Genomic DNA, 54,897 nt, shown 5'->3' on the forward strand with positions numbered 1-54,897 from the left:
CAGGGTCTGGGAAAACGTCGTTGCTCATGATCCTTGCCGGGCTCGAGCGAGCCACCAGTGGGGATGTGCACGTTGCAGGCCGCGATTTCAATGCCCTCGACGAGGATCAGATGGCACTCGCGCGCGGCGAGGACATCGGCATCGTATTTCAATCATTCCATCTTATCCCGACCATGACGGCGCTCGAGAACGTAGCGCTTCCGCTGGAGTTCGCGGGCGCTGGTGACGCGCGGGAGCGCGCGCGAACCCTGCTGTCCGATGTCAGCCTCGCCCCACGCCTCGACCATTTTCCCGCGCAGCTTTCAGGCGGCGAGCAGCAGCGCGTGGCGCTCGCGCGCGCGCTTGCACCACAGCCGAAGCTGCTCTTGGCGGATGAACCCACCGGCAATCTCGATGGCAGGACCGGGCGTCAGGTCGTTGACCTTCTCTTCGGCATGAAGCGCAAGAGTGGCGCGACACTGGTTCTCGTCACACACGACGAACGGCTCGCCAGGGAGTGCGAGCGCACGATCCGCATGGCGGATGGACAAATCGTGGCGGATGAACAGGCTGTGGTGGCCGCATGACCGCAACGGATCTGGCAACAACTGCGCCCGTCGCGCGGACAGGTCTGCGCTTGCCGCGACTCTTCGGCATTGCCTTGCGCGAGTTGCGCGCGGGCCTCAATGGCTTCTACATCTTCATGGCCTGCGTCGCGCTCGGCGTGGCTGTGATTGCAACCGTGAGTACGCTCTCCGATGCGCTGCGCGCAGGATTCGAGCGCCAGGGCGAGATGATCCTCGGCGGCGACGTGACGTTCTCTCGTATGCACGCGCGCGCGACGGATGCCGAACGGAACTGGTTTCAAGCGCGCGGGCGCGTTAGCGAAACGGCCACGATGCGCACCATGGCGCGGACGCTCGATGGCAACGAGCAGGCGCTCATCGAGATCAAGGGCGTTGACGCCGCCTATCCGCTCGCCGGAACCGTGGACGTCGAGGGGATGCCGTTCGCGGACGCCATGACGTCCGATGGGGGTGTCGTCGTCACACCTGTTCTCTTGAATCAGCTTGGCGTGAAGGTCGGCGATAAGATTCGCATCGGCGACGCTGAAGCCACCATCCGCGCGACGTTGATCAACGAACCCGATGCCGTCGCCGACCGGCTGACCTATGGACCGCGCGTATTTGCCTCTCTGGCCACGCTCGACAAGACTGGTTTGGTGCAGCCTGGCACGCTTATTCGCTGGCGCTACGCGCTGAAGCTTCCTCCGGAAGTAGGCGCCGGGCGCGACGACCTGGCTGCCTTTCGCACTACGGCGAAATCGCAGCTCGAGACGTCGGGCTTCATCATTGCCGATCGCCGTGACCCGTCTCCCCAGGTTACGCGCACGCTTGACCGGCTCCGCCAATTCCTGACGTTTCTGGGACTAGCTGCCTTGCTCGTCGGCGGCGTCGGCATCGCCAGCGCAGTCGCGACGTTCATCGATCGCCGCCGCAACGTTATCGCCACGATGAAAACGGTGGGCGCGACCAGCCGAACGGTTCTGCTCATCTTTCTGATACAAGTGTTGGCCATTTCGCTGATCGGCGTCGTCGTCGGTTTGGCGATCGGCCTGTCGGCGCCACGCTTCTTGATTGCGTTCTACGGGGATGCGCTGCCTATCAAGGCGGAACTCGCCTATTCGCTCGGCAGTATCGTGACCAGCGCGACCTACGGCCTGCTTGTCGCGCTTCTCTTTACGTTGTGGCCCTTGGGTCGCGCAGAGCTCATCAAGCCGAGCGTTCTCTTCCGTGATGAGATCGCACCGGAACGCGTCTGGCCGCGCCGTGGAATTATTGCGCTCACCGCGGTGATTGCCGCGGCGCTCCTCGGGTTCGTGCTGATGATGGCTGAGTCCATGCGCATCGCGCTCTATTTCTGCGGCGCGCTCATTCTCGTGTTCCTGGTTTTCACGGCACTCGGGTCTGTCGTCACGTGGGGCGCGCGTCGCATCGCGCGGCCCAAGTGGCCGGAATTGGCGCTCGCCATCGGCAATATTGGAGCGCCCGGTGGTCTCACACGCTCCGTTGTTGTCTCGCTCGGTGCGGGCCTGTCCTTGCTCGTGGCCGTGGCGCTCGCGGATGCGTCGCTCGTGCAAGAGCTGACCGGCCGCCTCCCGCAGAAAGCACCGAGCTATTTCTTGCTCGATGTGCCGAAGAACGAGGCCGACGATCTCGCCAAGATCGTGGAGCGCGAAGCGCCAGGCACGCACCTCGTCAACGCGCCGATGCTGCGCGGCCGGCTGGTCGAGCTGAAGGGCCGAAAGGCCGAAGAATTCAAGCCGCCCCCCGAAGCGCAATGGGTGCTGAATGGCGATCGAGGGCTCACCTATTCCGACACGCTCCCCGAAGGCTCGACCCTCGTCGAGGGCGACTGGTGGCCGGCGGACTATTCCGGCGAGCCCCTCGTATCCTTCGAACGCGACCTTGCGCACCACCTTGGCCTCAAGATCGGAGACCAGGTCACAGTCAATGTGCTGGGCCGCAATCTCACGGCCCGCATCGCCAATCTGCGGGAGGTGAAATGGGAAAGCCTGACCCTCAACTTCGTCCTCGTCTTTTCATCCAATGCGTTGAAGAGTGCCCCGCATAAGCTGCTGGCGACGGTCAGCCTGCCCGAAGGCACCTCGCTCGACACGGAGGCCCGGATCGGTCGCGCGGTCGGCAAGGCGTTTCCATCCGTCACGGTCATCCGCGTGAAGGATGCGCTCAACGCCGCGACCGAGATTCTGACGAAGGTCATGGTGGCCGTGCGCGTTGCGGGCGCCGTGACACTGATTGCCGGTGCGCTTGTTCTTGCCGGGGCCCTCGCCACGGCTCAGCGCCGCCGCATTCTCGAAGCCGTCGTCCTGAAGGTGCTCGGAGCGACGCGACGCAGGATTCTGATGACGCACTTCATCGAGTACACGCTGCTTGCCACCGTGGCCGCACTATTCGCTGCGGTGCTCGGCGCCCTCGCCGCCTGGGTCGGTGTCACGGAGGTGATGAAGATCCCCTTCACCTTCAGCGTCGAAGCGGTCTTGCGTGCGCTCGCCCTCGCGATCGGCCTCGTCCTTCTGTTCGGTTCCTTAGGGACGTGGGCAGCGCTGCGCGCCAAGCCGGCGGCTACCCTCAGATCTGAATAGGAAATTTGGCTTCGCTAATCTTAGCCATACGTAAATATACATCAGTATTGAGGTACGTTTTACCAGAGCGGCGAGATTAACATTCTGGCCGAATTGGCTTATATATGGAATTACGTGCCCGGCATGCAGGAACCCGTCCTTGAAAGGAGGGTGTCCTGACCCAATATGCCTGGGGCAAATTCAGTTTGCGCTAGAAGTCTTTAAGGGGACTCACACACGATGGCACAGTTTGACAGCAGATACACGCAATCGACGACCGTCGGCCGCGCCGACGTCGACGAAGGTCTGCGCGCATACATGCTGGGCGTCTATAATTACATGGCGGCTGGCGTCGCGCTGACCGGCATCGTCGCCTATCTCGTTTTCTCGATGGCCGTCACCAACGACGCTGCCTCCGCCGCCGCAACGCTACCCAACGGCAAGATGCTGACGTCCTTCGGCGTCGCGATCTTCACCAGCCCGCTGAAGTGGGTCCTGTTCTTCGCGCCGCTCGCCTTTGTCTTCTTCTTCGCTTTCAAGGCGAACAGCATGAGCGTTGGCGCTGCCCAGACCTCGTTCTGGATCTACGCCGCTCTTGTCGGTGCGTCTTTGTCGTCGATCCTGCTGGTCTTCACCAGCACGTCGATCGCCAACGTCTTCTTCATCTCGGCGGCAACGTTCGCGAGCCTCTCGATCTGGGGCTACACCACGAAGCGTGACATCTCCGGTTGGGGCTCGTTCCTCTTTATGGGCTTGATCGGCGTCATCATCGCCAGCCTCGTGAACCTCTTCACGCAGTCGAGCGCGATGAGCTTCGCGATCTCTGTGATCGGCGTGCTCGTGTTCGCGGGCTTCACGGCCTACGACACGCAGCGCATCAAGGACACCTACTTCGAGGTCGCCGGCAACGCCGAAGCGGCTGCCAAGGCTTCGATCTTCGGCGCCCTGTCGCTGTACCAGGACTTCGTTGGCCTCTTCGTCAACCTGCTCCAGCTTATGGGTAGCCGCGAGTAGGGCAGAAACACCGACGTGACCTAAACGTGCGAAGGGCCCCGCTGCAAGGCGGGGCCCTTTCGATTTGTTGGCGACGCGTCTTCAACTTCAATGGCCGAACTTCACGCTCTCGCAGGCAAGCAGCACGCGCGCCAGCTCGTGCCCGCGCTTTAAGATTGCTCCGCTCCTGAGCACAACACTGTAGGCGCCCTGGCGACGTGCAAGCCGCGGGCACTTCTCGACGCGGAACAGTGGGTACTCGGACGCCCGCTGGAAGATCGCGAACACGGCCTTGTCGCGTCCCATCTCCAGCGCGTAGTCGCGCCATTCGCCCGCTGCCACCTTGCGGGCGTACACGGCAAGAATGGCATCCAGCTCGGCGCGATTGAACGCGACGACCGGAGCGATGCGAGCAGAATTGGAATTGAGGTGTGTGGATGTGCGTGAATGAGAGCCGGCCTCACGCGGGCGGAAACGTATCGGATCGGATTCGCTCAAAGCGCGCCTCCCTTCAGCCGTGGAAGCATGATCGCGCTGGTTCGTCGGATTTTCAAGCCGTTCCGCGTCGAGATTTCACACCACTGCCACAAAGCGTCCTTTGGCAAGCCCCATTGATGGGTAGGATCATGTTCAGCGTCTGGCCCGGTCCATCCCCCGCTTCGGATTAATGCCCCAAGCCCCCATCCGCAGCGAATCTCCCTGGACCGGGCCATTTCCTTTTCCCACACGACGCGATCCCAGCACCCCCAGAAATTCCTTCGTGCCGCCGGATTGGCGACGCCATGCGGCCCCGCGTCCGCCCAGAATCGCGTCCAGACTCTGTCGCGTTGACCACCTGCGCGGCTGTCGTGGCTGATCGGACCTCCCGAGCCCCCAGTCTGATTGGGTCTCGGCAGCCGGGTGGGCAACGCCTCTAAACTGCTCTCTCGTCTCGGCAAAGGGCTGGCGCCAAGTCGGCCCTTTGTTTTTGTCCGCACAATCCGCTATCGATTCGCCCTCCAAAGTTTCGAGAGAGGACCGGATATGGCGACGAAGGCACGCAAAACCAAAAGCGAAGCCGCAAAACGCCCGCAAAATCCCCTGCTCGCCCCGTGGCGCACTCCCTTCAAGGCGCCGCCTTTCAAGGCGATTGAGCCGAAGCGTTTCAAGCCTGCGTTCGATCTCGCGCTGAAGACTCACAAGCAGGAAATCGCCGAAATCGCCGGCAAGGAGCAGAGGCCGACGTTTGCCAATACGATCGTTGCGCTCGAGAAAAGCGGCGTACTGTTGAGCAAAGTGGCGGATGTCTTCTTCAATCTCGCGAGCGCCGACACCAACGATGCGCTGCAGGCCATTGAACGCGATATCTCTCCCCGCCTCGCGCAGCATCAAAGCGCAATCCTGCTCAACCGGCGCCTGTTCCTGCGCATCGCCGACCTCCACGAGCGGCGCGATGAGCTCGGTCTCGACGCCGAGTCGGTCCGTCTTCTCGAGCGGACCTACAAAGGGTTCGTGCGCGCCGGCGCCAAGCTCGATGCCAAGTCGCGCAAGCGCGTTTCCGAAATCAATACGGAGCTGGCCAAGCTGGGAACGGCCTTCACGCAGAACGTGCTCGCCGATGAGCAGGCGTGGCACATGATGCTGGATGGCGAACGGGATCTAGAAGGCCTGCCGGAGAGCGTTCGCGCCGCGGCAGCTCAGGCCGCCACCGATCTCGGGAAGCCCGGCCAGTATGCGATCACGCTCGCCCGCTCCAGCGTGGAGTCGTTCCTGCAGTTCTCGGCCCGGCGCGACTTGCGTGAGGAGGCCTGGAAAGCCTGGATCAAACGCGGCGAGCTCGGCGGCAAGACCGACAACCGGAAGATCGTCGTCGAGATGATAAAGCTTCGGAGCGAGCTCGCGCGGCTCCTCGGCTTCGAGACCTTCGCCGACTATGTGCTCGAGGACACTATGGCCAAGACGCCAGCCGGCGTCCGCACGCTTCTCGACAAGGTCTGGCCCGCGGCCCTCCGCAGCGCCCGCGCTGAGCGGGATGCGCTCGAAAAACGTGCCCGCGCCGGCGGTGAGAACTTCAAGATCGCCGCCTGGGATTGGCGCTATTACGCCGAGAAGGAGCGCAAGGCGCGTTACGACCTCGACGAGGGTGAGGTGCGCTCCTACCTTGCGCTCGAAAATGTGCTCGAAGCCGCCTTCGACACGGCAGGAAAGCTGTTCGGAATCGTATTCGAGGAGCGGCCGGATGTGCCGGTCTACCATCCGGACGTGCGCGCCTGGGAGGTGAAAACGAAGGCGGGCGATCATGTCGGCTTGTTCTATGGCGACTACTACGCACGGCCTTCCAAGCGCTCGGGCGCCTGGATGTCGTCCTATCGCGGCCAGCACAAGCTCACCGGCAGCATCCGGCCCATCGTCGTCAACGTGATGAGTGTTGCGCGCGGCGCAACCGGCACGCCGACGCTCCTGTCGTTCGATGATGCGCGCACGCTGTTCCACGAGTTGGGCCACGGCCTGCATGGCCTGTTGTCGGATGTTACCTACCCGTCTCTTGCCATGACGAATGTGCTGCACGATTTCGTCGAGCTGCCATCCCAGCTTTACGAGCACTGGCTGTCGCGGCCTGAGGTACTGAAGCGCTTTGCGCTCCACGAAAAGACCGGAAAGCCGATGCCCGAGCGCCTGCTCAAGCAGCTCGAAGCCGCGCGCACGTTCAATCAGGGTTTCCAGACGGTGGAGTACACGGCCTCCACGCTGCTCGATCTTGAGCTGCATTCTCTCAACGATGCGTCGGGGTTGGATGTCGACTCGTTTGAAAGCGAGGTGCTGGCCCGCATCGGGATGCCGGCCGAGATCGTGCCACGCCATCGCATCCCGCATTTCCAGCACATCATCGGTGGCTATGCGGCCGGCTACTACAGCTACCTCTGGTCCGAGGTGATGGACGCCGACGCCTTCGCCGCCTTCACGGAGACGGGCAACATCTTCGACAAGAAGACGGCAAACAGGCTCAAGACGCACATCTATTCGGCAGGTGGACGGCAGGATGCGCTGGACGCCTACATCTCGTTCCGGGGCCGTGCGCCGGAGATCGACGGGCTTCTCCGCAAGCGCGGCTTGGAATAGTGGTCCCCCACCGACGTGATGGCCGGGCTTGACCCGGCCATCCAGTGATGTTGAGAGGCGAGTGCCGCGTCTACCCCGCCTTGCGGTTCTGGATCAGGTCATCCACGACCGAGGGATCGGCAAGCGTTGATGTGTCACCGAGGCTCCCGAACTCGTTCTCGGCGATCTTGCGCAGGATTCGGCGCATGATCTTGCCCGAGCGGGTCTTCGGCAATCCCGGAGCGAACTGGATGACGTCCGGGGATGCGATGGGCCCAATCTCGCGGCGCACGTGCTGCACGAGTTCCTTGCGCAGCTCGTCCGAGGGAGCTTCGCCCGCATTCAGCGTCACGTAGCAATAGATGCCCTGACCCTTGAGATCGTGCGGGTAGCCGACGACGGCCGCTTCCGCGACCTTGGGATGACCCACGAGAGCGCTCTCCACTTCGGCCGTCCCCATCCGATGGCCGGACACATTGATCACGTCGTCGACGCGTCCGGTGATCCAGTAGTAGCCGTCCTCGTCGCGCCGGCAGCCGTCGCCGGTGAAATAGGTTCCCGGATAGGTGCTGAAGTACGTCTGCACGAAGCGCTCGTGGTCTCCGAACAGCGTGCGGGCTTGGCCCGGCCAGCTGTCCAGAATGACGAGATTGCCTTGCTCGGCGCCTTCCAGAATATTGCCCTTGTCGTCGACGAGAGCGGGCTGGACGCCGAAAAACGGCCGGGTCGCCGATCCTGGTTTCAAGGCGGTCGCACCGGGGAGAGGCGTGATGAGAATGCCGCCGGTCTCCGTCTGCCACCATGTGTCGACGATCGGGCACCGGTGCTCACCAACCACGCGGTTATACCATTCCCAGGCCTCTGGATTGATCGGCTCGCCGACACTGCCGAGAAGACGCAGCGAGGACCGGTTGGTCCGTTTCACGAAATCGTCGCCGGCGCCCATGAGCGAGCGGATCGCCGTCGGCGCCGTGTAGAACGTGTTGACCTTCCACTTGTCCACGACATCCCAGAAGCGCGAGGCGCTTGGATAGGTCGGTACACCCTCGAACATGAGCGTCGTCGCGCCGTTCGCGAGCGGCCCGTAGACGATGTAGCTGTGGCCCGTGACCCAGCCCACGTCCGCCGTGCACCAGTAGACATCGCCCTGGTGATAGTCGAAGACGTATTGATGCGTCATCGACGCGAACAAGAGGTAGCCGCCCGTCGTATGCACGACGCCTTTGGGTTTTCCGGTCGATCCGGAGGTGTAGAGGATAAACAGCGGATCCTCGGCATTGACTTCAACCGGCGGACAATCGGCTGAAACCTTTTCGAGTTCCTCGTGCATCCAGAGATCGCGGCCGCCGGTCCATGGTACGGGCGAGCCGGTACGGCGCACGACCAGCACCTTTTCATCGCCCTTGGCGCGTTTCTTTAAGGCTTCATCGGTGTTCTTTTTGAGCGGAACGGGCTTGCCGCCGCGAAGGCCCTCGTCGGATGTGATGATGATTTTCGACCCGGCGTCCTCGATGCGATCCGCGAGGCTGTCCGGAGAAAATCCAGCGAATACGATCGAGTGGACGGCGCCGATGCGCGCGCAGGCCAACATGGCGTACGCAGCCTCGGGGATCATCGGCAAATAGAGCGTGACGCGGTCGCCTTTGGCGACCCCATGAGCCTTGAGCACGTTGGCGAATTTCGACACGCGCTCGTGAAGCTGGCGATACGTAATCGTCTGATCTTCGGTGGGGTCGTCACCTTCCCAGATGATGGCGACCTGATCGCCACGCGTTTCGAGATGGCGGTCGATACAGTTGGCAGCCAAGTTCAGCGTGCCGTCCTCGAACCACTTGATCGAGACGTCACCCGGTCCAAAGTTCGTATTCTTCACTTTGGTATAAGGTTTGATCCAATCGATCCGGAGGCCATTCTCGGCCCAGAACCCTTCGGGGTCTTTGACGGACTGTTCGTAGAGGGCGCGGTATTTCGCATCATCGAGCCAAGCGCGGCTCGCCCACTCGGGCGTAACAGGATACGCCTTATCTGACATCCTTAACTCCTCCCGGAAATCTGGCTTCTTCTTGTAGCGGCCATTATGGGCACTCGCGACGCGAGCGACAACTTCCCCCTTGGTCGAAGGCGATACGGCCTACCTGGACGTGCTCTCGAGAGAGACCGGCTAGGTTAATCCGGACTTCAAGGCCGCTGGTCTACTGCTGACAACATCGGCAGTATCCTCGTCGGACTCCGGACCTGGGTCGTCAGGCGCGCGCGGTGGAGTGAAAACCTTGGTGGGTGCGGAGCGGTGCGCCGAGTCGCTGCCACGACTATTGGTCCGGCGCGTGGCCGGAGTCGGCTCCGGTTCCACGACGGCAGCGTCGTCTTTGTGAGCCTCCTGCGGAGGAGCCGCAGGCGCCTTCTCATCGGCGGTTGGCGCAGCAGCCTTTGGAGGCTGCGTGTCTTCGCGCGAAATCGACACCGGCTCCGCCTTGACGATGACTGTCTCCGGCTCGCCAGACGCAATGAACTCCGTCAGGTCCGCGCCGAGAATGCGCTCCTCGCTGCCATCCGGTTCGTCGACTGGAACGCGCCATTCGAACGCGTCGATCTGGCCCGTTACGGGAGAGGTCGGTGCCCACCGGTCGGAGGTCACGCCGTCAGCGGTCCAGGCCGCATCGCGGGGTGCCGTGACGGCGCGTGCGAGCCACTCGCGCGCCCGTCCCTTGTCGCCGCTTTCCTCGGCTTCGATGCGCGCGAGGAGAGCCGCAATTCGCCGCGTCAGGCCGTTTTCGGTGAATGGCTGCAGAATGCGCCGCGCCTCGGCGTAGTCATGAGCCTCGATGGCCGCTAGCGCCACGGCGATCGAGCTTTCGATCGAATGCGGGTTGAGCGTGAAGAGCTGCTTCACGCGGTCGAGCCGGTCGCGCGGGCTGTCGCCGATGCGCGCGTAGGCATAGGCCGTCGCAAGCTCGGGATGCGGAGACTTCACCCATGTCTTCTGGATGACCTTCGCCGCGCGGGGCGTGTTGCCCCGCGCCGCAAGCAGCCGTCCCGCGATTGCGGCGGACGGAATGAGTGAGGGAGCAAGGCCATGTGCCTCAAGCGCGAGTGTGAGCGCCTTCTCGGGATCGTCCTCCTCGAGCGCCTGCGCCTGGGCGGTGAGAAGAATAGCACGACGCCGGTCGGCGGTCGGCCGATCCACCTGTCCGTGCCGTTTGGCCAGCGCAAGCGTCGCAAGCGCCCCGTTCCAGTCGCCGGCCTGACATTGAAGGTCGAAGAGCGCCTCCACGGGCCACGACAGTTTCGGATTGAGCCGCAACGCCCGTTCGGCGAATTGGCGCTGCGCCTCACGCTCCCCCTCGCGCCCGGCTTCGAGGAAAAGACCTCTCAGACCCAGCTGTTCGGTATCGGGTGAAGCGAGCATGGCTTCGAAAATGCGCCGTGCGGTGGCTTTGTCGCCGGAGAGCTGGGCCGCTTGCGCACGCAAGAGGTGCGTCAGGGGCTCGTTCGGCAGGGACTTTCTCGCCTGGAGTGCATAGCGAGTGGCCATCGATTTGTCGCCTGCGCCGATGGCGATCATGCCGCTCGAGAGCGCATCGAGACCGCGCCGCTGACGCCGCCGGGTCAGGAAGTGGCTGACCGCCGCCGGGCTCGACCAGATCTGTGTCAGGATCGTCCAGATGAGCAGCGCAAGACCGATCAGAGCGGCAAAGATGACGACCGCGCGGAACACGCTCGTTTCGATCTCATAGCCTTGCCATGTGATAAGGAGCGATCCAGGCCGATCCGCGAGCCAAGCCAGGCCCGTCGCAAGCAGGATCACACCGAGGAGAAACAGGACGAGACGCGTCATCGGTCACTGTCCTCTCAATGATTGGAAGGTGCGGGCGCCGGCGTCGCAGGCGCTGGAGAAACATCCGCCGCACCGGAGAGCGACGCCTTGAGCCGGCCATCGAGCGTGGCGATGGCCTGATCGACCGAGTGGCGTGCGGTGACCTTTTGGAGCCAGTCCTCGATCGCGGGCTGTGCCCGTTGCGGCAATGCTTTCGCCTGGGCGATTACATCGCCCAGCTGGCCGTCGTTGAGAGCGGACTCGATCCGCGCAACGATAGCCTCGGTGCTCGTATCGTCGGCCTCATGACTGACCTTGCGCACGCGCACGACCGACTTCGCGCCCGACCAGAGACGATCGATGACGGAACCGTCGGCGGGTTCGAGATCAGCGTCGATGACGGCATTCATCACGGGGCGGAAATCGGCCTTCAGCTGTGCGAGCGTGGCGACGCCGGTGTCCTTGAATTTATCGAGCGGGCCCAGATCGAGTTGCCCGGCCGATGCCTTGCGCACCTGTTCGAGCTCGACGGCATAGCCTTGCCCCTGTCCGCGGTCGAGCGCACGCTTCAGGTTCGAAAGCTCGAGCGAGAGCACGATACGCTCGGCATCCTGCTTACGGCTCTGCTCGCTTTGCACGACATTCTGTACGTTCTGCTCGAGTTCGGCGATCTTGGTGCTGACCGGACCGATGGCAGCGGAAACGTCTGCCGGACGCGTGACGGACTTGAGCTGAGACTCGACGGAGCTGCGAAGCTCTCCGACGACACTCGACAGCCGAGCGGTCTCTTCCCGTACGGCCTCAACAGCCGCCGAAAGCCGGTCCGTGCTGGCCTTCTGTGCTTCAACCTGCTGTGTGCCGCGTGCCTGGTCGGTCCGCACCTGCGTCAGTTCGCGGTCCAGGCGAGACGAGGCGGCCTTGGCGGCTTCGCTGGCTTCCGCGGTGGCCGCGATGCGTTGCTCGATGTCGGCAGGCAGCCCCTTGCGCAGGCTTGCGATCTGATTGGCCAACGACGTTTCGAGATCGGAGATCTTGCCCGTAACAGCCGCGAGCTGGGGCAAACGGCCCTCGGAGTCCGGCGCGCTGGCGGCGATCATCGCAAGCTGTTCCTCGAGCTTCGCCAGCCGCTCGCCGCTGGCTGCGGCACCACTGTTTTGGGTGGTCTCAACCAGAGATTTCGTCTCGGCCTGGAGCGAATTCTGTGAGTCGCGGAGCGCGATGACGTTTTGCTCTAGCTCCTGGAGCTTCGCGAGCTGGCGTTCCGCATCGTCGATCTTCGCATTGAGCGCGCCGATATCCGCGCCGTCTTTCGGTGCGGCTTCGAGCGTGGCGATGCGGGCCGAGAGTTGCGCCGTGGGACTGTTCGGCGGTTCGGGAAGGAATGCGGTACCGGCATAGACCAATCCGCCACCGACGAGGCCGGCAAGAAGGTGCGAGAAGAACCCGCCGCCGCCGGTCGTCGCTGTGGGAGCTGGTGCAGGCTCTGTCTTGCTCCCGGTCGACTTCGGCGCCGCTCCTGGGTCTGATGGCTTGGCGGCACCTGCAGGAGCCGACGGCGCGGACGGTTTCGAGCCAGTCGACGCCGTGGACGCACCCGCTGCGGATTGGCTAGCGGACGATGAACTGGCTGCTGAGGCGCTCGATGACGGCTGCGATGGCGATGCGCCGCTTGCGCTGGTCGACGGCGTAGCAGGCGCGCGCACTTCCGTTGCCTTCAGGTCGAGCGTTGCGTGAGGGCGCTTGACGCCAGGACTGTCGGTCCGGCCAGCAACCTTCGGATCGGGCTTGTCGATCATGGGAGCAGGGTCTCCAGGGGCTGTGGTCGCATCGCGGGGGGAGCGGGAGCGGCCTAGACTGAGTCTGACGCCTCGCGGGCAATAAGGGCAAGCATTTCTTGAGAGTTGGGCAAGCGGGCGACCACCGTCTTAACGGTCCCCAAGGGACAAAGCTCCCGGGCAACCGCATCGGACAGGCAGAAGTGCACGACCTTCCGCGTCTCGGCTACAAGTCCGCCATCGGCGGCTAATTTGGCGTAAACCCTGGCAGTTCTGGGCGACATCAGCACGACGCCGTCGATGCGATGGTCCCTGAGGGCCGTTGTCGCATCGGCTGGGAGCGTGCTGACCGGGTCGGTTCGGTAAACGACCTCCGTTCGCACCTCAAATCCGTCTCCAGCCAATGCGCCCTTGAGGTCGAACGCCAGCGTTTCAGCTGCAAGATGAACCAGGGCACCGGCTCCGGGGTCAATCGTTTCACGGATAATCTCTGCCAGCTCGCGCCCCGTCCCCGGTCCCTCGATGACCTGGCGAAAGCCGAGTTCGCGCCCAAGCTCTCCCGTACCCGGACCGACGGCCAGCAACGGCAGCGATTGTGCGTGCTCGGGCAACGGCGCAACCGCCTTGAGGCCATTGCGGCTGGTGGCAATGAAGCCCTGAACGCCCGCGAGCGAGGGCAGCTTGCCCACTGTGTGCACCGTAAGAAGCGGAGCGTGCGTGATGCGATGCCCCGCGGCTATCAAAGCCAAAGCGAGCGGATCCGCATCCGGTCCCGGATCGGGTCTTGTGAGGAGGAGATGCATCACGACGTCCGCGTGAAGATGGCCTGTGCTCCCCGCTCGAGCAGGACGTCGGCTGCCGCCGCTCCCAGAGCTGCGGCCTCAGAAGCAGGTGCGTCACGATCGATTTCGAAGCAGGCCGTTCCGTCGGGCGAGAAGGTCATGCCGCGGAACACGAGAGTTTCGCCCTCCAGCCGCGCAAGCCCTGCAATCGGCGTGCGGCATGAGCCTTCGAGCCGCGCGAGAAACGCGCGCTCGGCTGTAACGCACAACGCCGTCGGCTCATGATTGAGCGGCGCGAGGAAGCCTTTTGTCGCGCTGTCGTCTTGACGGATCTCGATGGCGATGGCGCCCTGCGCCACGGCGGGCAGCATCTCCTCGGTCGCGATCGCCGACGTAATGCGGTCTGCCATGCCCAGGCGCTTCAAACCCGCACACGCGAGCAGCGTCGCGTCCGCGACTCCATCGGCGAGCTTTTTGAGGCGCGTCTGCACGTTGCCACGGAACCCGACCACCGTCAGGTCTGGACGGATACGCTTCACCTGCGCTTGTCGCCTGAGGCTCGACGTGCCGACCACGGACCCTTCCGGCAAGTCCGCAAGCGAAGCGTACTTGAGGGAGATGAAGGCATCGCGCACGTCTTCACGCGGAAGCACCGCTCCGATACCGAGGCCTTCGGGGAGCTCGGTCTGCATGTCTTTCATGGAATGCACGGCGAGATCGATCTCGTTCGCGATCAGCGCTTCCTCGATCTCTTTGGTAAAGAGACCTTTTCCGCCGACCTCCGCGAGCGGCCGGTCGAGGATCATGTCGCCCGTGGTCTTGTAGACCCGGATCTCGATTTGCTCCTCGCTCAGACCATGAGCCGCCATCAGCCGATCCCGGACCTCGTGGGCCTGGGCGAGTGCGAGGGGCGAACCGCGCGTTCCGATACGAAGGGTGCGAGCTTGCAAGTCGAGGGCTCCAAGTGTTAGGGCCACGGCCTAACCGGCCGCGCGGCGCCATTAATGCCCCCGCACGGCTGCGAACGCAAACGGGACCAGGACGTGCCGGCGGAAGAGAGTAAATCGAAGCCTTCGGGATCTCCGCTCGTCGTGCTCGGCATTGAGACGAGCTGCGACGAAACAGCCGCGTCCGTCGTGTCGTGGGACGGCGCGGCACGGGGCCGTATCCTGTCGAATGTGGTCCGATCCCAGCTTGCCGAGCACCGGCCTTACGGGGGCGTTGTGCCGGAAATTGCTGCGCGCGCCCATGTCGATTGCCTCGACGCAATCATTGCGGCGGCCCTGGACCAAGCCGGCGTCAGCCTAGCTGACCTTTCGGGCATAGCCGCGACCGCTGGGCCCGGCCTCAACGGCGGGCTGGTTGTGGGGCTTGTGACAGGCAAGGCCTTGGCGCTGGCGAGCGGAAAACCCTTCCTTGCCATCAATCACCTGGAAGCACACGCGTTGACGGTTGGTCTGACCGACGGTCTCCCGCCGCCTTATCTTATGCTTCTGGTCTCCGGCGGGCATACGCAAACGTTGCTCGTTGAGGATGTGGGCCGCTATCGCCGCTTGGGCACCACCATCGACGACGCCGTTGGAGAAGCCTTCGACAAGACGGCGAAGCTGCTCGGGCTCGGCTATCCCGGTGGACCGGAGGTGGAGCGGGCTGCGCGCTCCGGCGATCCGGCCCGGTTCCCGTTGCCCCGACCTATGCTCGGACGCGCCGAGCCTCACTTTTCCCTTGCCGGTCTCAAGACGGCGCTGCGCCAGCGCGCAGAGGCGGCGGCCCCCCTCTCCGAGCGCGACATCGCCGATCTCTGCGCGGCGTTCGAGGCCGCTGTGTGCGATGTCATCGCTGACCGTGTGGCGCGTGCGATGGAACTGGCCGAGCCGGCCTTCGGCCCCGGTGTGCCGCGTTGGCTCACGGTAGCAGGCGGCGTCGCGGCAAACAAAAGCATCTCCGCTGCACTCTCGAAGGTTGCTGGTGAGCACGGCTTTAGCCTCGCCGTTCCACCCCCCGCGCTCTGCACGGACAACGGCGCGATGATCGCATGGGCAGGCGCAGAGCGGCTTGCCCGCGGCCTCGTCGACGGGCTGGACTTCGCTGCCAAGCCGCGATGGCCGCTCGACCCCGGTGCGCCGGCCGCCATCGGAGCGGGCGTCAAGGCGTGATCTGTTGTGAGTTGATATCGACGACCATTGAAGCGTCGCAGGTCTGCGCCATGCTATGCCTACGGAACGAAGGGATGGGCCAGTCATGAGCATGGATCGAATTGGTGTGATCGGCGGCGGCGCTTGGGGCACAGCGCTCGCGCAGACGTTGGCGCTCTCCGGCCGCGACGTTGTGCTCTGGGCGCGCGAGCCCGAAACCGTGGACGACATCAACACGCGCCGCGTCAACCGCGCGTTTCTTCCGGGCGTCTCGCTCGATCGGCGGATCTTGGCGACGGAAAAGATCGCAGACTGCGCAGCGGCGGATGCGATCCTGCTGGTCTGTCCGGCCCAGCACGTCCGCTCGGTGACAAAATCCCTCGCCGCAGTCGCGCGTCCCGGTCAGCCGCTGATTGTCTGCGCCAAGGGCATTGAGCAGACGACCGGCAAGCTCCTGGGGGAAGTCGTCGCCGAAACCGTCCCCGACATGACGCTGGCCGTTCTGTCAGGTCCGAGCTTCGCCGCAGACGTGGCCCGCGGACTTCCCGCAGCGCTCACCATCGCCTGCCGCGACGAGCGTCTGGGAAAAGTGCTCGCCGAGTGCATCGGTGATCGCCAGCTCCGCCTGTATTGGTCCGACGATATTGTCGGCGTCGAGCTTGGCGGCGCACTCAAGAACGTACTCGCGATTGCAGCCGGCATCGTCGATGGCAAAGGGCTCGGAGCTAGCGCACACGCGGCGCTGGTCACACGCGGATTCGCCGAATTGCGCCGCCTTGGCCGCGTGCTGGGCGCGCGTCCCGAGACCATGATGGGTCTGTCAGGTCTCGGTGACCTGGTGTTGACCTGCGGGAGTCCTCAGTCCCGCAACATGAGCCTCGGTCGCGCGCTGGGGCACGGAGAGACGCTGACAGCCGTGCTTGGTTCGCGCGTCTCGGTGACGGAGGGCGTTTACACGGCTGCGGCCGTCGTTCGCCTAGCCGAGGAAAAGCGCATTGAAATGCCGATTACCGAAGCGGTGCATGCCATCCTCGAAGGCCGCGTGTCGGTCGATGACGCGATTGCCGGCCTCATGAGCCGCCCCTTCAAGGCCGAGGACTAACCCTTCGGCTTGGCGTCTTGAGCCTCGTCGAATATGGCGTAAGGTTCGACGCGAACCCGAGTTCCGATGTGCGAGACGACTGCAATGGCTTACTGGCTGCTCAAATCTGAACCCGATGCGTTTTCGTGGGACGACCTGGTCGCCAAGGGCGCCAAAGGCGAACCTTGGTCGGGCGTTCGCAATTTCACCGCCCGCAACAACATGAAGGCCATGCAGCTCGGCGATCTCTGCTTCTTCTACCATTCGAACATCGGCAAGGAAGTCGTAGGCATCTGCGAGGTGATCGCGCTGGCGCATCCGGACCCGACTGACGACACCGGCAAATGGCAATGCGTCGACGTGAAGGCGATCGAGCCCCTTCCACGTCCGGTGACACTGGAAGCTGCGAAATTGAACCCCCGCCTCGCCGAAATGTCGCTCGTGACATCGTTCCGTCTGTCGGTTCAACCCGTGACCGAGAAGGAATGGGCCGAAGTCTGCAAGATGGGCGGCTTGGCGCCGACGAAGCGCGCGAAGAAAGCATGACCAGAACCAATCCCACAGTTCAAACGCCGTTGGATCCCAACGACGACGTGTCCGCGCGCAGCTTCATCGAAGCCAATACGCGTGTGCTCTCGCCTCCGTTGGTGCCGGAGATAAAGCTTCACCTCGCCGAGGAGAGTGTGCCGATCTGGCAGAAAACCGAGGAGGAGCTGGGCGAGATGAACGTCCCGCCCCCGTATTGGGCCTTTGCATGGGCCGGCGGACAGGCCCTTGCCCGCTATTTGCTGGATAACCCGGAGCTCGTTGCGGGGCGTACGGTGCTCGACCTTGGCTCAGGCTCGGGACTGACCGCGATCGCGTCCAAGCGGGCAGGTGCGGTGCATGTGCTCGCGGCGGATATCGATGCCCTGGCGCTCGCGGCGGTCCGGCTCAATGCGGCGTTGAACGACGTGGGTCTCGAAACCACCGACGACGATCTGCTCGCGCGTGCGCCGGCGCGAACGGATGTCGTTTTGGTCGGAGATCTGTTTTACGAGCGCGAACTCGCGGAGCGCGTTACGGCGTATATCGAGTGGGCTGCGGCGGCGGGCGCGCGCGTGCTGATCGGCGATCCAAAGCGCAGCTATTTTCCGGCAGGCCGGTTCACGCTTGCGGCGGAGTATCAGGTTCCGGTCACCCGCGAGCTTGAGGATGCCGAAATCAAACGCACGTCCGTGTGGCAGCTCTGATCGCGGACCTATTGAGAGGTATCAGGCTCGGTGTGGCGGCGAAGGAGTTTGCTGTGCAAGGCACGCGCTGTCGCTTCGATTTCCTTCAGCCGTCCGTGCCTCATTTCCGAGGCGACAATCTTCATCGCGGCCGCGAGCGTGACCGGATGGGACAGACCATATCGAACCATGATCCGGAGCGCCTCTTCGTCGGCCGTATCCTCAAGCTGGATAGGCTGACGCATGCGCGCGATCATATCCTCCAGAACCGGGTTCCGCGACGTCATGGCTGGTTCCCTCCCCAGGGGGGTGACGGCGTATTCGGAGGTTAACGCGCCAGAGCCCAGGTCCGGTTCCGGCCGAGGGGATTTCGTAAGGATGCCGCACCCCGCCGCGGCCCAAAGGGCGCGCTGAGGTGCGAAGTCGGTCTTGAACCCCGGACGAAATCAGCCTATCAAGGCGCGCCTACGGGCCCTCGAGGCCCCACCAAGGCGCAGCCGCAATAGCTCAGTTGGTAGAGCACGTCATTCGTAATGACGGGGTCACAGGTTCGAGTCCTGTTTGCGGCACCAGCCATTTCAAACGCCTCACGACTTCAAAATCCATACGTAGCCGTCGTGGGTCTTTAAACCGCGAGTTGGTTGCGATTTCGCGACTCTTTCCAGGCGGTGAAGTCGATGACTTCGCCGGAACTCGACCGGGTAACCGGCCGGGGGCCGGCAAGAGCGCGTCGCTTGGCCAAGTTTTGCAGGAGCATGCCGAGGCTTGCGCCCAGGACGAGGAAGCAAAGGGTTTTCTTTTGCATGGGGACCCCCGATAGAATCAGGCCCTCATTGTTCCCTAGCGATCGTCCTTGCCTCTAGTGCGGGAGAACCACAGCAGAGCGCAATCCCAGCTGCGGGGAGATAGTCCGCCGGGAGAGGAAGCGGCGAATCCGGGGATTCGAGGTTTCAAGTCGAGACGGCGGCCCGAAGGGAATCCGGGACAGATCTTCGGCCTGTCTCGTTCCGGTGAATAGCGCGCCGTTCGGCAACCTTCGGCTCGTGCCTGATCTGCGCGGGAACGAATGCGCTGCTTCTCGCGTTTTTTCCGCGATCCAGTTCCTATCGTCGCAGATCGCCGGTTCAGTTACGCATCAAGGAGTGTCGCCATGGTCCAGTCGAACCCCTCCTATCAGAGCACCTCGGGCACCCGCCCAGGCGAAAGCCCCGACGCCGTCCACCAGCTTAAACGCAAGGCCGAAGAGGCGTTGGATGCGGCGGCCACCGAAGGCGGTCGGGCGTTGCGCAGCGCGGGCGAACAGGCCGAGTCGGCAATCGAGGCTACGCGGCGCTTCGTGCAGTCCCAGCCGCTTCTGGCAATCGGGGCGGTAGCTGCATTCGCGTGTGCCGTTGGCGTGCTTTGGAAACTTGCTCCTGCGCGTCGCAACACCGATCTGGTGGATAGGCTCGCGGACTATGTGGAGCCCGGCTACCGCGCCCTCCGCCGTCGTCTCTAGTCTCGCCACGTTGCCACGCTGGGAATCCCGTCCGCCGACACTGCGGGCGGGATTTCTGTTGGCGGTATAGCGAGGCTGGGAACTAGCCGGGTATCCGGGCGTTACCTCTTTGCTTTCGTTCGGGAGGAGTCCGAATGGACATTAAGAAAAGGGCGTCTCAGGCCGAGCTTCAGAGAGAGCTTGATGAAGCGTTGAAAGCCACGTTTCCCGCGAGCGATCCCGTCGCAATCGGCGATGAAACATCGGACACGCCAGATCGCCCGGCAGACCGAAGGCCGGCCCGGATCGACAAAGCTCTGGTCGACAGGCTCGCGCAGGAAGTGGCAAGGCGGCGGGGCACAGCTTAGCAACCCGCATACACAATCGATTGAGAGTGTCCAAAAACAATGGCGGCGGCCTATCGAGAGCATGCTCTCGCCAGGCCACCGCGACGTGCGCCAAGGTACGCGGGACCTAAATCCCTGGCGCTTGGGTATGATTAAACCCCGAAATCGTTTCAACTCTGCAAACGTCGTTCGATTTTTGCCGTCTCCTGGAACCAAAGTACATTTCGTCGCAGGTCAGCGTGCATCGTGCTGCTCGGCGGGTCGAGGGAGAGCAAGCAGCCGCCCAACCAATGGAACCGTGATGGCGTGAGGCAGGAGCTTCACGCCAAGGGCGCCCACGCTGGGAAGTACCCCCGGGATGATAACGGTCCGGCCGACCTGAAATCCCCGGTACGCGCTCCGCGCAACGGCATCCGCGGTGAGCGACGGTATAATCGTGCGGTAGAGCGCTGCCTCGGCCCCCATCGCACCATGGAAGCTCGTTTCGACCGGGCCGGGTGCGACGATGGCAATCCTCACACCACGCCCCCGCACTTCGTGCGCGACGGCTTCCGTGAGCGATATGAGATACGCTTTGGTCGCGTAGTAAGCGGCTTGATGGGGACCAGGCACGAGTCCGCCCAACGATCCGACATTGAGAATTCCGCCGCGTCCGCGCGCAAGCATCGGCGCCAGAGCATGACGCATGAGTCGCGTCGCGGCGGTGATGTTGATCGCGATCAGACGCTCGAGGTCCTCCTGCGAATGATCGGCGAACAATCCGGCGAGGCCGATGCCGGCGTTGTTCACGAGGACATCAGCATAGACTCCGGCTTCGCGAAGCGCCGCGTCCAGACGATGCGGCGCGTCCTGGTCGGTAACGTCGAGCGCAACGGAGTGAACCGAAACGCCCGTGTCGCGTGCGATGTCGCGCGCGGCGACGTCGAGCGCTTCGCGCACGCGAGCGATCAAAACGATGTCGCGTCCTGCGCGGGCAAAGCGGTGAGCGAGCGCGCGGCCAATACCACGGGATGCACCCGTCACCACCACTGCGGGAGCGAGGGCCTGGACCTGCACCCAGGCGGCCGGGTTCGGCTTCGCGTAGCGACCGATCCAAAGATCCGCAACGGACGTGAGAATTCGCGACATGCACGCACTCCGAGCTGAGATGCAAAGTGCAAATTAATATGATGAGAGATTTTCAACATTCTGAGTGTGAAAATCGAGCAGACAAATCATTGATGAAGCGGACAAAGTTTATGACGCAGCCCAAAATTGCAGCCACCGGACGGGTTTTGGAGGCCTTGATCATGCGCAAAGATGGGTCTCATATGCGCCGGTATCTTGTGGATAACCGCGAAAGAACTTGAGCCCCGTTGCATGGGCAGCGCGACAGTAGGGCTCTCAAGGATCGAAGGGCGGACGTCATGCATCTACCTCATGACGCCGACTGCGGAGAGGCCCGTCACAGCGAGACTACGGCGCGCCGTCAATAACCGCTGCAACTATAGGAGCCGGGTGCGCATTTGATAGCCATGCCGGCCGCAACTTCGGTTTTTGAAGGTTCCGATCGTTCGCTGCGGTCGAACCACTGGTGGAGGAGCGTACTATGAATGCAAATGCGTCAAGATCGCTAGCAGACCAGGGCTTGGACAAGACTCCCGGCCTGGCCCCGCTCGAAGCGTGGCTCAGTCTCAATCGTCCAGTGTTTGCCGCCATGACGGAACTCAACGGCCGTTTCCTCGAACAGATGTCAAAGGCCAACAACGAATGGTTGGGGTTCGTCAATCGTCGTCTCAACGAGGACATGGCCGCCTCGCAGCGCTTCATGGAATGCAAGACGGTGCAGGACCTGTTTACCGCCTATTCGGAGTTCATCCAGCGTGCTCAGCAGCAGTACCAGGCTGAGTTCCAATACTTCGCGCGACTGAATCAGAAGCTCGCCGATGAGACGGCAAACGTGATGAAGTCCCGCATGGACGAAGTTGAAGCGGACATTCGTCACTGACGTTCGAGAATGCCGACAGCCTTTACGCCCGGCGCGCTTATGCGCGGCCGGGATGAGGCTGTTTCTCCGATCCGACAACGACGCGCCTCGCCAAGGGCGATAGCAGCACGAGGACGGCGGCAAGCGCGAGTCCGCACAGAAGCGCAATTGAGAGGGTATCTGCGCCGGATCCGAGAAAGCGCACAACGATCGACACCAGTAGATCATACTTCACGACGGCAATGGTACTGACCGCCACACCGGCGAGCTTCGCTGCCAGCTCGAGATCCTGGTCATGCTGGCGGAAGGAGAACAGGAGCAGCAGCATCGCCCACGCGCCGAACAGAAAACTCATCAGCGTGACGATGGATCTGAACCCGCCTTTTTGCTGCACCCCGAACAGCGCATCCGCCGACTGCACATACCCCTGACTCATGAGCGGGAAGAAGATCATGGCGACAGCTCCGACGATCACGCTCAGCTCGATCCGGCTGATTTGGTCGGGGTAATGCCGCTTCACGCCCGAATGCCTCAGCGTCAGCAGAACGCTGATGGCGAGCAGAATGAAGAGGAAGAACACCTTCGACGGCAGCAGGAGCTTGTGGATGCGTCCTGTGATCGATTGCTGCGTCGGATCCACGTAGAGCCGGTCGATGGCCGATTGATAGCGCCGCTGCGCCTGGCAGCATTCGGCGTCCGTGCTGAGACGGGGAGTATCAGTCAACGGCGTTGATGCGAAACAGAAGCGCTTGGTCTCCTCGGCGGTGTCGGCTTCGATCAGCGGCTCGGCCTGGCACGAGCGAAAGAACTCGCGGACGCCAAGTCGGCGCTGGCTGACATGCGTGAGGTTCGTGACGCCGTCCAGCAACGCGATACGCTCGCAGGGCTTTCCGGCATCGCTGCATCCGGCGGGTTCGCTCTTGTCCGTGACAAGCGTGGCAGGCTTGATGTCCCAGACCGACCGGTGCGGGTTCGCCGAAAGGCCGAACGCGATTTGCGTCGCCACAGCGCCGAGCACGACAAGCCCGATGAGAAATCTCAGTCGCCCGAACGAGACATGGCGCCAATACATGTCGACGAACGCGCACGAGGGCACATAGAACGCGGCCAGCGCGACGAGCCCAAGCGTCGGAAAGAAGAGAAACAGGTGGCTGTCAAAAGCGGCAAAGGTCAGCGCCTTCTCGGGACCGAATTCCCAAAACAAGACGCCTGGAACGGCCAGGAACGAAAGCCCGAGCACGAAGTAGACGATGAACACAAACGCACGCGCACCGAATGACATGAGCGGGTCCTGCCGAATGGGGAAGTTTGGCCGCCAGTATGCTGATCGGCACGCTTTCGCCTAGGGTTTCCCGGCCACGCCCGAGGCCCAATGCCGCGCTGCGCCGAACGCTCGGGGAGATGTCCCGCCGCGGGCGGCAAAAGTGTGGCAAGGTCCGGCCCGGGCGGGAGTAGACAAGCCTACCCGCCTTGAAGAAGATGCGTCCTCGACACCAGCCACACGAGGGGATGAGCCTGCTAGACCAGCGACAAGAGCCGGGGCCGGAGGGTCCTCCGATCCGCGTGCTTCTCATTTCGGACGGCCGGCCCGGTCACTTCCGGCAGAGCGAAGGCGTAGTGGCCGCCATTGAAAGGCGTCGCCCGGTCGCTCTCGACCGGCTGCAGCTCGTGCCGCGCGTCCCCCTGGCCAAGGGTCTCGTGACGAGGTTGGGACGGGTGCTTCCTCCACCGCGGTACCTGAGCTGGCTCTATGGGCTCGATGCCAATCAGCTCGAAAAGCCCGACATGATCGTTTCCACGGCCGGCACCACGATTGGTGCCAACGTCTCGCTGGCCCGGATCTGGGGCGTGCCGAACGTATTTTGCGGATCGACGCGCGGCTATCCGCTCAAGCGGTTCCACCTCGTGCTCACGCCGTATGCCTCGGTAGCCCAGCCCCCGAAAATCGTGGCGGCACCGAAGCCCGGGCCATTCAATCCCGAAGGTATCCCGCCGCCTCGCCCATTGCGCAGTCTGGAGGACTTTCGCGACGCCCGCATCAGTCTGCTGATCGGCGGCCCGACCCCGTACTCCCACTTTGCGAGCCAGGATTGGTCGCGCCTCGCAGACCTCGTCGAGACGTTGGTGTCTGAACGAGGCTGCTTCGTAACGATCGTCACATCGCGTCGCACGCCCGATGAGGCATACGAAAAGCTGATGCCGCTCGTGAAGCGGCCCGGCGGCGGTGTGTCCGTGATCGATTATCGGATCAAGGGAGCTGGCTCCATCGAAGCCTCCTTCGATTGCGACCTGATCCTGGTCACCAGCGATTCCATGTCGATGATGACCGAGGCCGCCCTCTCGCGGCGCCCGGCTATTGCCCTCGCCCCTCGAAAAGTCGGGCCCCATCGCGATGACGAAGCGGTTGCGGGCTTTGTCGCCGCGAAACGGCTGCGCGTACTCCCGCTGGCGAGCACCGATGCGGCCGCATTGGCTGCCGCGACGCTTGCGCTCGAGCCGTCAACTGAGAACTATCTCGATCCGCTCGCGGACATCGTGCTGACGGCGACCGGGTTGCGTGCACCGGCCGTGTAGTAGATTGAAATATCAGGGATTATGCCCATATCGGAGTGGCGGAGAGAGTGGGATTCGAACCCACGAGACGGTTGCCCGCCTACACGCGTTCCAGGCGTGCGCCTTCAACCACTCGGCCATCTCTCCTGAAGCCCACCGCGATCGCCTCCAAACCAAACGGTCCGGAGCGCAAATCATCGGTCGTCGAATTCCGATGTGGAGCGGCGCACTATACTCATAACCGCCTTGGAGGCAACACGCGAACGGGCCCGATCCGGTCTTCTTTTTCCGTTACCTATGTTAGAGCTTGGGAGCGGCGCCTAGCGTGAATCGCAAGCCCTTTCGCCAACCCCGGTGAACCTTCAAATGCCCGTTTTTCGCTTCCTGTCCGCTCTGTTTCTTCTGATCGCGACCGTGGCACTCGTGATCGACGCCACCCCCGCGATCTACGGGGCTGGCGCCTTCAAGGCGACGTCGCTGGCGGCCCACTGGCTGGATCTGGGCCCGAGCTCATTCGGCGCGGCCAAAAAAGCGATATCCGGGGCCGCACCTTGGCTCTGGAACGGACTTGTCGAGCCGTTGCTCGAGGTGCCGACGTTCGTCACTTTCGGCGTTTTGGCGCTGATGAGCGGCTACGCCGGTCGCAGGCGCAGGAGCGTGACGATCTTCGTCAACGAGCGCGCCAACTAGAGTGCTTCCGGAAAAGTGGGAACCGGTTTTCCGATAAGGAGCACGACAAAACAAAGAACGAGGATCGGTCCTCGGTTCAACGAACGCCTGAACGACCCTAGGCCCGGCAAATCTACTGCTTCGTGGCGGGCGTCGTAGGTTTGGTCTTCGCGGTCGGCGCAATCTTGCTGACGACCGGGAACGCCGTGGAGGCGGTCTGCCCGATCGGGGTTTCGCTTGCGAAGTCGTCGACGATGCCGATGGCGATCAGGACCACGAGTGCACCAACCAGGCCCATCACGACGTTGTGGTGCGATTTGTTCAGCTCGGTGATCTGCGCCTCGTCGACCGCATCGACCTCGTTCACGCGGCTGCCCTTGATACCGAAGAACTTCCGGCGGAACGACCGGCGGACGTTGCCGCGGTCGATGAGCGGGAGCCGCGCGCGATCTGCGATCTTCTTCGCGATTTCAGGATAGGGGAAGCACGGGTCGACATTGGCTTCGCTCACGTAGCCGATCGGGATCGACTTCTCGTCCTTCGTGATGATCCGGGCACCTTTGAGCAGCACCGGCACGAGCGAGCCGCCATAGATCTCGCGACGGGTCTCGACCGTTTGGATCTGGTCGTATGGGATGTCATAGCTCTTGTAGAACAGCATCGGCGTCGGACCGCGACCCGACGGCAGCGTCATTTTCACGGACGTCTCGCCCAGCTCCACACGCGCGAGCAATGAGAACAAGAGTTCCACGACGATAAGAAACATCAGGATCGTGAAGGCCGTCGCCATGATGCCGAGGCCGATAGCGTCGAAGAGCAAGCCGCTCTTCACCCGCATGTAGATCATGGCGGGCAGGCTGGCGAAGAAGGGGAGGAGCAGAAGGAAGACGAACGAGAAGAACGTCTTGCGCCCTCCTCCGACGGCATACACGTCCCGCTCATGCTTGACCTCGGGAAGCGCATGTTCCCCGCTGCTCACCGCCGCGTCCGTCATTGCCCTGAACTCCCCCAAACCCGTCTTTGGTTGGCCAGCATTCTAGAGGCCCTGCCGCGCCGAGTCACGGGGCCGCAGGGTAAATGAGGGCTTCCCGATCCGGGTGTGACCCGAAGGCGGCTACTCTCACCGCCCTTCACGGTGCTCGCGAAGTTCGGGGCTCGCTTCAGGCAGATCGAGATCCGAAGGTTGCTCGAAAGCCGCACCGTCTCCCGAACGCCGGGCCTGCCGAACAACGGCTTCGGCCTTGTCTGGCGGGTACCCGAGGCTCGTGAGTGAGTACCCCAAAAGCCCAAGGGCCACTTCCCGGGTCCCCATGATCGCAAGCCCTATGCCTTGCTGTTTGAGGTAGGCGAGTTCCGACGCGCGATGCGTCCGTACGGCCGTGTCGATGGTCGGATTGGCAGCCCGCGCCAATTCCAAAATCTGCCGCTTCTGGTAACTCGGCGGGATGGCCAGGATCAGAAGTTTGGCATTCGCGATGCAGGCGGCATCCATGACGCCCGTAGCCGTGGCGTCGCCATAGACAGCCAGGATGCCCTTGCTGCGCAGCTCCTCCACGCGCCTGCGGTTCTCGTCGATCACGACGAAGGGGAGGCCCTGGGCCTGCAGGATGTCGCCAATGGCGCTGCCGACGCGCCCGTACCCCACGATGACGGCATGGTCCTTGAGCCCCGCGCACTTGGTCGTTTCGGGCAGGGTTTCAAAACCAGTGGGCCTTTCGAGCATGGAGAGCAGCTTCGGTCTCGCGCGAAACCATGCCGTCAAGGGGTCGACGCACGCAAAGACGAGAGGGTTGAGCATGATCGACAGGATCGCGCCCGCAAGAATGAGATCGCGCCCTTCCGTCGGCAGCAAGCCGAGCGTGACCCCCAGTCCCACAAGGATGAACGAGAACTCGCCGATCTGCGCCAGGCTTGCTGACACCGTCAGCGCGGTATTGATCGGATACCCGCGCAAAAGCACGATGGCGAACGCAGCCAGCGACTTTCCGAACACGATCAGAAAAACGACGGCGAGCACCGCAAGCGGTTCTTTGACGAGAATGCTCGGATCGAACAGCATGCCGACCGAGACAAAGAAGAGAACTGCAAACGCGTCCTGCAGAGGCAGAGAATCGGCCGCCGCCTTGTGGCTGAAATCGGATTCGCTGAGCACGACGCCGGCAAAGAAGGCGCCGAGCGCGAACGACACACCAAACAGCTCAGCCGAGCCGTAAGCGATGCCGAGTGCGATCGCGAGTACGGCGAGCGTGAAAAGCTCGCGTGATCCCGTGCGCGCGACAAGCTGGAGAACCCACGGCACGGCGCGTGTCCCGACAATAAATACCAGGGCCGTGAAGAGTGCCACTTTCCCCAACGTGAGGAGGAGCGTCATCCCGACGCTCCCGCCGGAAAGGTGGCTGGCGACGCCGCGTCCGGCTGCTTCACCGCCCAGCACGCCCGCGAGCGCGGGCAGCAGGACGAGAGCGAGCACCATCGCGAGATCCTCGACGATGAGCCAGCCGACGGCGATTTGACCGTTGAGCGTGTCGACCGCGTTGCGTTGCTCGAGCGCGCGCAGCAGCACGACTGTACTGGCGACGGAGAGAGCCAGACCGAACACGATACCCGCGCCGATACCCCACCCCCAGAAATGGGCGAGTGCCATCCCGCAACCCGTGGCAACCGCAATCTGAGCTATCGCGCCGGGCACCGCGATGCCGCGGACCGCGAGAAGGTCATTGATCGAAAAATGGAGGCCGACACCGAACATCAGCAACATGACGCCAATCTCGGCGAGCTGCCCGGCGATATGCGCGTCGCCGACGAGGCCGGGCGTAAAAGGGCCAAGCGCGACGCCCGCAAGCAGGTAGCCCACCAGAGGGGGCAGGCGCAGCTTGTTTGCGATCATGCCGCCGATGAAGGCGAGCACAAGACCCATGGAGATCGTGGCAATCAGCGAGACATCGTGTGGCATGGTCCTCCTGGATCGGAACGGGGATTCAAAGGCGCTCGTAAAGTCACCGATGAATGCGATCACGGCATGTAAAAAAGCCAAACCTTACGGAAATTGTAAACCGAATAGGGTGGCGCCACCGGCGGGTAAGTGCGTGTGCGGCCTTGCCTAGAGCGCCTTCGTCAAGCGAGAGTGAGACCAATGCAAATACGTAGGGGTGGGGAGCATCCGGACATGTCGAAACGCAGAAAGCTGAACGCAAAGGCTTCGATCATTGCGGCTTTGGGTGTTGCGCTGGCGGCTGCCCCCGCTTGGTCGGCGCCGAAGCAATTCACGTTCAGCGAGAAGGCCAACGAGCGCCTCGCGAAAAAACTCAACATCCCGATTTTTTTCACGCTTCCCAAAAGCACATGGGCACCCCTCGGTAATGCAGGATTCGATACGACAGACGTCCTGCTCGACTTCAGGCACCCCGATGCGATCAAGACGAATAGCGACGCGGGACTGCGCTTGGTCGTGACGCCGCGCGCCGGCATGGCTCAGCGTCTTGCCAAGAGCGGAATCTTCCAGACCGGCGACATCCTGCTGACGTTCCGCTCCGAATGGGGAGGCGCCGGCGCCTACCCCAACATCCAGATGGGCATCAGTCACACCGGCGTCGCCTACATCAAGGACGGAAAGCTACGAAACCTCGACAACCCTATGAACGAGGAATACCTCGGCAAGGGCATGAGCGCGGACCTCACCAGCGAGCACTACCGGACTCTGAACTATATCCACGTGGTGCGGCCGCGAGACTTGAACGACGCCGAGCGCGCCAACATCCTGGCCTGGGCCACGCGCCTGAATAGTAACGCCAAGCGCGTCTATCCGAGCCAGATCAAGTTCAACGACAACTACAACGCGCCGAAGTTCAAACCCAATCACTCGTTGAATTTCGTTCAACACCTTGGGCAGATCGCGCTCGGGCAGAACCCCGCGGGCACGCTGGATCTCTACTGCTCCGAGTTCGCGTGGTCGCTGCTCGCGCTCAAGGACTGCGATCCCGGCACAACGGCCGAGGAGTTCAAGGGCACCCGTGTGCCCTCCTGTGTCAAGCCGCCGATGCGGCCGTTGGTTGCAACGGGCAACAACGTACCGAACGAAGGCCGCTCCTCCCGCATCGGCCTCGCCGATGGGCCGCTGACCGTCATCGACGGCCTCAAGGCTCCGCTCTCGGAGCGCCGGGCGTTGCTCGAGTCGGTATTCGTCGAGAACCCGGCTGGCCTCAAGAAGATGTCGGAAGGCCACCGCAAAGTTGCGGAAGCCATGCAGCCGAAATTCGTGACTTTGAAAGACTATTATCTCGGTGTGACGGGCGGCAACGTTCTCCAGCGCACGCGGGCCCGAATGATCAGGACGGCCTTCAACGTCGGAGTTCCGGAGAACTACTCTCCCACTTCGTACCTGCTGAACACACTGCTGCCGCCCGATAACGTCAACCGCACGATGGACTACGTTGCGACGATCGTAATCGAATGACGGCGCAAGACTGTCTCTGTCGATGAAATGGGCGGACGGCGTGTGCGAACGCCGTCCGCAGCTCGTCGTGGATCAAGCCTTGTTGAGCTGCCAGATGTTGACCTCAGCCGGCTTGGCGAGATGACCCAGAAACGTCTTGAGCACCCCGGTCGAGTCGCGCCACGCCATGTAGGCCTGCTGATCCTCGATCGAATCCCATTCCTGCAGCAGCAGGAAGTTTCCGGCGTTGTCCTTTTCCGTGTGGGTCGTGCAGGATCTGCATCCCCGCGCCTTGCGCGTATCGGGAAGGATGTCGGTCAGAAAGGTCTGGAACGCATTCGGGTCCGACGGCGTGAGGCGCATGGTAACGACGATGGCATTCGACATTTGAATCCTCCTGCGGGGTAGATCGGGATGGCACTGGACTAATGACCATGTGGTCAATATATAGGTGCTGCGCTCGTGTGACATCAATATAATGACCATATGGTCAACTAGTCGCACCCGCGCTTTGGCAGGAGATGGCCGATGCACGACGCAGACGAAGGCCCGGCAAAGCCGAAGCGGAAACGTTTGGATCCGCAACGCCGCGAAGAGGAGATTGTCGAAGGGGCCGTCCTCTACTTCTCGGAGGTGGGTTTCGACGGCAGTATGAGAGATCTGGCTGCGCGCCTCGGCATCTCGCACGCGCTGCTCTTCCGCTATTTCCCCACAAAGGACCTGCTGATCGACCGGGTTTATGACCAGATCTATCTCGCGCGATGGAACCCGTCGTGGGACACGATGCTCGAAGACCGGTCGTTGAATTTCCCCGAACGGCTCATCCGTTTTTATTCGGACTACCTCCGCGCCGTAGACCGGCCGGAGTGGGTGAGGACGTTCGTGTACGGCGGCCTTGCCGGCGTCAACATCAACCAGCGCTATCTGAAACTCGTCCGGCGGAAAGTGATACTTCCGGTCGCCCTCGAACTAGAGCGCCTCGTCGACGCTGGCGTCAGCGCGGAAACGCCTTCGGACGAGGCCGTCGAGTTGTCGTGGGGCTTGCATGGCGAGATCTTCTATCTCGCGATCCGGCGCTGGGTGTATGGCATTAAGGTCACCGCGGATATCGACGGTTTCGTCGCGCTGACCGTGGCGAAATTCCTGAAAGGCGCCCCGGGGGCCCTGAAAGGGATTGCCGGTGCTCGGGGTCGCAAAGCGTGAAGCTGTACGCGGCAGACGTCGCCTACTTCTGCTGCTCGACCGTCTCTTCGCTCGTCACCATCCGCCAGAACGCCGCCATCTTCGCTGCGTCGTGATACTCTTCGAGGCGCGCAATCTTGCGCCCGCGATAGGTCACGATCTGCCGGTAGGTGCCGGAGAGCACGTGTCCCGTCCGACGGTGGCGGATATAGGCTTCGACGCTAGCCCGGCCGAGTCCGTCCTCGAATTGAAAGTGATCCGTCGCCGTCGCGCTTTCGGCGACAGATACGATTGATCTGAGGAAGGTGCGGAGAGACTGCTTGCCTTCGATAATGTGCGGGATGCCGTCTAGAGATCCAGCATTGCACCAATAGATCACGTCGTCGGTAAAATGCGCCAACATCGCCTCGATATCGCCCCGGCTCCAGGCGTTGTGACTTGAATCAATAATTTCGCGCGCAGCATGCGCATCTAGCTTTTTCAATGTCTGTTCCCCAATTGCCGGTGCCGGCCAAAGGCCGACACCCCCGCGTGGGACGTAGAAAAAAATGATCACAAGGAACGCAAATGCAGTCTCAGGTTATTTTACCAGTCTGCTTCTTCAAAATACAGTGTAGAATCTAAACGATACCAACTACAGCGCGAACAAATGCGAAAAGGTGTCAACTCTAGGCTACGGCCTCGCGCTCCGCCTCGCGCTTACGCTCCTGCTTCTTGCGCTCGTTCGGATCGAGCCAGCGCTTCCTGAGACGAATGGATTCGGGTGTAACTTCGACGAGTTCGTCGTCGGTGATGTAGCTCATCGACCGCTCCAGCGTGAGCTTGATCGGCGGGGTCAGGAGAACGGCGTCGTCCTTGCCGGACGCTCGGACGTTGGTGAGCTTCTTGCCCTTGACGACATTCACTTCGAGATCGTTGTCGCGCGTATGCTCGCCGACGATCATGCCAACGTAGACCTTCGTCTGCGGACCAATGAAGAACGGCCCGCGATCTTGCAGGTTGAAGATGGCGTAGGCTGCCGCCTCGCCGTCCGAGTTTGAGATCAGCACGCCGGTGTGGCGTCCGGCGATCTCGCCGCGGTACGCCTCGTAGGCATGGAACAGCTTGTTCATCACGGCGGTACCGCGCGTGTCGGACAAGAGCTCCGCCTGATAGCCGAGCAGGCTGCGCGTCGGTACGTGAAACACCATGCGCGTGCGACCGCCGCCCGAAGGCCTCATCTCGAGCAGAGCACCTTTGCGCTCGGAAAGCTTCTGGACGACGATGCCGGTGTGGCCGTCGTCGACGTCGATGATGACCTCTTCGATTGGTTCGAGCTTTTGGCCTGCCTCGTCGGTCCGGAACACCACCTTGGGACGCGAAACGGTCAGCTCGAAGCCCTCGCGGCGCATGTTTTCCAGGAGAATGGCGAGTTGCAACTCGCCTCGGCCGGCCACATCGAAGCTCTCGCCGCCATCGTTCGAAGGCGTGACGCGGATCGCGATATTGCGCTCGGCTTCTTTCATCAGGCGGTCGCGGATGACGCGGCTCTGTACCTTGTCGCCTTCCTGGCCGGCGAACGGCCCGTCATTGACGCGGAACGTCATCGACAGCGTCGGCGGATCGACCGGCTGCGCTTCGATCGGCTGTTCGACCGAGAGATCGCAGAGCGTGTCCGCCACCGTCGCTTCGCTCATGCCAGCCACGGCCACGATCTCGCCGGCGTGCGCTTCTTCCACCGGGATGCGCTCGAGACCGCGGAAGGCGAGGACTTTCGAAACGCGAAACGTCTCAAGTTGCTTGCCGTCGCGGTTCAGCGCTTTGAGTTGCTGATTGGCCTTGAGGGTGCCCGACGAAATGCGCCCCGTCAGGATGCGGCCAAGGAAGTTGTCGGCTTCGAGCGTCGTTGCGAGCAGGCGTGTCGGGCCCGGCTCCACGGTCGGCGCCGGAACATGCCGCACGATGAGATCGAACATCGGCGCCAGGTCTTCCTTGGGCCCGGCCGGATCGAGGGCCATCCAGCCATTGCGGCCCGAGCCATAGAGCACCGGGAAATCCAGCTGCTCGTCGGTGGCATCGAGGTTGGCGAAAAGATCGAAGATCTCGTTCAAGACGTCGAGGTGCCGCTCGTCCGGACGGTCGATCTTGTTGATGGCGACGATCGGCCGGATGCCGCGCTTGAGCGCCTTCGACACGACGAACTTGGTCTGCGGCAGGGGGCCTTCCGAAGCGTCGACGAGCACCACGACGCCGTCGACCATGTTGAGGATGCGCTCAACCTCGCCGCCGAAGTCGGCGTGGCCGGGCGTGTCGATGATGTTGATGCGCGTATCTTTCCAGACAACGCTCGTGCATTTCGCGAGAATGGTGATGCCGCGCTCGCGCTCCAGGTCGTTCGAGTCCATGGCCCGCTCGGCGACCTTCTGGTTCTCGCGGAAAGAGCCGGACTGCTTCAGAAGTTCGTCGACGAGGGTCGTTTTGCCGTGGTCGACGTGCGCGATGATCGCGATGTTGCGAATATCCATGGGTGTCCCGATGAGGTGTCGGCGCAACCCAAGATGGAAATGTGTGCGCCGCAATAATCTGGCGCGGAGGTAGCACACCGCGCGTTTTCCCGCCAGTCACAGGTAGCGCGGCCATTAAGCTGATGAGGCAGGGGGGGCGCCCCGGGGGGCGGCCTCCCCCGCCTGTTCGGCCTGATAAAGCTGGGCCAGGAAGGCATCGACGTCCGGTTTTGGCGACGGAAGGTGGTCCCGCCGGTTCCGCTGGCGCTCCTGACGGGCCCTGGCTTGCCGCGTGGCGCCCGGCTGTTTCAGGCGCCGCCCCCCCGCGATCAGCAGCGGATGCGACGGCTCGTCGAGATCGAGCTCCTCGAGCATGGTTTCCCGGAGCGCATAGAACGACTGCAGGATGGCATCGCGAGCGAGCTTTCGCTCCTCGGGGGGGATGTCCGGACGCTGGCGGGGATCGATCGACTGCAGGGCACGCCGCATGTCGTGCAGCGGGGCGTAGGGGTAAAGGCCGACGAGGCTCGCAGTCTCACCGGCGTTCGCATAGACGATGCGCATGTTGTCGATCGTCTCGGAGATGCGGCAGAACGCAGCCAAATAGTCGTCGGTCGAGACGTACGGCTTCTCGCAGTAGGTATAGAGCGCGGACTTGGTCCGCACGATGCCGCGCCATTCCTCTTCCAGGCTCTCGACGAATTTCGAACGCTTCTGGAACACGTTCGCGAGATAGGCCGCAACCACCGTGACGAACACGAGCGCCATGTCTTTCAGATACTCGTAGAGATCCTGGGCCGCCCTTTCGATCGGCGTCCCGGCAATCCAGGGAATGCGATCCGCGAACTTTGAAGCCAGCGAAATGACAAGCACGAGGATCAGCCAGAAGTAGGCGCGGCGGAGCGTGCGGTTGAGCGAGGCGCGGGTCATGGAGGAAGGAGTTTCTGCTACAGGGCGGCAACGGACGGACGTGCAACCGTGACCGTCCCACAGCGGCAATTCAAGGGCAATCCCGTTAGCCCGCGAAAGCGCTTGAGAAAAGCGGCATAGGAGGTGCGCGGCTGGCCTTCGTCCCGGCGCGATCTCGCCTCAGAAATTCTGCTCGCGTGCCGTCAAGCGATCGAGGTGTTCCTTCGCATTGACGTCCGACTGATCGAGCGCCACGGCGCGCCGATAATCCTCGAGCGCCTTTTGCATGTCACCGCGCCGCTCGTAGGCGAGGCCGCGATTGTAGTAGGCGATGGCCGTATTGGGATCGGCTTCGATCGCGGAGGCAAAGTCCTTGATCGCGAGATCGTCCTTGCCGAGGTCGAAGAAGACGCTACCGCGATTGTAGAACACGAGCCAATTTTTCGGATCGACCTTGAGTGCGGCGGAGAAATCGGCAAGGGCGCCTTTGTACGCGTGTGTCGCTGCGCGGGCGACGGCGCGGTTCACGTAAGCTGTGACGAGATTTTCCCCTTCGGCCTGGCCACTCGCGATATAGGCCGAGCAGCCTGAAATTTGCCGCTTGGGGTCCGGCGCTTCGTTGCAGTCCTGGATTGCGCCGCCGAGCGAAGCCGCCAATACGACCATCGAAGTGGCGGTCGAGAGAGTGATCATCGGGATCTCTCCTTTCCTCCGGCGCTGCACGCCAAACCGGCGCACGTTCCACAGTATTTCAATTCATCCCAGCAAATGAGGTTCCGGAGAACGGGAAGAGTCGATCTGTCCACAAGCTATGCGGTTCGCGCGATTGGCCTGCTGTTCCCTGCGGAACACCCACAAGCATAGCACGCGCTATGCTGGCTGGGGCTTTGGACGTTGCAATTGGGCGCCGCCACCATGAGCGATACTTATCTCGACTTTGTACGATTGCCGCCCGGTGACCGGTCACTCGCTGGCACCATGCAGGAAGGACGCGATCTCATGTTCGCCGAACTTTCCGGAGTGGACATGACGGGAACCGACTTCTACTGGGCGAGCTTCCATGACGCGAACCTGTCCGGTGCGGTTCTACGCGACTGCGATCTGCGTGGAGCCATGCTCCATGGCGCCAATCTCGAAGGTGCGGACCTCCGCGGCGCGTCGCTCGGCCTCGACAATCTGGGAGGCACGACAGAATTGCACGGCGCGAATCTCAAAGGCGCGGATTTGCGCGGTGCAGATGTGTCCGGCGCGGAGTTCATCGGGGCGTGTCTCACCGGAGCCGACCTGCGCGGCGTGCGCGCCCTAGAATGTCTGCCCGACCGCCCGACGCGTTTGAGCGGCGCGGATCTGACGGGCGCAAAGTTGGAGGGCGTCGATCTCAGCGGCGTCACCTATGACGATGCCACACGCTGGCCAAACGGGTTCGATCCGGAGAAGGCCGGACTCGTGAAACGAGCGCAAAAGCAAAGGGCCGGTAATCCCGCCCAGCCTGCTAAAAGTTGACGTTCTGGATGATCCAGCTGCCGCCGAATGCGATGAGCCCAGCGACCAGAATGTAGGGAAGAATGGTCACGAGTACGCCGAGCAGGCCAATAAACGCCTTGAGGATCTTCTCGGCGGCGTCCCACAGCTCGCGAACGGCTTTGTAGAGCACGTAGACGATCCCAATGACGACCAGCACCAGGATGACGATCTTCCAAATTGGCAGGCTCTGCCAATCCGACTGGAAGATCGCGATGATCTGGCCGAACGACCACGTCCAGATCAGCTTGAAGAAGTTGAAGATCCAGGCAATGCCCTGCTGCAGGAATTCCACGATCTGATTGATGATCTGGTTCACGTCCCGTCTCCCCTCGCCAACCAGCCGTACAGATACTAACCGTCGCTATATGCAATGTCGAACGGCTGTTTCGGTCACAAGGACGGCGCGTGTCGTCGTCCCGTCACGAAGATGTTGCGTCGCACCGGCGTTCGCGCAGCATGCTGACGCTCTCATAGGCGAAAAAGGCGCCGCCCGCGAAAAACAAGAGCGCGATCGCATACCCGTCGACGCTGTCCGCTTGCAACGCAAGATGCCCGGATCGGGCGATGAACGCACAGCCAAGAACAAGCTTCCCGACGTGCCACCATCCGGGGCGGTGCCTCAGAATGTCATCGTGGCGCGCGTTTTCCCTCTCGAGGGTGCTCTGAAGATTGTCGAGCTTTTCGTTGAGCGAGCCCATGCCCCGTCTCCTGTCAAAGCCGCATTGCGGCATTCGGCAGGGATACTGCTCGCAATACGGGGGGCCGCTGCTCCACAAGGAACACACACCGCAACAGGCAAATGAAATGCCGGGGAAGTGTCCCCCGGCATGGGTCGTTGAGAATTGGAACGCACCGTTACGGGCAGTACCAGACCGGTCCGATCACGATGCAGCCGCGCGTGCGCCAGCCGTAGGGACGCGCCGAATAACGGCGCCAGCCCGGCGGCGCATGGCGATAGTGACGTCCCGAGCGATAGCCTTGGCGGTAGCCCTTTCTATAGGCTCGCTGGCCTTTGTATTTGTACTGAACCTGAGTCACGCCACCGTCTTGCGCCGTTGCGTGTTTGATCGCCGAGGACGACGGCACGGCACTTGCGGGAGAAATGCTCAGAACTCCGAGCAAGGCTGCGGAAACTGCTAGAGCGGCGATTTTCAACGGTTGTCTCCTCTCACTTTTCGGCGTGAGTAAGAGAAACGTGTCGGACACGATGAAGTTCCGATACGGACGCGATCGCGCAGCGTTTGTAATACGCTCGCAAGGCTCGCTCTGTGAGCCGCCTATTGTCCGAGGCTGAATCGATAGCTGAGGCCGAGCCCGCCGAAGAACTGGTTCTCACTCTCGACGATCGGGCTGTCGGCTGCATCGCCGAGCAGGCGCGAATAGCGACCGCTGAGCTTGAGCGTCCAAACATCCGACAACGGCACATCGCTCGTCAGCCCAAGGAACACGTCCTTGATGCCGGCGTCCGCGTCGTAGGCGGCAAGATGCGCTTTCGATGACGCACTCTGCGCCTGCGTCACCGAGAAGTAGGCGTCCATGTAGTCGTCATCGGCGTAGGTGGCGCCTGCGGTTGCCGTGACCGAGCCCCATCCGAACGGCGCTTTTGTTTCCGCCCCGAAGCGGATCAGCGCGCCGGTATCGTCGCCGGTCAATTGATGATGGTAGGAAACGAACGGCGTGATCGGCCCTGCACGATAAGCGGCATAGCCACCGGCGACCAAACCGCCGTCCACATCGCCGAGGCCGCGCAAGCGCGCAGCGTCGCTCTGGTCGCGATCGAAACGCCAGCCGACGAGCGGACCGGCTTCGAAACCGTTGAATTCGATGGCGCGGAAGCGCAGATCATCCGGTCCGCGGAACTGAACGCGGCTCGTCTCGCCAAGACCGGCGGGAGCAATGAACGGCGCGCCGCGCACTTCATAGTCCTTCGCGCCTTCATACTTCGGCGCCACGAACACGACGCCGCCCACTTGCCAGTCCGTCCCACCAAACCCGAGATCGCCCGCGAAAGCGGCGTGCCCAAAGACGGTAAGTGAAGAGAAAGCAAGGACATGGAACTTTACGCGCAGTGAAAACATGAACAGCACTTCCCGGGTGAACGCTCGTGAGACCATCTGGCTACCACGAGATCGTCGATGGCATGCCCACTTTTGCGCGCTGTCCGCGAAGTCCACCGGCACTGTTGCGCTTGCGTCTCACGATGGAAGTTGGCCCGCGAGCCGGCTGCCTCCTTTGATTGCCGTCCGCTGACGCGCATATAGGAAGCTACAACGTCAACGAACGATGGAAAACGTCATGGACATCACGCGCAACGGTTCGCGGCCGTCGGCCAAAGGCCCGGAAGACTATTTCACCGGGCAGGTCCGCATTGATCGCCTGTTCGAAGCCCCGAACCCGGCCCGCGTCGCCGGTGCCAGCGTCACGTTCGAGCCCGGCGCGCGCACCGCTTGGCACACGCATCCGCTCGGACAGACGCTCATCGTGACGGCGGGCTGCGGCTGGGCGCAGCGCGAAGGCGGTCCCGTTGAGGAGATCCGCCCGGGCGACGTGGTGTGGTTCGCGCCGGGTGAGAGACATTGGCACGGTGCCACGCCCTCCACCGCCATGACGCACATCGCCATTCAGGAAGCCCTCGATGGCAAGCTGGTCGAATGGCTGGAGCACGTCAGCGACGCGCAGTATCGCAGGTGAGCGGCGTTGGTGAAAACGCAAACGGGCGATGTCCGCTGAGGGGAAGGAGCAGGCTAGGGCTCACCCCGGGCATCAACTGCTTCATTGCGCGCCAACCGCCGTAGGGCCTGGGGCGGCTGACCGAAGGCACGTAAGAAAGCGCGACGCATCTGGTCACGATCACTGAAACCGGCTTGTTGTGCGACCACATCAATTGGATGCCGGCTTTGCTCCATGAGCGCTCTCGCTGCCTCCACACGCAGCTTTTCGACAGCCTTTGCGGGAGACTGGCCGGTCTCTGCCCGGAACGCACGACTGAACTGTCTCGGGCTAAGGTGCGCCGCTTCAGCAAGTTGGGGGACGCTAAGGGGTGTGTGCAGATTTTCGCGCGCATACGCGAGAGCCGTTTGGATGCGGTCGGATTTTGGCGACAGTTCGAGCAAGGTAGAAAATTGAGACTGGCCACCGCCGCGCCGATGATAGAGGACGAGCTTTCGCGCCACCGACTTCGCAATCTCTGCTCCAAGGTCATCTTCGACCAGGGCCAATGCGAGATCGATGCCTGCGCTCATGCCCGCTGAGGTCCAGACCGGACCGTCGTTTATAAAAATTCGGTCTTCGTCGATCTTGGCCTTTGGAAACCGCTTCTGCAGCTCACGCGCGTGGAACCAGTGGGTGGTGGCACGGCGACCATCCAACAGGCCGGCCTCCGCCAAGACGAATGCGCCTGTGCAAATGGCAGCGATGCGCCGATGCGTGGGCACCGCCGCGCGCACAAAGTCGATCATCGCCGCGCTGGGCGACTCCCGCGACGTAGCGCCCCCGCCGATCAGGAGAGTATCGCCCGGCTCCTCACTGAAACGTTCCGTCTGAAGGTGCATGCCGAGCGAAGTCCGGACGAGGCCGCCTGTCTCGGACACAAACCGGAATTCGTAAGGCGTCTCCTCGGCAAACATGTTTGCCGTCTCGAACACCGAGAGCGCCGCCAGAGCGATGACCGAATTGTCTGGGTAGACGATAAATGTGATGCGTCGCATGAGATGGTGTCCCAAATTTACGCATATATGACATTTGGGCCGCGAGCCTGCAAGGGTATACAAGCCTCAGCAACAACGAAGGTGGAGGACATCCCATGAGCAGCACATCCAAAGGCGTCGCCCTTGTTACAGGCGCTTCTTCAGGTATCGGCGCAGTCTACGCCGACCGATTGGCCAAGCGTGGCTATGACGTGATCTTGGTGGCACGCAACGAAGAGCGTCTCAAAAAGGTTGCAGGTCGCATCGAAGCCGAAACCGGCCGAGAGGTCAGGGTTTTCCCGGCGAACCTGAATGACAAGACAGACCTCGCGAAGGTCGAATCCCTCCTGCGCGACGACAAGTCGATCACCATGCTGGTCAACAATGCCGGCGTCGGTTCGGTGGCATCTATCCTTCAGGCGGACGTCGACACCGTCGAGGACATGATTGATCTGAATATCACCGCGCTGACACGGCTCACGTACGCCGTTGCGCCAGCATTCGTTGCACGCGGCAGCGGCACCATCATCAATATCGCGTCGGTTGTTGGCGTTGCGGCCGAGGCGTTGAATGGCGTCTACAGCGCCTCGAAATCGTATGTCCTCAGCTTCGGACATTCGCTGCAGAAAGACCTCGCGGATAAGGGCGTCCGCATCCAGAGCGTATTGCCCGGCGCCACGGCGACCGAGTTCTGGGATGTCGCCGGATACGCCGCTCAGAAGACCGCTTCGATCACGATGTCGGCCGAGGATTGCGTCGACGCGGCGCTAGCAGGGCTCGATGACGGTGAACTGGTGACTATTCCCGGTCTCCACGACGGAGACGCGTGGACCCGCTGGGAAGCCGATCGTCGTGAGCTTTCGAAGAAGTTCGGCAACGCTAAGCCAGCCGCTCGGTACAGCGTGAAGTCGTCGTCAGCAGCCTAACGGCTCTTGGCGTTGGCGTCGTAGGTACGGCCCTTGAAACAGGGCCGCACTTGCACCTCCGATTGTGCGGTTCGCGTATGCCTCGAAAGGGAAGTCCGACAGAAGCCGGGCGGGCATAATCGTTTTGCCGATGGAGGAGACCTTGCCCTATCTGCAGCTTGACCTGACTGAGCACTGCACACCTCACGATAAGCAGCGTCTCGCGAAAGCTATGTGCGAGACCTATGCGCGCCATATGTCCGTCGACATCAGGCGAATAACTGTGGCCATCCGCGAGCTGGGTGAAGGCGGGCTGTGGAGAATAACCGAAGTTGGCGGGGAACCCGTCCCCGTCTCAATGCTGATGCTCGATATCCGCGAAGGTCGTCCGGGCGAAATGAGGATCGCTGCCGCCAAGGCGCTCTGCGCCGTCATCGTGAATATCCTCGGCTTGCGAGAGGATCGGCTGAACGTTGAGTTTACGCAGCACGCAGCCGATGAAATGTATCACCCGGCGCTAGGCGGCCTCAGCCCCGATTGGAAGGACGACGAACGCTAGAGGGGCAGCAAGCCTCACGCGTATTCTGATGTCCGCTCCGGGTCAGAAGCAGACCCTAGCCGCACTTCATCACAATCCATATCCCGTCTCGGCACGAAGCGCGCGGACCAGCAGCCGACCCAGTGTTCGTACCGTGCTGGCTGCGTGGAACCGCTGGTTGCGCCGGAAGTTGGATTGCCGCTCAGCCCACGAAAGTACGCGCCTGAGCGAACGGGGCGGTCCGTGGTGATGAGGGAGGCTGCCGAACGGGAGCTATATCCGCCCCGTCGGGACAGCCGGATTGACGAGCAGTACCAGCACAGCCATGAGGCCTCCCATGATTGGCACCCGTACGCGTATTCTCGCTTTGCTATCCGCGTCTGCAATTGCCTGCTCCGCTCTGCCCGCAAGCGCGGCCCGCTTCGATGGAAACTGGAGCATGGTTGCCCAGACGACCCGTGGTCATTGCGGCACGATCCCGATGGGGCTCGGAATCAAGGGCGGCCGGATCTATGCGACCGGCGGATCCTTCGCGTTCTATTCGATCCGCTTGGGCGGCCGCGTTGCCGGTTCGGGGCAAGCCAACATCAAAGCCGTCGCCGGGCCGCGCGTCGCTCAAGGAACCGGGCGCTTCACCCAGCTTCGGGGCAGCGGAAGATGGGCAGGTCGCGGACCGTCCGGTCTCTGCTCCGGCGTTTGGAGTGCGAACCGCAGCTAGCTCGCAAAATAGCGTCGAGCGCCCATGGTGCGAGGTCGCGGTCGGCGGAGATCATTGCGTTATCGCTGCGCATCGCAGTTCGCACAAAAAACGCCCGGCCATACAGCCGAGCGTTTGATAGTCGGGGTCGCCGAAAGCGAACCTACTTCTTCTTCCCGCGCTGGCTGCTGTGATACTTGCGCGGAATCTCACCGGCATCGGCGAGCGCATCGAGGCAGCGGCTGGAAATGTTGCCACCGGCCGAGCGCATGCAAGAGCGGAGCTCGGGCGTATCGGGCTTGTACGACGGGCAGAACTTGTAGAAGTCCGGTTTGCAGGCCGACTTCACGCGACCGCTGTACGCATTCGCGGCTCCAGCCGCTGCGAGCGCGCCAACGCCGATTGCAAGCGCCGCCATGATCTTCGTCGTGTTCATTCTCGGTCTCCTTACACACACCGAACTGTTTCCCGCTACAGCGGCCTGAACTCCGTACGTGCGGCCTACTTCCCGCGATTGCGCATCTCGAGTGTGCGCAGACGCAGCGCGTTGAGCTTGATGAAGCCCTGCGCGTCCTTCTGGTCGTAGGCGCCCTTGTCGTCTTCGAAAGTGACGAGCGTCGGCGAATAGAGCGACTTGGGGCTCTCGCGGCCGACAACGATGACGTTGCCCTTGTAGAGCTCGAGCGTCACTTCGCCTTCCACGTGCTCCTGCGACTTGTCGATAGCCGCCTGCAGCATCTCGCGCTCCGGGCTGAACCAGAAGCCGAAGTAGACCAGCTCCGCGTAGCGCGGCATCAACTCGTCCTTCAAATGCATCGCGCCGCGGTCGAGCGTCAGGCTCTCGATGGCGCGGTGTGCCTGCAGCAGGATCGTGCCGCCCGGCGTTTCGTACACGCCGCGCGATTTCATGCCGACGAAGCGGTTCTCGACCAGATCGATGCGGCCGATGCCGTTATCGCGGCCGAGATCGTTCAGCGCCTTGAGCAGCGTCGCCGGGCTCATACGCTGGCCATTGAGTGAGACGGCGTCGCCTTTCTCAAAGCCGATCTTGATGGTCGTGACCTTGTCAGGCGCATCCATGGGCGAGATCGTGCGCTGATAGACGATCTCGGGCGCTTTCTTGGCCGGGTCTTCCAGAACCTTGCCCTCGGACGACGAGTGCAGCAGGTTGGCGTCGACCGAGAACGGCGACTCGCCCTCCTTGTCCTTGGCCACCGGGATCTGGTTCTTGCGCGCGAACTCGATGAGATCTTCGCGGCCCTTGAACGTCCACTCGCGCCAGGGCGCGATGATCTTGATGCCGGGCTCGAGCGCGTAATAAGTCAGCTCGAAGCGCACCTGGTCGTTGCCCTTGCCGGTAGCCCCATGGCAGACGGCGTCGGCCCCGGTCTGGCGTGCGATCTCGATCTGCTTCTTGCCGATCAGCGGACGGGCAATCGAGGTGCCGAGCAGATAGATGCCCTCATAGAGCGCGTTGGCGCGGAACATCGGGAATACGTAGTCGCGAACGAATTCTTCGCGCAGGTCCTCGATGAAGATGTTCTCTTTCTTGATGCCGAGCATCTCGGCCTTCTTGCGGGCGGGCTCCAGTTCCTCGCCCTGGCCGAGGTCGGCGGTGAAGGTCACGACCTCGCAGCCGTAGGTCTCCTGCAACCATTTCAAGATGATCGACGTGTCGAGACCGCCCGAATACGCGAGCACCACCTTCTTGATGTTCGGCTTGCCGTCTTTCGCGCTCATCGTCCCGACCTCTTGTTCTCGAATCTTTATTATGCCCGGGCTCACGGGCGCGATTGCCTTACAATCACGCCAAGAAGCCTGCAAGGCGCACTCCGTCTCATCGACCCACAGGGAATTCTACAAGCCGCGCCTAGGCTTTAGGATACTGACGGGAAAATCTCCATCATCTCGCCGTGTTTTTTTGGCTCATTGCGCCTAATCTGGACGGAGTGCGCCGGTAAGAGCCAGACGTTCGGGGGACGATTGTGACAATGAGAACGACCGCGCTGCTGATCGCAGGCTTGGCTTTGGGATTCAGCCTCGGCACTGGCCCATCTGCCGCGCAGTCTGAGGACGCGGCCGCGCCGCCCGCCGCAGCCGTCCCGACGCCGCCTCCCGCCGCGCCGGCACCTCCGAAAACAGCCAACAAAAAGAAAGAAGTTCTCCCCTGGGAGAACGCGGCTCCCGCGCCCGTTGCCGAAGTGCCGGCTGCACCGGCTGACCCAGCTGTCGCCGCCGCGGCCGCCCAGTGCAGCCCCTTGTTCGAAGCTGCCTGCCGCGATCTCAAGACCTGCGCCTGGATTGCCGATGTGGCGCTCCAGGACGGAAGCACAGTTCCCGCGCGCTGCGTTGCACGCCCGCCGGCACCGCCAAAGAAGGCTGCAAAAGCGGCTGTTCCTGCCAACAAGCCAAAGAAAACGAGCGAAGCCCCGGCCGCGGCTGCACCGGCCGTGAAGGCGGCGGTGACCAGGATCGAGGACGAAGAGCCGAAAGCTGCCGTCGTGAAGCCGCAGAAGCCCAAGGCCGCAGCCGTCGAAGCGGCACACGAGCCGGCGCCGGAAAAGCTGCAAGAACAACTGCCCGCTCAGGCCAAGGCGCCGGAGCCCGTAGCCGAGCCGGCTCCGAAAGAAACGGCAGCGACCGAGCCGCAAAAGGCCGACGAGAAGGCCGAAGAACCGGCCAAGTCGCCGATCGTGGTAAAGCCACCGGCTCAGCCGTCAACCGCAAGCAATACAGGCGGACAGGCACCGTCCTTCGGCTCGTTCTCGGCGGCCATGCCGGGCCATGGCAATGCGGTTGTCGTCACCGTGCCCCCGTCGGGCGAGTAACGGCTGCTACGCCCAGGGAAGTTTCACGGACTGTGCAAACGGCGCCAGGAAAAGCGCGCCGTAGAGCGCTTTCGGCGAAACGATGCGTGAAACGGCAAATCCGCTCTCGGACTGGTAGCTCGAAAACGCGCGGTTGATCGAGGTGGAAGCGGCCTCCGCCGCATCCATGGCGGCCATGTTGGCTTCAGCAGCCGGAAGCGCCACGGCGCGCGGCACACCCGCTGTCATCATCGAATAGGCCATCGGCCAACTGGCCGGATTGCCCTCGAGCGGGAAAAGCCCCCACCAAGCACGGACGGGCGCGAACATCGGCGAATCCGCCCACAGGTCGACCATGCGGCCGAAATCCGTCGGCAGTGCTGCGGCCGCCGATGATGTGACCGCCGACCGGTAGGGACGCGGCCCGGTCACCAGATAGGGAGTGGAGGGCTTGAAGTCGTCGCTTGTCGCGCCTGCTTTGGAGGATTGAGTCCAGAAATCAATGGCCTGAGTGGCGAAAGCAGCATACGCGGCCGACGCGGCACGCGCGTATCCGAAAGCCGCCGTGGTGCAGCTTCTGGCAAAGCGCTGGGAGAGTTCGCTGTCGAAATGGTTCATCGCCGGCCTCGCTCGGACTGTCAGCAGCGCCTTTTGCAGGTGCGATTGTGCAATGCACAACATAGGGGCATGGACCCCGACTGACAACCGGAATCCACCCATATTAACTAAAGGCGAACAAACCCTTACGCGGGGGATGCAGGCGGGGTCGCGGGCCGGCGTTTCGGCACAGCCACCAGCCAATAGACAAGACCGGCAGCTAGGCCGGAGGCTGCGTAGGCAGCCAGGGCATAGCGATTGAGGATTGTGCCATCTCCCATCTCACCGATGAACTGAGCCGCAAATCCTGCCAACGCGATGGCGAGGCCTGCTCCGCCAAAGAACAGAACGGACCGCACCGGGAGCCATGACGAGACTATCGCGGCAACGATTGCGAATGGCCCGGCGAACACCGCCGCTTGCGTGGCAGCCAGGAGTGCAAGCATCCCGAGGCTCTCGAGACGCGCTTCGTCGGCAAAGGCAAGGCCGTCGACGCCAGCAACGAACAGAACCTGCACGAGCCCGGCCACCAGCACGGCGGCGACAAAGCCTAGAATGAACCTGACTATCGCGACGATCATCAGCGCCCCCTCAGCGGCCCTAGCGTAAGGGAGCGGCTGCACCCACTCAAGCGTTGCGGCCTGCGAGCAGCCAATAGACGAAGCCGCCTGCAAATCCGGCCGTTGCAAACACATGCCAAAGGGCTGGCAGCGCGTAGGTCATTGTCCCGGGGTCGACTTGAGCGAGCAGCGGGATGATCGCCAGCGAAACGCCGCCGCCGACGAGATAGAAGAGCCACGACCGGATGCGCGCCACCTCGCCGACGATGACGACCAGCAGCGCCGGGATCAGCGTCGCGCCCGAGGCGATGATCGAGCCCTGCCAGGCGACATCGAACGCGGCAGAGATGGTGTCGGCCTCATCGAGCCTATGGATCGCCTGCGTGAATGTCTCGAGGCCAAGCGTCACGAGCACGAACAGCGTCGCGCACGCCGCAATTAGAAACGCGATCGGAATCCAGATCAGCCGCCCGATCGTCTTGAGCACCATGTTGCGTCAGGCTCCCGGCTCAGCCGAAGGAGACGCCGGCTCCTGCCGTTCGCGCGCGCGCAACTTCACGCTTTCGCTCTTGAGCTGACCGCAGGCCGCGAGGATGTCGCGGCCGCGTGGCGTACGAACCGGGCTCGCATAACCCGCCTTGTTCACGATGTCGGCAAAACGCTCGATAGTCTCCCAGTCCGAGCATTCGTAGCGCGAGCCGGGCCATGGATTGAACGGAATGAGATTGATTTTGGCCGGAATACCCGCCAGCAGGCGGACCAGTGCCTTGGCATCGGCCGGGCTGTCGTTCACGCCCTTCAGCATGACGTATTCGAAGGTGATGCGCTTGGCGTTCGACGCGCCGGGATAGTTCCGGCACGCGTCCAGCAGCTCCTTGATCGGGTACTTCTTGTTGATGGGGACCAGTTCGTCGCGCAGGTCGTCGCGCGTGGCGTGCAGCGAGATGGCGAGCATCGTGCCCGACAGCTCGCCCCAGCGAGCGATCTCCGGAACGACGCCCGACGTCGAGAGTGTGATGCGCCGCTTCGAAAGCGAGATGCCCTCGCCATCGGACGCGATGTCCATCGCTTCCCGCACGTTGTCGAAATTGTAGAGCGGCTCGCCCATGCCCATCAGCACGACATTGGTGATCTTGCGATCGCCCGAAGGAAGCAGTCCGTTGTCCGCGGGCCGTGCGGCGCCGGGCCAATCACCGATCCTGTCTCGCGCGAGCAAGATCTGGCCAACGATTTCCGACGCATCGAGGTTGCGCACGAGCCGCTGCGTGCCGGTGTGGCAGAAGCTGCACGTCAGCGTGCAGCCCACCTGCGAGGAGATGCAGAGCGTGCCGCGATCCGCTTCGGGGATGTAGACGGTCTCGATCTCGGGCGCGCGCGCCTCATGCCCGCGCCTGGGCAGCCGGAGCAGCCACTTGCGGGTGCCGTCCACGGAGACCTGCTCGGCCACGATCTCGGGCCGGTCGAGCGTATAGCGGGCTTCAAGCTCCTGGCGCAGCTCCTTCGAAACGTCCGTCATCTGGTCGAACGACGTCGCGCCCGAAATATAGAGCCAGCGCCAGAACTGGGTCACGCGCATGCGGAGTTGCTTCTCCGGCACTCCGGCCGCAGCCATGGCCTCGCGCAGGCGCTCGCGGCTCATGCCGGCAAGCGTCGGCTTGAAGGGAGCGACCGCGCCCTCCGTCCCTTGGCCCGTTTTGGGCGGCGTTTGATCCAGAAGTAGTGTCATGACCGCATCTTCTAACGATTTCCGGCCTCCGGCGAAAGTCCGGGGGCGAGCGGCAAAGTGGTAATCTTTCCGAGGGTAGACCGATCCGCTATAAGGCGGCACGCCGGAACGGCGTATTTCCAGCGCATCAGCAACTCTCGCCCAAAGATCCCCGACGCATGGCCAAGCCCGACAAAGATGCTCCGAGACGACCAGAGGCGCGCGTACCGAAAGGAATGCGCGACATTGGGGCTGCGGAGCTGCGCCAGACGCACGCCATGCTGGAGACGATCCGCAAGGTTTACGAACGTTACGGCTTCGAGCCGCTGGAGACCCCGGCCTTCGAGTACACCGATGCCTTGGGCAAGTTCCTGCCCGATCAGGACCGTCCGAACGCAGGCGTGTTCTCGTTCCAGGACGAGGACGAGCAATGGCTGTCCCTGCGCTACGACCTGACGGCTCCCCTCGCCCGCTACGTCGCGGAGAACTTCCAGGATCTGCCGAAGCCCTTCCGCCGGTATGCGACGGGCTCGGTCTACCGCAATGAGAAGCCGGGTCCCGGCCGCTTCCGCCAGTTCACGCAGTTCGATGCCGATACGGTTGGCGCCGAGAGCGTCGCGGCGGACGCCGAGATGTGCATGCTCGCTGCTGACACGCTCGAAGCCCTCGGCATCCCGCGCGGCCAGTACGTCATCAAGGTCAACAACCGGAAAGTGCTGGATGGCGTGCTGTCGTCCATTGGGATCGATCCCGCCAGCCCATCCGACGCCACAAAGCGCATGACCGTTCTGCGCGCCGTTGACAAGTTGGACCGCTTGGGACCGACAGGCGTAGCCGAGCTGCTCGGCAAAGGGCGCAAGGACGAGAGCGGTGACTTTACGAAGGGCGCTGGACTTGAGGCGCCCGCAATCGAAAAGGTGCTCGCGTTTGTTGGGGCCGGCACCAAGGATGGCTGCGCGACTCTCGAAGCTATCGAGCCGCTCGTCAGCGGCGGTGAAGGCGGCTCGCAAGGGCTTTCCGAGCTTCGCGATATCAATGCGCTGGTCACGGCTGCTGGGTATGGGCCGGACCGCATTCTCGTCGATCCGTCCGTCGTCCGTGGCCTCGAATACTATACCGGCCCCGTCTTCGAGGCCGAGCTGCTGATCCCGGCAAAAGACGAGAAAGGTAATCCCGTCCGCTTCGGCTCCGTCGGCGGCGGCGGCCGCTATGACGATCTCGTCGCGCGTTTCACCGGCCAGAAGGTCCCCGCCACCGGCTTCTCGATCGGCGTCTCGCGCCTGCAGGCCGCGCTGAACCTCATCGGCCGCGCACCCGCGCCTGAACTAGGCCCCGTCGTTGTCACCGTGATGGATAAGGACCAGATCCCGGCTTACCAGAAGATGGTGCAAACGCTTCGGGAGGCGGGCGTCCGCGCCGAGCTCTTTCTCGGCAACCCAAAGAAGTTCGGCCGCCAGCTCGAGTACGCCGACAAGCGCAGCTCGCCCGTGGTCGTGATCCAGGGCTCGAACGAGCGCGAGGCCGGTCAGGTGATCCTCAAGGACCTGATCGAAGGCGCCAAGGCCGCCCAGGCGATCAAGGACAACAAGGAATGGAAGGAAGCCCGCCCGGCGCAGATCTCCGTCCCTCAAGCGGAACTGGTCCAGCACGTCCGGGAAATTCTTGCCCGCCACACCTCCTAACCCTCTCGCGAGATCGGAGTTGCGTCCGTCAGCGAATTGCAAGACGGCATAGGTATGGAACTCACCACGAACCGGATGACCCCGTCCGGGGGAGCTGAACAAACCGAAAGTCACGACGAGATAGATGCCCGCAGAGACGGCGAAACAATTCGAAGCGCTGGAAGCCAACGCGCAAACGTTGCTCTCCGTTTTCACGCGGGGCGGCTTCGAAGCCGTGTCGCCGGCGATCATTCAGCCGGCCAGCGTCTTCCTTGACGTGGTCGGCGAGAAGCTGCGCGCACGCACGTATGTCTTTTCCGATCCGGATGGCGATGAGCTGTGCATGCGGCCCGACATCACCGTTCCCACATGCCGCCTGCACCTGGAACGCCACCCGGACGCCGACGTACCCGCGAAGTACAGCTACAACGGCCCGGCCTTTCGTTTTCAGCCGCTCGGAAGCGGCCACGCCCACACGCGCGAATTCCGCCAGACCGGGATCGAAGCGTTCGGCGAAGCCAATCGCGAGCGCGCCGAAGCCGAGGTCGTAGCGACCATCGTCTCGGGGCTCGAGGCTGCGGGGCTGTCCGGTTATCAACTGCGCTTCGGCGATCTCGGGCTCCTGCGCGCAATTCTGCGCGCGTCCGATATGCCGTCGCGCTGGCGTCAGCGCCTGATGCATCTGTTCTGGCACCCGGCTGCGTTCAAGGCGGAGCTCAATCGCCTGACCGTTGAGCCGGGCTCCGCCTCCACGCACATCCCGAAAGCGCTTGCCGACGCGCTCGATCCGGACAACCCAGAGGCTGCCGAAGCGGCCGTCGCGACCTATCTCGAAGACAAGGGCATCGAAGTCATCGGTCTGCGGAGCACGGCAGAAGTCGCCGACAATCTGCTCGGACGCGTGGCGGACGCCCGCTCAGAACCGCTGTCGGCGAAGACAGCGCAGCTCATCGCGAGCTACGTCGCGATCGTCGCGCCTGCGCGGGCCTCCGGGCGGCGCCTCCGCGAGCTGGCGACGCTGATGGGCGTCAACATCGAAGCGGCCGTCGGCGCCCACGAATGGCGTCTGGAACTGTTGGCGCAAGCCGGTGTCGATCTCGATCGCGCAGAGTTCTCTGCCGATTTCGGCCGCCAGCTCGAATATTACACGGGCTTCGTCTTCGAGGTCGTGACCCAGGGGCTCGGCCGTAGAAGCCCGGTTGCAGGCGGTGGCCGCTACGATCACCTGCTTAAAGCCGTCGGCGCACCGCAGGATGTTCCCGCCGTGGGGGCCGCCGTGCACACGGACCGCCTTCTCGCCGCCGTGACGAACGGAAACGGAGGCGCCCATGTCTGAGAAGCTGATCCTCGGCGTTCCGTCGAAGGGCCGCCTCATGGAGCAGACCCAGGAGGCTTTCGCGGCAGCGGGGCTTACGCTGCGCAAAACCGGCAACGAGCGCGGCTATCGCGGAGAGGTCGCGGAGCTGCCGGAAATCGACGTCGCCTTCATCTCTGCGTCGGAGATCGCATGGAACCTAAAGACCGGCCGCGTGCACCTGGGTGTCACCGGTGAGGACCTCGTCAGCGAGCAGATGTCGGATGCCGCCTCGCGTGTCACGTTTCTGAAGAAGCTCGGCTTCGGCAATGCCGATGTCGTCGTCGCCGTGCCGGATTGCTGGATCGATGTGCGCACCATGGCCGATCTCGCGGAGATCGCCTTGCCGTTCCGGCGCGCCCACGGCCGCTGGTATCGCGTGGCGACCAAGTACCTGAACCTCACGCGCCGCTTCTTCGCCACCAAGGGCTTGTCCGACTATCGCATCGTCGAGAGCCTGGGGGCCACGGAGGGTACGCCTGCAGCGGGCACGGCCGAGCTGATCGTCGACATCACCACCACCGGCACCACGCTTGCGGCCAATGGGCTCCGCATTCTGGACGACGGTCTGGTGCTGCGTTCGGAGGCGAACCTCGTTTCGTCCAATCTCGCCGAGTGGACCCCCGCAACGCGCAATGCCATGAACGAGATCGCCGCCCGCATGGCCGGCTGATTGCTGCGTGCTCTGAGTTGTCGGCTGCCGCGCGGCAGGCAATGCGATGCCGGTTGAACTTGGGGCTCACGTTGGTCCACATTCAGGCGCGGTTCATGCGGGGAACCGCAATGTTCGGTGAACAATTGAGCTCGAACGGGGGCTCACCAACGAGAGGTCGAACGATGCCTACTCCGCGTCTTTCCATGGCCGCCTGCTTTGCGCTTTTCGGCGTCGTGGGGGGAGCCACCGGCGCGCACGCGCAAGCCAATTGCGAAACGTACGGCAAGCTCGCCATCCAGCAGCAGCAAGAGAACGTGGCTGAGAAGTGCGGCTTCTCCGGGCCTGAATGGAGCCCGGATCTGAAGGCGCACGTTGCCTGGTGCGGCGGGGTTGGCCCCGACCAGTGGAAGAGCGAGCTTCAGAAGCGCAAGCAGCAGCTCGACGCCTGCAAGTCGAAATAGCGACCCGTCCTCTGGTGAGTCCTGGCGTCATGCCGGACCCATGCGCCGCATGGACGGTCGGGTCCAGCCGCGCTGGGAAACTTGATCCCTGTCGAGAAAATGAAAAGGGCGGATCTGCATTGCAGACCGCCCTTAGCGTTTCAGAATTCCACTGCTGTCAGTGCAGGCTCGCGATCTCGAGCTCGCCGTCCATGGCGTGGCTCAGCGCCGCCTGCCGGGTATCGGTGAGCGCAATCGGCGTACCGTCTGCCGCATGAAGCGCAAAGAGATTGATGCCGCGCGGCAGATCCTCGATCGCCGGAAACATCTTCAGCGCTTCGTCGGACGACAATGTTTTGATGTAGGCAACCTGCCCGCCGCCGAGCCGTGCAAGCTCGATTTCGCTCATGACGGGAGCAATTGCGGGCTGCGCCTTGCGGCGCCGCTTTGTTGTATTCTCTTTCATGACGCAACTCCTCCTCTCTCGAGGTATTCCAACGTCATGGAAACGAGGCAGGCACCGAAATTCCTTCGCCACCTCACACCATGATCCTACGATTCGATACGTTTGGCTGTAGCGGACGGGCACCTAGGCGAAGCGAATCAAATGACTTTCGCCGCGGGTTCGCGTCGAATCGCCGCATCATTCCCGTCCTGCACCGATCTCGATCTTTCGGATCAAGCGGTGCGGCTCGTGGCGCACAAGGTCGACGGCCAACAGACCATTCGAAAGCTCGGCGGACTGAACTTCAATGCCGTCCGCCAGAACGAACGTCCGGGTAAACTGACGCGTCGCAATCCCGCGATAGAGATACTCGCGAGTTTTGTCATCTTGCTGCCGTCCGCGCACAGTGAGCTGGTTGTCCTCGACGACGATCTCCAGCTGATCGCGGGTAAAGCCCGCGAGTGCGATCGTAATTCGAAGCTTCTCTTTAGCTCCGTTGGACGCGGCGACGCGTTCGATGTTGTACGGGGGATAGCCCTCGTTGCCGCCTCTACCGGTTCGATCGATAAGACGCTCGATCTCCTCGAAGCCCAGCAGTAGCGGGTTGGACAGTACAGATAACCTGCTCATGGACACGAAAGCCCTTTCAAAAGCGACCTTCTTCAAACCCGGCAGCACCCTCTCGAGTCGCTGCCGTTCGGCCCCTTTCGGGCGCCGAGGGATTGTATAATGCAGATATGGTGTTTGCCGGTCGCCGTTCAAGTTGACGAACGGCTGCATTGCGACTGCAACATGTAGGGAAACGCTGCCGCGTCCGCTTTGGATCACGTGCACCGAGGTTAGACGCCGGAGCGCGGGCGGCGCGGCTCCAGGACCGACTTGAGCACCGTGGCTTTGCGCTCGAGATGGCGCGTCACGCTGTCCAAAAGACCAGGGTCCGTGTGCGGCCGCGCGATGGCGGCGATCAGCACGCCCTTGAGCTCACCGAGGGTGTCTCGAAGGGCTGTTTCGGTGCGAGCGAGGGTCTCATCGCCGAGGCCGGCCGGCTCCAGGCCGGGAAGCACAACCCCCCGCGCCGGGCGGGTCCAGCGAACGGGCTTGCCTGTCTCAAGATAACGCCCGTAGGCGGCCATGACGTATTGGCCGAGCTCGGTCAGCGCGACAGTGGCACGAGACGCCACGCGAGGCCCCGTTTTTTCGGATGCGGGCGCCTTGGCCACCGAGACGACCAGTCCGGCTTTCCCAAGCGAGAGTGCCGCCCGCCGCCGGGCGGCACTGAGCGAGCGGGACATTCCGGGTTCGGTGACGGTGAAGGCGTCCGAGGCCGCAGCGCCAAGCAGGATCTCACGTTCCCGCTGGCCGAGCCGCAGATGGCGAAGCTTGTCGCGGCCGCTTTGAGAGGCGACCCGGCACTTGGAACAAGGCGCGAGGTTCTGCACCCAAGCCCGCGCCTCCTCCCCACTCGGGGCCAGGGCGCCGAAAATGGCTTCCAGCGCCGGGCAGGTGAAGCCCGTGTGCCGACAGGCCAGCGTCGAAGGCGCCCCGTCGCGCAGGCTCGGAGCCTCAGGCACCAGATGGTGCGAGAGGTCTGCGACATCTGGTGCCTTGGGCACAATTTGATGCATGAGTCCGCCTTTGACAGCCGCGCGCGGCACGATGCGTTGCAGACGCTGGCACCAGACGCAGCAGTAGGGCTGCATCGACAAGTGTCAGGCATGAAACGATACGTAGAGTCAAAGGTTTAGTGGCATTTGCTGATGCGGGGCTTGCGCCGGGAGGTGCAGCCCGCTCAGCAGGAATCGGAAACCGTCAGCGGAAACGGCCGCCCTTCTCCAGCACTTCGATCTTGTAGCCGTCCGGATCCTCGATGAAAAAGAACCGGCCGAACGGCTTGCCGTCGTGGGTCATCTGTTTGATATCTTTCGGCGAATATCCAAGGCCGGCGATCCGGTCCCGCTCCGCTTCGAGGTTGTCGACCACGAACGCCAAATGACCGTAGCCATTGCCGAGGTCGTAGGGCTCGGTCCGGCCCTTGTTAACCGTGAGCTCCACCTCAAAGTCTGCTTCCGTGTTGCGGAGATAGATGAGCGTGAAGTCCGCGAAGTCGACCCGGTCGGCGATCTCGAGCCCGAAGGCTTGCCTGTAAAAGGCGACGCTGCGCGCCTCCTCCAGCACGCGCACCATCATGTGGATTGCCTTCGCCATGAGACGTCCTTCCTCCGGTTATTGTCGGCTGCCCTGGGGGCCGTGAAAAAGCGCCGCGAAGCCGCATGCTGCCCCGTGAACGGTCCATTGGCTGCGCGTTGAGGGCTGTGCTATCTCCCACGGCAGCATGTCACCGGTCATTCATATACGGGGTTGGGTTCAATGAAGGAAGTCATCGAGGAGCTTGAGCGCCGGCGCGATAACGCCCGTCTGGGTGGCGGCATCGCTCGCATCGAGGCGCAGCACAAACGGGGCAAGCTCACGGCCCGCGAGCGCATCGAGCTTCTGATGGACGAGAACTCGTTCGAGGAGTTCGACACCTTCGTCGAGCACCGCTGCGCCGAGTTCGGCATGGAGAAGCAGAAGACCCCCGGCGATGGCGTGGTGACCGGTTGGGGCACCATCAACGGCCGCGTCGTCTACGTGTTCGCCAAGGACTTCACCGTGTTCGGCGGCTCGCTCTCGCAGGCACACGCGCAGAAGATCATGAAGATCCAGGATATGGCGCTGAAGAACCGGGCGCCGATCATCGGTCTCTTTGATGCTGGCGGCGCGCGCATTCAGGAAGGTGTCGACGCACTCGGCGGCTATGGCGAGGTGTTCCAGCGCAACGTGCTCGCCTCTGGTGTCATCCCGCAGATCTCCGTCATCATGGGCCCCTGCGCAGGCGGCGACGTCTACTCGCCGGCTATGACCGACTTCATCTTCATGGTGAAGGACACGAGCTACATGTTCGTGACTGGTCCCGACGTCGTGAAGACGGTGACCAACGAGACGGTGACGGCGGAAGAACTCGGCGGTGCCAAGGTCCACACCACGAAGTCGTCGATCGCCGACCGCGCTTACGAGAATGACGTCGAAGCGCTGCTGCAGATGCGCCGCCTCATGGACTTCCTGCCATCGAACAATCAGTCGGGCGTTCCCGCGCTGCCGACCTCCGACAGCGCGGACCGTCCGGATTACTCGCTCGACACGCTCATCCCGGACAACCCGAACAAGCCCTACGACATCAAGGAGCTGATCCTGAAGGTCGTGGACGAGGGTGACTTCCTCGAGATCCAGGAAGCCTACGCCCGCAATATCGTCACCGGTTTCGCGCGCATGGAA

General features: G+C 62.8%; 58 protein-coding genes and 2 tRNA genes (2 of these 60 only partly in view). 27 read left to right on the top strand and 33 right to left on the bottom strand.

The genetic code is table 11. The features are described 5' to 3' along the window. The 3 genes from VHO05_RS05810 to VHO05_RS05820 form a co-directional block, all read left to right on the top strand. Positions 1-566, top strand: partial view of an ABC transporter ATP-binding protein gene (locus VHO05_RS05810; RefSeq protein WP_329645653.1) — the 3' portion only. Its footprint begins 145 nt before the window's first position; 566 of the gene's 711 nt are visible here — the last part of the coding sequence; the start codon falls outside the window, past its left edge; the stop codon is at positions 564-566. Beyond that, positions 563-3,145, top strand: coding sequence for an ABC transporter permease (locus VHO05_RS05815; RefSeq protein WP_329645654.1), 2,583 nt, complete (start codon positions 563-565; stop codon positions 3,143-3,145). The genes VHO05_RS05810 and VHO05_RS05815 overlap by 4 nt, the downstream gene beginning before the upstream one ends. Before the next feature lie 219 nt (positions 3,146-3,364). Next, positions 3,365-4,138: a Bax inhibitor-1/YccA family protein gene (locus VHO05_RS05820; RefSeq protein WP_329645655.1), complete on the top strand. Its 774-nt coding sequence runs from the start codon at positions 3,365-3,367 to the stop codon at positions 4,136-4,138. An 87-nt stretch (positions 4,139-4,225) separates the two neighbouring features. On the opposite strand, the gene VHO05_RS05825 is transcribed toward VHO05_RS05820, so the two are convergent. Continuing rightward, a complete protein-coding gene (locus tag VHO05_RS05825; RefSeq protein WP_329645656.1) occupies positions 4,226-4,615 on the bottom strand; it encodes a DUF2794 domain-containing protein in 390 nt (129 codons plus the stop codon). 525 nt (positions 4,616-5,140) lie between these two features. On the opposite strand from VHO05_RS05825, the gene VHO05_RS05830 reads away from it, so the two are divergent. After that, entirely contained in the window at positions 5,141-7,216 is a 2,076-nt protein-coding gene (locus VHO05_RS05830) for a M3 family metallopeptidase (RefSeq protein ID WP_329645657.1), read from the top strand. Between the two features lie 70 nt (positions 7,217-7,286). Here the strand turns inward: VHO05_RS05830 and acs are convergent, their stop codons facing one another. The 5 genes from acs to hemC all read right to left on the bottom strand — a co-directional run bounded on the left by acs (position 7,287) and on the right by hemC (position 14,516). Next, entirely contained in the window at positions 7,287-9,227 is a 1,941-nt protein-coding gene (acs, locus tag VHO05_RS05835) for an acetate--CoA ligase (RefSeq protein WP_329645658.1), read from the bottom strand. A gap of 129 nt (positions 9,228-9,356) precedes the next feature. Then, a complete protein-coding gene (locus tag VHO05_RS05840; protein ID WP_329645659.1) occupies positions 9,357-11,030 on the bottom strand; it encodes a heme biosynthesis protein HemY in 1,674 nt (557 codons plus the stop codon). A gap of 14 nt (positions 11,031-11,044) precedes the next feature. Beyond that, entirely contained in the window at positions 11,045-12,805 is a 1,761-nt protein-coding gene (locus VHO05_RS05845; protein ID WP_329645660.1) for a hypothetical protein, read from the bottom strand. A 53-nt stretch (positions 12,806-12,858) separates the two neighbouring features. Continuing rightward, positions 12,859-13,587: a uroporphyrinogen-III synthase gene (locus VHO05_RS05850; protein ID WP_329645661.1), complete on the bottom strand. Its 729-nt coding sequence runs from the start codon at positions 13,585-13,587 to the stop codon at positions 12,859-12,861. Continuing rightward, complete coding sequence (gene hemC / locus VHO05_RS05855; RefSeq protein WP_329645662.1) at positions 13,587-14,516, bottom strand: hydroxymethylbilane synthase; 930 nt, start codon at positions 14,514-14,516, stop codon at positions 13,587-13,589. Before hemC ends, VHO05_RS05850 begins: the two co-directional genes overlap by 1 nt. A 54-nt stretch (positions 14,517-14,570) precedes the next feature. Here hemC and tsaD point away from each other — a divergent pair, with 54 nt between their 5' ends. The 4 genes from tsaD (at position 14,571) to VHO05_RS05875 (ending at position 18,014) form a co-directional block, all read left to right on the top strand. Continuing rightward, the gene (gene tsaD / locus VHO05_RS05860) at positions 14,571-15,722 is read left to right on the top strand and encodes a tRNA (adenosine(37)-N6)-threonylcarbamoyltransferase complex transferase subunit TsaD (protein ID WP_414653698.1); all 1,152 of its coding nucleotides are present in this window, start codon (positions 14,571-14,573) and stop codon (positions 15,720-15,722) included. Between the two features lie 85 nt (positions 15,723-15,807). Next, positions 15,808-16,803, top strand: a complete 996-nt coding sequence (locus tag VHO05_RS05865; RefSeq protein WP_329645664.1) for an NAD(P)H-dependent glycerol-3-phosphate dehydrogenase — start codon at positions 15,808-15,810, stop codon at positions 16,801-16,803. A gap of 84 nt (positions 16,804-16,887) precedes the next feature. After that, positions 16,888-17,328 (top strand): EVE domain-containing protein, encoded by a 441-nt coding sequence (locus VHO05_RS05870; protein WP_329645665.1) that lies wholly within the window; start codon positions 16,888-16,890, stop codon positions 17,326-17,328. Next, positions 17,325-18,014 (top strand): class I SAM-dependent methyltransferase, encoded by a 690-nt coding sequence (locus VHO05_RS05875; protein ID WP_414653699.1) that lies wholly within the window; start codon positions 17,325-17,327, stop codon positions 18,012-18,014. Before VHO05_RS05870 ends, VHO05_RS05875 begins: the two co-directional genes overlap by 4 nt. 8 nt (positions 18,015-18,022) lie before the next feature. Here VHO05_RS05875 and VHO05_RS05880 read toward each other — a convergent pair whose 3' ends face one another. Continuing rightward, positions 18,023-18,280, bottom strand: a complete 258-nt coding sequence (locus tag VHO05_RS05880; protein WP_329645667.1) for a hypothetical protein — start codon at positions 18,278-18,280, stop codon at positions 18,023-18,025. Between the two features lie 209 nt (positions 18,281-18,489). Between VHO05_RS05880 and VHO05_RS05885 the strand changes: the two genes are divergently transcribed. Next, positions 18,490-18,565 (top strand) — tRNA-Thr (locus tag VHO05_RS05885). A gap of 53 nt (positions 18,566-18,618) precedes the next feature. Here VHO05_RS05885 and VHO05_RS05890 read toward each other — a convergent pair. After that, positions 18,619-18,798 carry a hypothetical protein gene (locus VHO05_RS05890; protein ID WP_329645668.1) on the bottom strand — a complete coding sequence of 60 codons (180 nt, stop codon included), beginning with the start codon at positions 18,796-18,798 and terminating at the stop codon, positions 18,619-18,621. Positions 18,799-19,143: 345 nt separating this feature from the next. On the opposite strand from VHO05_RS05890, the gene VHO05_RS05895 reads away from it, so the two are divergent. Both VHO05_RS05895 and VHO05_RS05900 read left to right on the top strand, forming a co-directional pair. Further along, the gene (locus VHO05_RS05895; RefSeq protein ID WP_329645669.1) at positions 19,144-19,491 is read left to right on the top strand and encodes a hypothetical protein; all 348 of its coding nucleotides are present in this window, start codon (positions 19,144-19,146) and stop codon (positions 19,489-19,491) included. A 134-nt stretch (positions 19,492-19,625) separates the two neighbouring features. Beyond that, positions 19,626-19,838 (top strand): hypothetical protein, encoded by a 213-nt coding sequence (locus tag VHO05_RS05900; protein WP_329645670.1) that lies wholly within the window; start codon positions 19,626-19,628, stop codon positions 19,836-19,838. A gap of 213 nt (positions 19,839-20,051) precedes the next feature. Here the strand turns inward: VHO05_RS05900 and VHO05_RS05905 are convergent, their stop codons facing one another. Next, the gene (locus tag VHO05_RS05905; protein ID WP_329645671.1) at positions 20,052-20,945 is read right to left on the bottom strand and encodes an SDR family oxidoreductase; all 894 of its coding nucleotides are present in this window, start codon (positions 20,943-20,945) and stop codon (positions 20,052-20,054) included. A gap of 499 nt (positions 20,946-21,444) precedes the next feature. Between VHO05_RS05905 and VHO05_RS05910 the strand changes: the two genes are divergently transcribed. Then, positions 21,445-21,804 (top strand): phasin family protein, encoded by a 360-nt coding sequence (locus VHO05_RS05910; RefSeq protein ID WP_329645672.1) that lies wholly within the window; start codon positions 21,445-21,447, stop codon positions 21,802-21,804. A gap of 37 nt (positions 21,805-21,841) precedes the next feature. Here the strand turns inward: VHO05_RS05910 and VHO05_RS05915 are convergent, their stop codons facing one another. Next, positions 21,842-23,065, bottom strand: coding sequence for a hypothetical protein (locus VHO05_RS05915; protein WP_329645673.1), 1,224 nt, complete (start codon positions 23,063-23,065; stop codon positions 21,842-21,844). 227 nt (positions 23,066-23,292) lie between these two features. Between VHO05_RS05915 and VHO05_RS05920 the strand changes: the two genes are divergently transcribed. After that, complete coding sequence (locus tag VHO05_RS05920; protein WP_329645674.1) at positions 23,293-24,357, top strand: ELM1/GtrOC1 family putative glycosyltransferase; 1,065 nt, start codon at positions 23,293-23,295, stop codon at positions 24,355-24,357. A 36-nt stretch (positions 24,358-24,393) separates the two neighbouring features. Here the strand turns inward: VHO05_RS05920 and VHO05_RS05925 are convergent. Continuing rightward, positions 24,394-24,483, bottom strand: a tRNA-Ser gene (locus VHO05_RS05925). Between the two features lie 219 nt (positions 24,484-24,702). On the opposite strand from VHO05_RS05925, the gene VHO05_RS05930 reads away from it, so the two are divergent. After that, positions 24,703-25,026 (top strand): hypothetical protein, encoded by a 324-nt coding sequence (locus VHO05_RS05930; protein WP_329645675.1) that lies wholly within the window; start codon positions 24,703-24,705, stop codon positions 25,024-25,026. 112 nt (positions 25,027-25,138) lie between these two features. Here the strand turns inward: VHO05_RS05930 and VHO05_RS05935 are convergent, their stop codons facing one another. Continuing rightward, entirely contained in the window at positions 25,139-25,999 is an 861-nt protein-coding gene (locus VHO05_RS05935) for a hypothetical protein (protein WP_329645676.1), read from the bottom strand. A 126-nt stretch (positions 26,000-26,125) separates the two neighbouring features. Further along, positions 26,126-27,958 (bottom strand): YbaL family putative K(+) efflux transporter, encoded by a 1,833-nt coding sequence (ybaL, locus tag VHO05_RS05940; protein WP_329645677.1) that lies wholly within the window; start codon positions 27,956-27,958, stop codon positions 26,126-26,128. A gap of 213 nt (positions 27,959-28,171) precedes the next feature. On the opposite strand from ybaL, the gene VHO05_RS05945 reads away from it, so the two are divergent. Continuing rightward, positions 28,172-29,458 (top strand): hypothetical protein, encoded by a 1,287-nt coding sequence (locus VHO05_RS05945; protein WP_329645678.1) that lies wholly within the window; start codon positions 28,172-28,174, stop codon positions 29,456-29,458. Positions 29,459-29,530: 72 nt separating this feature from the next. Here VHO05_RS05945 and VHO05_RS05950 read toward each other — a convergent pair whose 3' ends face one another. Continuing rightward, positions 29,531-29,824, bottom strand: a complete 294-nt coding sequence (locus tag VHO05_RS05950) for an antibiotic biosynthesis monooxygenase family protein (protein WP_329645679.1) — start codon at positions 29,822-29,824, stop codon at positions 29,531-29,533. 141 nt (positions 29,825-29,965) lie between these two features. Between VHO05_RS05950 and VHO05_RS05955 the strand changes: the two genes are divergently transcribed. After that, complete coding sequence (locus VHO05_RS05955) at positions 29,966-30,640, top strand: TetR/AcrR family transcriptional regulator (protein ID WP_329645680.1); 675 nt, start codon at positions 29,966-29,968, stop codon at positions 30,638-30,640. A 22-nt stretch (positions 30,641-30,662) separates the two neighbouring features. Here VHO05_RS05955 and VHO05_RS05960 read toward each other — a convergent pair whose 3' ends face one another. The 4 genes from VHO05_RS05960 to VHO05_RS05975 form a co-directional block, all read right to left on the bottom strand. Further along, a complete protein-coding gene (locus tag VHO05_RS05960; RefSeq protein WP_329645681.1) occupies positions 30,663-31,103 on the bottom strand; it encodes a nuclear transport factor 2 family protein in 441 nt (146 codons plus the stop codon). 184 nt (positions 31,104-31,287) lie between these two features. After that, positions 31,288-33,123: a translational GTPase TypA gene (gene typA / locus VHO05_RS05965; protein ID WP_329645682.1), complete on the bottom strand. Its 1,836-nt coding sequence runs from the start codon at positions 33,121-33,123 to the stop codon at positions 31,288-31,290. Between the two features lie 114 nt (positions 33,124-33,237). Continuing rightward, a complete protein-coding gene (locus VHO05_RS05970; protein ID WP_329645683.1) occupies positions 33,238-34,032 on the bottom strand; it encodes a hypothetical protein in 795 nt (264 codons plus the stop codon). A 159-nt stretch (positions 34,033-34,191) separates the two neighbouring features. Then, a complete protein-coding gene (locus VHO05_RS05975; protein WP_329645684.1) occupies positions 34,192-34,704 on the bottom strand; it encodes a tetratricopeptide repeat protein in 513 nt (170 codons plus the stop codon). A gap of 222 nt (positions 34,705-34,926) precedes the next feature. On the opposite strand from VHO05_RS05975, the gene VHO05_RS05980 reads away from it, so the two are divergent. Beyond that, positions 34,927-35,514 (top strand): pentapeptide repeat-containing protein, encoded by a 588-nt coding sequence (locus VHO05_RS05980; RefSeq protein WP_329645685.1) that lies wholly within the window; start codon positions 34,927-34,929, stop codon positions 35,512-35,514. Here the strand turns inward: VHO05_RS05980 and VHO05_RS05985 are convergent. From VHO05_RS05985 to VHO05_RS06000, 4 genes are all read right to left on the bottom strand, one after another. Continuing rightward, positions 35,504-35,851 (bottom strand): hypothetical protein, encoded by a 348-nt coding sequence (locus VHO05_RS05985; RefSeq protein WP_329645686.1) that lies wholly within the window; start codon positions 35,849-35,851, stop codon positions 35,504-35,506. The genes VHO05_RS05980 and VHO05_RS05985 overlap by 11 nt on opposite strands. 103 nt (positions 35,852-35,954) lie before the next feature. Beyond that, a complete protein-coding gene (locus VHO05_RS05990) occupies positions 35,955-36,233 on the bottom strand; it encodes a hypothetical protein (RefSeq protein ID WP_329645687.1) in 279 nt (92 codons plus the stop codon). Between the two features lie 157 nt (positions 36,234-36,390). Further along, the gene (locus VHO05_RS05995) at positions 36,391-36,690 is read right to left on the bottom strand and encodes a hypothetical protein (RefSeq protein ID WP_329645688.1); all 300 of its coding nucleotides are present in this window, start codon (positions 36,688-36,690) and stop codon (positions 36,391-36,393) included. Between the two features lie 122 nt (positions 36,691-36,812). Then, positions 36,813-37,613, bottom strand: a complete 801-nt coding sequence (locus tag VHO05_RS06000) for a MipA/OmpV family protein (RefSeq protein WP_329645689.1) — start codon at positions 37,611-37,613, stop codon at positions 36,813-36,815. Positions 37,614-37,830: 217 nt separating this feature from the next. Here VHO05_RS06000 and VHO05_RS06005 point away from each other — a divergent pair, with 217 nt between their 5' ends. Continuing rightward, a complete protein-coding gene (locus VHO05_RS06005; RefSeq protein WP_329645690.1) occupies positions 37,831-38,226 on the top strand; it encodes a (R)-mandelonitrile lyase in 396 nt (131 codons plus the stop codon). Positions 38,227-38,279: 53 nt separating this feature from the next. Here VHO05_RS06005 and VHO05_RS06010 read toward each other — a convergent pair whose 3' ends face one another. After that, on the bottom strand, positions 38,280-39,242 hold the full coding sequence (locus VHO05_RS06010; RefSeq protein WP_329645691.1) for a GlxA family transcriptional regulator: 963 nt from the start codon (positions 39,240-39,242) through the stop codon (positions 38,280-38,282). 95 nt (positions 39,243-39,337) lie between these two features. On the opposite strand from VHO05_RS06010, the gene VHO05_RS06015 reads away from it, so the two are divergent. The 3 genes from VHO05_RS06015 (at position 39,338) to VHO05_RS06025 (ending at position 41,382) form a co-directional block, all read left to right on the top strand. Next, positions 39,338-40,147, top strand: a complete 810-nt coding sequence (locus tag VHO05_RS06015) for an SDR family oxidoreductase (RefSeq protein ID WP_329645692.1) — start codon at positions 39,338-39,340, stop codon at positions 40,145-40,147. Between the two features lie 142 nt (positions 40,148-40,289). Next, positions 40,290-40,685, top strand: coding sequence for a tautomerase (locus tag VHO05_RS06020; RefSeq protein ID WP_329645693.1), 396 nt, complete (start codon positions 40,290-40,292; stop codon positions 40,683-40,685). Positions 40,686-41,001: 316 nt separating this feature from the next. Beyond that, a complete protein-coding gene (locus VHO05_RS06025) occupies positions 41,002-41,382 on the top strand; it encodes a hypothetical protein (protein WP_329645694.1) in 381 nt (126 codons plus the stop codon). Positions 41,383-41,524: 142 nt separating this feature from the next. Here VHO05_RS06025 and VHO05_RS06030 read toward each other — a convergent pair whose 3' ends face one another. Together VHO05_RS06030 and VHO05_RS06035 are read right to left on the bottom strand one after the other, a co-directional pair. Continuing rightward, positions 41,525-41,797, bottom strand: coding sequence for a hypothetical protein (locus VHO05_RS06030; RefSeq protein ID WP_329645695.1), 273 nt, complete (start codon positions 41,795-41,797; stop codon positions 41,525-41,527). A 65-nt stretch (positions 41,798-41,862) separates the two neighbouring features. Beyond that, positions 41,863-43,101 (bottom strand): argininosuccinate synthase, encoded by a 1,239-nt coding sequence (locus VHO05_RS06035; protein WP_329645696.1) that lies wholly within the window; start codon positions 43,099-43,101, stop codon positions 41,863-41,865. Positions 43,102-43,352: 251 nt separating this feature from the next. Here VHO05_RS06035 and VHO05_RS06040 point away from each other — a divergent pair, with 251 nt between their 5' ends. Further along, a complete protein-coding gene (locus VHO05_RS06040) occupies positions 43,353-44,189 on the top strand; it encodes a hypothetical protein (protein WP_329645697.1) in 837 nt (278 codons plus the stop codon). Positions 44,190-44,195: 6 nt separating this feature from the next. Here VHO05_RS06040 and VHO05_RS06045 read toward each other — a convergent pair whose 3' ends face one another. From VHO05_RS06045 to rlmN, 4 genes are all read right to left on the bottom strand, one after another. Next, positions 44,196-44,786, bottom strand: coding sequence for a hypothetical protein (locus tag VHO05_RS06045; protein ID WP_329645698.1), 591 nt, complete (start codon positions 44,784-44,786; stop codon positions 44,196-44,198). 125 nt (positions 44,787-44,911) lie between these two features. Next, a complete protein-coding gene (locus VHO05_RS06050; RefSeq protein WP_329645699.1) occupies positions 44,912-45,346 on the bottom strand; it encodes a hypothetical protein in 435 nt (144 codons plus the stop codon). A gap of 46 nt (positions 45,347-45,392) precedes the next feature. After that, positions 45,393-45,815: a hypothetical protein gene (locus VHO05_RS06055; protein ID WP_329645700.1), complete on the bottom strand. Its 423-nt coding sequence runs from the start codon at positions 45,813-45,815 to the stop codon at positions 45,393-45,395. A gap of 6 nt (positions 45,816-45,821) precedes the next feature. Next, positions 45,822-47,051, bottom strand: coding sequence for a 23S rRNA (adenine(2503)-C(2))-methyltransferase RlmN (gene rlmN, locus VHO05_RS06060; protein ID WP_329645701.1), 1,230 nt, complete (start codon positions 47,049-47,051; stop codon positions 45,822-45,824). A gap of 158 nt (positions 47,052-47,209) precedes the next feature. Here rlmN and hisS point away from each other — a divergent pair, with 158 nt between their 5' ends. The 4 genes from hisS (at position 47,210) to VHO05_RS06080 (ending at position 51,161) form a co-directional block, all read left to right on the top strand. Then, the gene (gene hisS / locus VHO05_RS06065) at positions 47,210-48,712 is read left to right on the top strand and encodes a histidine--tRNA ligase (protein ID WP_329645702.1); all 1,503 of its coding nucleotides are present in this window, start codon (positions 47,210-47,212) and stop codon (positions 48,710-48,712) included. Between the two features lie 124 nt (positions 48,713-48,836). After that, on the top strand, positions 48,837-50,027 hold the full coding sequence (locus VHO05_RS06070; protein WP_329645703.1) for an ATP phosphoribosyltransferase regulatory subunit: 1,191 nt from the start codon (positions 48,837-48,839) through the stop codon (positions 50,025-50,027). Next, positions 50,020-50,718 carry an ATP phosphoribosyltransferase gene (gene hisG / locus VHO05_RS06075; protein WP_329645704.1) on the top strand — a complete coding sequence of 233 codons (699 nt, stop codon included), beginning with the start codon at positions 50,020-50,022 and terminating at the stop codon, positions 50,716-50,718. The genes VHO05_RS06070 and hisG overlap by 8 nt, the downstream gene beginning before the upstream one ends. A gap of 164 nt (positions 50,719-50,882) precedes the next feature. Beyond that, the gene (locus tag VHO05_RS06080) at positions 50,883-51,161 is read left to right on the top strand and encodes a hypothetical protein (RefSeq protein WP_329645705.1); all 279 of its coding nucleotides are present in this window, start codon (positions 50,883-50,885) and stop codon (positions 51,159-51,161) included. Between the two features lie 157 nt (positions 51,162-51,318). Here the strand turns inward: VHO05_RS06080 and VHO05_RS06085 are convergent, their stop codons facing one another. The 4 genes from VHO05_RS06085 to VHO05_RS06100 form a co-directional block, all read right to left on the bottom strand. Then, positions 51,319-51,606 carry a DUF1150 domain-containing protein gene (locus tag VHO05_RS06085; RefSeq protein ID WP_329645706.1) on the bottom strand — a complete coding sequence of 96 codons (288 nt, stop codon included), beginning with the start codon at positions 51,604-51,606 and terminating at the stop codon, positions 51,319-51,321. A 177-nt stretch (positions 51,607-51,783) separates the two neighbouring features. Further along, a complete protein-coding gene (locus VHO05_RS06090) occupies positions 51,784-52,215 on the bottom strand; it encodes an Hsp20 family protein (RefSeq protein WP_329645707.1) in 432 nt (143 codons plus the stop codon). 209 nt (positions 52,216-52,424) lie between these two features. Continuing rightward, positions 52,425-53,210 carry a hypothetical protein gene (locus tag VHO05_RS06095; protein WP_329645708.1) on the bottom strand — a complete coding sequence of 262 codons (786 nt, stop codon included), beginning with the start codon at positions 53,208-53,210 and terminating at the stop codon, positions 52,425-52,427. Positions 53,211-53,394: 184 nt separating this feature from the next. Then, positions 53,395-53,790 carry a VOC family protein gene (locus VHO05_RS06100; RefSeq protein WP_329645709.1) on the bottom strand — a complete coding sequence of 132 codons (396 nt, stop codon included), beginning with the start codon at positions 53,788-53,790 and terminating at the stop codon, positions 53,395-53,397. A gap of 162 nt (positions 53,791-53,952) precedes the next feature. Between VHO05_RS06100 and VHO05_RS06105 the strand changes: the two genes are divergently transcribed. After that, on the top strand, positions 53,953-54,897 hold the 5' portion of the coding sequence (locus tag VHO05_RS06105) for an acyl-CoA carboxylase subunit beta (protein ID WP_329645710.1). It continues 588 nt past the right edge of the window; 945 of the gene's 1,533 nt are visible here — the first part of the coding sequence; it begins with the start codon at positions 53,953-53,955; the stop codon falls past the right edge of the window.

This window comes from Hyphomicrobium sp. (genome assembly GCF_036262015.1).
Taxonomy (GTDB): domain Bacteria; phylum Pseudomonadota; class Alphaproteobacteria; order Rhizobiales; family Hyphomicrobiaceae; genus Hyphomicrobium_C.

Bases quoted from the DNA above. Each gene is read 5' to 3' on its own strand.
- VHO05_RS05815 (WP_329645654.1), top strand. From the start codon at position 563: ATGACCGCAACGGATCTGGCAACAACTGCGCCCGTCGCGCGGACAGGT.
- VHO05_RS05820 (WP_329645655.1), top strand. From the start codon at position 3,365: ATGGCACAGTTTGACAGCAGATACACGCAATCGACGACCGTCGGCCGC.
- VHO05_RS05830 (WP_329645657.1), top strand. From the start codon at position 5,141: ATGGCGACGAAGGCACGCAAAACCAAAAGCGAAGCCGCAAAACGCCCG.
- acs (WP_329645658.1), bottom strand. From the start codon at position 9,227: ATGTCAGATAAGGCGTATCCTGTTACGCCCGAGTGGGCGAGCCGCGCT.
- VHO05_RS05840 (WP_329645659.1), bottom strand. From the start codon at position 11,030: ATGACGCGTCTCGTCCTGTTTCTCCTCGGTGTGATCCTGCTTGCGACG.
- VHO05_RS05845 (WP_329645660.1), bottom strand. From the start codon at position 12,805: ATGATCGACAAGCCCGATCCGAAGGTTGCTGGCCGGACCGACAGTCCT.
- VHO05_RS05850 (WP_329645661.1), bottom strand. From the start codon at position 13,587: ATGCATCTCCTCCTCACAAGACCCGATCCGGGACCGGATGCGGATCCG.
- tsaD (WP_414653698.1), top strand. From the start codon at position 14,571: ATGCCCCCGCACGGCTGCGAACGCAAACGGGACCAGGACGTGCCGGCG.
- VHO05_RS05865 (WP_329645664.1), top strand. From the start codon at position 15,808: ATGAGCATGGATCGAATTGGTGTGATCGGCGGCGGCGCTTGGGGCACA.
- VHO05_RS05870 (WP_329645665.1), top strand. From the start codon at position 16,888: ATGGCTTACTGGCTGCTCAAATCTGAACCCGATGCGTTTTCGTGGGAC.
- VHO05_RS05875 (WP_414653699.1), top strand. From the start codon at position 17,325: ATGACCAGAACCAATCCCACAGTTCAAACGCCGTTGGATCCCAACGAC.
- VHO05_RS05880 (WP_329645667.1), bottom strand. From the start codon at position 18,280: ATGACGTCGCGGAACCCGGTTCTGGAGGATATGATCGCGCGCATGCGT.
- VHO05_RS05890 (WP_329645668.1), bottom strand. From the start codon at position 18,798: ATGCAAAAGAAAACCCTTTGCTTCCTCGTCCTGGGCGCAAGCCTCGGC.
- VHO05_RS05895 (WP_329645669.1), top strand. From the start codon at position 19,144: ATGGTCCAGTCGAACCCCTCCTATCAGAGCACCTCGGGCACCCGCCCA.
- VHO05_RS05900 (WP_329645670.1), top strand. From the start codon at position 19,626: ATGGACATTAAGAAAAGGGCGTCTCAGGCCGAGCTTCAGAGAGAGCTT.
- VHO05_RS05905 (WP_329645671.1), bottom strand. From the start codon at position 20,945: ATGTCGCGAATTCTCACGTCCGTTGCGGATCTTTGGATCGGTCGCTAC.
- VHO05_RS05915 (WP_329645673.1), bottom strand. From the start codon at position 23,065: ATGTCATTCGGTGCGCGTGCGTTTGTGTTCATCGTCTACTTCGTGCTC.
- VHO05_RS05920 (WP_329645674.1), top strand. From the start codon at position 23,293: ATGAGCCTGCTAGACCAGCGACAAGAGCCGGGGCCGGAGGGTCCTCCG.
- VHO05_RS05930 (WP_329645675.1), top strand. From the start codon at position 24,703: ATGCCCGTTTTTCGCTTCCTGTCCGCTCTGTTTCTTCTGATCGCGACC.
- VHO05_RS05935 (WP_329645676.1), bottom strand. From the start codon at position 25,999: ATGACGGACGCGGCGGTGAGCAGCGGGGAACATGCGCTTCCCGAGGTC.
- ybaL (WP_329645677.1), bottom strand. From the start codon at position 27,958: ATGCCACACGATGTCTCGCTGATTGCCACGATCTCCATGGGTCTTGTG.
- VHO05_RS05945 (WP_329645678.1), top strand. From the start codon at position 28,172: ATGTCGAAACGCAGAAAGCTGAACGCAAAGGCTTCGATCATTGCGGCT.
- VHO05_RS05950 (WP_329645679.1), bottom strand. From the start codon at position 29,824: ATGTCGAATGCCATCGTCGTTACCATGCGCCTCACGCCGTCGGACCCG.
- VHO05_RS05955 (WP_329645680.1), top strand. From the start codon at position 29,966: ATGCACGACGCAGACGAAGGCCCGGCAAAGCCGAAGCGGAAACGTTTG.
- typA (WP_329645682.1), bottom strand. From the start codon at position 33,123: ATGGATATTCGCAACATCGCGATCATCGCGCACGTCGACCACGGCAAA.
- VHO05_RS05970 (WP_329645683.1), bottom strand. From the start codon at position 34,032: ATGACCCGCGCCTCGCTCAACCGCACGCTCCGCCGCGCCTACTTCTGG.
- VHO05_RS05975 (WP_329645684.1), bottom strand. From the start codon at position 34,704: ATGATCACTCTCTCGACCGCCACTTCGATGGTCGTATTGGCGGCTTCG.
- VHO05_RS05980 (WP_329645685.1), top strand. From the start codon at position 34,927: ATGAGCGATACTTATCTCGACTTTGTACGATTGCCGCCCGGTGACCGG.
- VHO05_RS05990 (WP_329645687.1), bottom strand. From the start codon at position 36,233: ATGGGCTCGCTCAACGAAAAGCTCGACAATCTTCAGAGCACCCTCGAG.
- VHO05_RS06000 (WP_329645689.1), bottom strand. From the start codon at position 37,613: ATGTTTTCACTGCGCGTAAAGTTCCATGTCCTTGCTTTCTCTTCACTT.
- VHO05_RS06005 (WP_329645690.1), top strand. From the start codon at position 37,831: ATGGACATCACGCGCAACGGTTCGCGGCCGTCGGCCAAAGGCCCGGAA.
- VHO05_RS06010 (WP_329645691.1), bottom strand. From the start codon at position 39,242: ATGCGACGCATCACATTTATCGTCTACCCAGACAATTCGGTCATCGCT.
- VHO05_RS06015 (WP_329645692.1), top strand. From the start codon at position 39,338: ATGAGCAGCACATCCAAAGGCGTCGCCCTTGTTACAGGCGCTTCTTCA.
- VHO05_RS06025 (WP_329645694.1), top strand. From the start codon at position 41,002: ATGATTGGCACCCGTACGCGTATTCTCGCTTTGCTATCCGCGTCTGCA.
- VHO05_RS06030 (WP_329645695.1), bottom strand. From the start codon at position 41,797: ATGAACACGACGAAGATCATGGCGGCGCTTGCAATCGGCGTTGGCGCG.
- VHO05_RS06035 (WP_329645696.1), bottom strand. From the start codon at position 43,101: ATGAGCGCGAAAGACGGCAAGCCGAACATCAAGAAGGTGGTGCTCGCG.
- VHO05_RS06040 (WP_329645697.1), top strand. From the start codon at position 43,353: ATGAGAACGACCGCGCTGCTGATCGCAGGCTTGGCTTTGGGATTCAGC.
- VHO05_RS06045 (WP_329645698.1), bottom strand. From the start codon at position 44,786: ATGAACCATTTCGACAGCGAACTCTCCCAGCGCTTTGCCAGAAGCTGC.
- VHO05_RS06050 (WP_329645699.1), bottom strand. From the start codon at position 45,346: ATGATCGTCGCGATAGTCAGGTTCATTCTAGGCTTTGTCGCCGCCGTG.
- VHO05_RS06055 (WP_329645700.1), bottom strand. From the start codon at position 45,815: ATGGTGCTCAAGACGATCGGGCGGCTGATCTGGATTCCGATCGCGTTT.
- rlmN (WP_329645701.1), bottom strand. From the start codon at position 47,051: ATGACACTACTTCTGGATCAAACGCCGCCCAAAACGGGCCAAGGGACG.
- hisS (WP_329645702.1), top strand. From the start codon at position 47,210: ATGGCCAAGCCCGACAAAGATGCTCCGAGACGACCAGAGGCGCGCGTA.
- VHO05_RS06070 (WP_329645703.1), top strand. From the start codon at position 48,837: ATGCCCGCAGAGACGGCGAAACAATTCGAAGCGCTGGAAGCCAACGCG.
- hisG (WP_329645704.1), top strand. From the start codon at position 50,020: ATGTCTGAGAAGCTGATCCTCGGCGTTCCGTCGAAGGGCCGCCTCATG.
- VHO05_RS06080 (WP_329645705.1), top strand. From the start codon at position 50,883: ATGCCTACTCCGCGTCTTTCCATGGCCGCCTGCTTTGCGCTTTTCGGC.
- VHO05_RS06085 (WP_329645706.1), bottom strand. From the start codon at position 51,606: ATGAAAGAGAATACAACAAAGCGGCGCCGCAAGGCGCAGCCCGCAATT.
- VHO05_RS06090 (WP_329645707.1), bottom strand. From the start codon at position 52,215: ATGAGCAGGTTATCTGTACTGTCCAACCCGCTACTGCTGGGCTTCGAG.
- VHO05_RS06095 (WP_329645708.1), bottom strand. From the start codon at position 53,210: ATGCATCAAATTGTGCCCAAGGCACCAGATGTCGCAGACCTCTCGCAC.
- VHO05_RS06100 (WP_329645709.1), bottom strand. From the start codon at position 53,790: ATGGCGAAGGCAATCCACATGATGGTGCGCGTGCTGGAGGAGGCGCGC.